This window comes from Shewanella sp. 1180_01 (assembly GCF_052850535.1).
Genome location: NZ_VXCT01000001.1, coordinates 115,344 through 171,729, shown reverse-complemented (window position 1 = coordinate 171,729; position 56,386 = coordinate 115,344). Strand labels below are relative to the sequence as shown.

The following is a 56,386-nucleotide window of genomic DNA, read 5'->3' as shown; positions in this document are numbered from 1 at the left end:
GAGGAGTTCATGGAATAACGGTGCGGTTTCAACGAGTTCAAACTTAATAGGCATAATAGTTTTGATATCCATTTGGCGTCCCTTCTCTCATGGTTGAAATTTCAAGCGATTTAGACGGCAGTCTATAGAGATGATAAAGCCAGCATTTGGCATTTTGATGACAAGCACCTCACCAAACAAGACCACTTTCGACTGAGAAGCCGATTCTTTACACTGATTTGCTAATAACATTTAGCAATATAAAATTAACATTTATACCGATAGAGAAATAAAAAACCAGAACTCACATCCTGTGCATAGCCATCGATTACAATAAATAAGCCTGCAAGTCGGAACAAAATACATTAAACCATTTAAAAACAATAAGATAAAAAATCACATTAATACATCGCTCCTCACCTGTTGCTCGTCAAATTAACGGCGCATGACCAGATGCTGACAGAAAAAGATGTGCGACAATTTAATCAAAAACCGTCAAAAATCAGCCAATTGACCGAGGTTAACATAAGGTTTACATTCGATTTCGAGCACAAATGCGGTGTGGCTCCAAACTCATCAACTCGCTGCCCAAGGGTCATCAAAAGAATTAAGGAATGCGTCATGATAGTGTTAATCGGCGGAGAAAAAGGCGGCAGCGGTAAAAGTTGCTTAGCCCAAAACATAGCAGTTTTTCTAACCACAGAATGCAATGCCTCGGTCATCATGGTGGACTGCGATCCCCAGCGCACCACATCAGATTGGATCCAGGCGAGAAACAACAATCCCAAACTGGCCAGCATTAATTGTGTGCAGCTTTACGGCAAGATCCGTAATGACTTGCTCAGTCTTGAACAACATTATGATGTGGTCATAGTCGACTGTGGTGGTCAAGACAACCTAGCGCTGCGAGCAACCATGTCAGTCGCCGCTTACATTTTAATGCCCTTAAGACCTAAGCGCCGCGATTTGAAAACCGTTTGCCACATGGATGATATCGTCGCGACCTGTAAGATGATAAACCCTAAGTTACGGGCTTCATTTGTGATCACCCAATGCCCAAATTTACCTAATCAAGCTAACCGAATTTTAGAAGCCAAAGAAGTCTGTAAAACCTATGATATCAATGTCCTTGATGCAATAACCTACTGCAGGAATGTGTATGATGACAGCGAAGAGTCAGGGCTGTCAGTGATTGAAATCGACCCTAACGGAAAGGCCGCCGACGAAATCCGCACCATCGCCTGTGAACTGTTCCAAGTCGATTGCGCCGCCAATTTAGAAGTTCGCCTACATCCTACACTGCTCGCTCAGAGTGCTGGTAAGGGTCAGATGCACAATGGTTTGACAAATAATGGTTTGATCAATAATGGTTTGCTCCATCAAACTCAACCCACTCACCTTACCACTCAACAAAGGGGGCAAAATGGGACTCAGCGACCTCAAGAAAAACGTTATGCCATCTAGCAGCATACAACCGTCGCTTTCGTTAGATGAATTTATTGAGGCCGCAAACTTATATGCCATGGGACAAAGCCTAAATAAGACAAAAAGCAGTCATTTCGCTTTTGAAGCGAATGCAACAAACGCTAACACCGCTGACTCGAAGGTCGCTAACATAACGACCGACATAGGGCTAAGTCATTCCAATGTGCTGCTCTTGCACAAGCAGAGCTTAGGGACTGAAGTCTTATCGCCAGCAAAAGTAGAGGCCACAACTCACTATCGCAAGGCAACCTTTTCACTCAGCGAAGCGGCTATTAGCCAGCTCGCCACCTTGTCGGAAGAAAGCACGCTCTCCAAATCGAAACTGCTCCGATTCTTGATTGAACAACATTACGAACTGCCCATTGCCCTGAGGCAATTACGAGAACAACAGCTCCAAAACCGTTAACGCTTCGCAATACTCCCACCCTTTTCCGGTAACTCAGCTAAGCTCGGGTTATCGGCTTTTTTACTCAAGAACAAGCACCAAGATAAAAACCACAATAAAATCGCGGCATAAGTTCTGATCCCACCTATCCTTAAATGTACAGAATGCTGAATAAATGATATTTATTCAGGGTCAATATGCAACATTAAGGTATATTTTTTGTTAAAGCCGATCCGACTTATTTGCCTTTGTTTATGCGCCGTGTTTCTGATGCCCTGCTACGCAGAGTTTTCATTGGCACAAATCCCGCCGCTCACGAACAAAACGCCCATCAGCTTAGTCGCAGAAAAGGGGTTTTGGACCGACTATTTAACTCAAGAAATGTTGCCTAAATTTACCGAAAAAACCGGCGTCAAGGTGCAAGTGATCAGCACTGAGCTAGACACTATGTTTAACTTACAGACCCAAGATTTACTCCAAGGTTCGGGCAAATACGACTTGCTAACGATGGAAGCTGGCTGGGCAAAAGAATGGGCCGCCAATGGCTACACTGTGCCCTTAGTCGAACTCGCGAAACTGTACGATCCCGATGGTGAAAAGGCCATGGAGAAATACCTAGAACCCTATTATCCATCGCTACTTAATATTTTGTCCTACCATGGTGAAATCCATGCGATTCCCTACAACAACTATGTGATGGGCAATCATTACCGAGCGGATCTCTTCGATAATAAAACCGAAAAAACACACTTTCAGAGCCAGTTCGGCTACCCGCTCGCACCAGCAAAAACCTTAACCGAGTTACGGGATCAAGCCCAGTTCTTCACCCGTAAAGCGGGCGCTATGTTGGCGGATAAAATGTTAACCCACGACTTTTATGGCCTAGCGCTAATGTCGGGCGATAAGCCGCATATTAACGATGAATTTTCCAGCATGATCTGGAGCTTAGGCGGCGCTTGGATGCAGCCAATTTATAACAACCAAAAACAGAACAGTCATTTTGAAGTGCCGACCATCAACCATGAAGCCATTGAAACCGCCAAGCTTTATCGCGAATTAATGCCCTATGCCGTACCTGCTAACGAGCAATTTGCCTTCAATGAGGCCGCCAATGCAATCGCCACGGGCCAAGCGGCAATGTGGCCTTTTGCCTACAATAATTTGTGGCACAAATCTTTTAAAGTTGAACAAAATATTCCCGGCGCACGCCTTGCGGTGAGTCAAGTGCCCGGCGGTTATCCCTATAACGGCGCCTATGCCTTTGCCGTGAGCTACGACAGTAAAAATCCCCAAGCGGCCTATTGGCTCATCAAGTACATGGGCACCTATGAGGCGCAACACGCTTATGCTCTCGGCGGCGGTAATCCCTGTCGTATGGATGTCGTGACCGCCCCCGAATTTAAAAGTGAATCGTTAAGGACCATAGCGGGCGCATTCGAGGCAAGCCATATCGCTAATTTGTTTTGGTCAACTAAAGTGCTAGAACTTGGGCATTTTACCAGTACCGCCATGGGACAGATTTACCCTGAACTCAGCCATGCTTGCTATCGCGCTAGCCGCAGGCCCGCTGACAGCGAGGATATTTTCATTAAATTAAGTGCAGAGATAAAACACCTCCAAAATACCTATGGAGAGGTACCTGCGATTGACAAGAAAACCAATGACAAGCACTAAACCGCTGAAAAGCCTAAAACAAAAAATAACCTTAGCCTTCTATATCATAGTGGGCATGGCGCTATTTAATGGTGTCGTCGCCATACTGCTGTCACAGCAACTGAAATCAGAAATTGAGCATTTAGTGGGAGTGGATGTTGTTAAAGTCACCACTGCACTGCAACTGGCAAAAAACAGTGAAAAACTGCAAATCATCACAGCACGTTTAAATCATTATGATAATGAACAGCAAAGACTTCGCCTATTGAGTGAGCTCTCGGCGCAGTGGGAACTATTAATTAATGACTCCCGATTACTGGCCTTGATTGAAACCTCTAGTGTCAGTAAGCAAGAATTGAATCACGCGTTAGATATCCAACTTTACTATTTACAACAGCTGCCATTACTTGCCGAGTTAACCGATTCCGCCCTACAAGCCAATTTACAAGCAACAAATATTCAGGCCAATTTAACCTCAATGGCATCGGGATTTACCGATGGAATGCAGACCCAATTTCACAGCATCAATGCCGATTCAGAGCATCAGCTTAAGCTGAAAAATTTTGACAAGATTGCGATGAATATCAATACCAACCAGCAATTGTCTCAATTTAGTCATTTGGGAGAACACTTATTTACCCGCCTATCTCAGGTAAAAATTATCGACAATCTGGTTGAGCTTAACCGCACCCAAAGAGAAGCGATGCGGCTGCTGTTAAATATGGAGGCGATTCTCGGGGGCGTTAGCGGGGATACCAGTTTATATTTCAATTTGTTATCGCAAATAAAACAGACCATGGTCGGTGAAGATAACCTGTTTGAACTGTCCCGCAAGGCCATTAAAAGCACGCATATCGCCAATGCGCATTTAGAGTACCAAGCCGATGCCGCGCAAATTGTCGCGACTTATACTCAAAATCTGGTCAACCAAGTCGAGAATGAAATCCAACAAACGGGCGGCGAACTTAAAAGCGACAGTACCGCATTTATCATATTGATTTTTTGCAGTGGTATTCTGTATTGCTTCTTCATCTGGCTCACCAGCTGGCACTTTATCACTAAGGGGATTATCAAGCCTGTGATGGCGACACGAGATGCTATGAACGCTATCGCCAACGAAAAGCTCGACACCCACATGCCAGTCACTGACAACCTAGAACTGCAGCAAATGGTGAACTCTTTAGAAACACTAAAAAGCTATGCGGCCCAGGTTAAAGGAATGGCCGAAACCGACGGACTAACGGGCTGCTACAACCGCCGTTATTTAGACATACAACTCCAAAAAGAACTCGAGTATGCAAGGGATCACAATATGCCCCTAGGCATCATTCTGTTTGATATTGATAACTTTAAACAATTTAACGACAGATATGGCCATGTCGCCGGCGATCAATGCCTGAAAAACATTGTTAACGCCGCTAAATCCATCTTAAAACGCCCAACTGACATGCTTGCTCGCTATGGCGGTGAGGAATTTATGATAGTGCTGCCATCGAGTCATCTCGAGGAGGTCTATCAATTTGCCGAACGATTGCGGGAGAAAATCATCAGCCTAGAAATTCCCCATGAAGACTCCCCCCATGCGGGCATACTTACCATCAGCGCCGGGATTACTTGCTGGCAACTACCGCAACAGCTGGATGCCAATAGTTTAATTAATCGCGCCGATGAAGCCCTCTATCATGCCAAACTGACGGGGCGTAACCGCACCGAAGCCCTCCTCGGCCAACCCATTCGCTATTCCTAAGGCGCCAATCGCGACGGCAGAAACGTTTCTTTTTTCAGCAAAGGATTGAGTTAAGTCCTCTTCACCCCCATTAGCTAATACTAAGTTAATCAGGATCAGGTTAGGGAAAGTATGCTCGCTATTGTTATCACGCTTATCCTCGGAGTCGGGGCAATTGCTTGGCTACTTTCAAGTCGTTGGCGCAAAACCTTGCACCGCCGCCGAGTCACGGCCAAACCCTTTCCTAAAGAATGGCGCAGCATTCTCAAAAAAAGACTGCCTTACTTCCATGCGTTACCGACAGATTTACAGCTACAGCTCAAACGGCTTATCCAAATCTTCATCGATGAAAAGGAGTTTGTTGGCTGCGATGATTTCGAGATCACCGATGAAGTGAGAGTCACTATTGCAGCACAGGCTTGCCTCCTGCTCCTCAATCGAAAAACAGACTTTTACCCCAAACTGAAACAAATTTTGGTCTATCCCGATGCCTTTATCGTTAATAATCAACATAGAGACACGAGCGGTATCGTGTGGGAACAGCGTAATGTGCTGGCGGGCGAATCTTGGGAATACGGCAAAGTGGTGCTCTCGTGGAAAAATACCTTAGACGGCGCCGCCGATCCCCACGATGGCAATAATGTCGTGATCCACGAGTTTGCCCATCAGCTCGATCAAGAAGACGGCCAAGCCAATGGCGCGCCGATACTGCAGCATTTTGCCGATTACAGCACTTGGTCAGAAGTACTAAGCAAGGCTTTCACCCAATTACAGCACAGCGCAAACTTTGGCATACCCTCAATATTTAATTACTATGGTGCGACGAATCCCGCTGAATTTTTTGCCGTTATTACTGAAGTCTTTTTTGAAAAGCCAGAGGATTTCTACCAACAACACCCAGACTTGTATCGGGAACTGAGCCGCTTTTATCAACTCGATCCGATAAACTGGCATTAACCACTCAAACTAGAGACACGCAAAATGCTCAAGGACACTCATGCATTCGCAGTTAAAGGCACCACTGTTAATCGCGCCGCTAATATGAGTCGCGCGACTAATGCCAGTCGTGCCACTAATATTATTCGCATTAGCTTGGGGTTACTGCTCAGTGCGTTAATGCTCGGCGGCCTTAATGTAAGCGCACAGGCACAGGACTCGCCAACACAAAGCGCTCAAACACAAGACACTCAAGTCCGAGGCGCTGCAACGACTTCGAATCCTGATCAACAAGCTGCGGCTCAGGTGTTGGATTTACTCAACCAATATTCAAGCGATGCCGATTGGGATAAGTATTTTGCCCTGTACCGAAAAGACGGCATTTTTATTGGCACGGATGCGAGTGAGCGTTGGGGAATGGCGGAGTTTGAAAATTACTCCCGCCCTACAAAAGGTTGGCGCTATGATTTAACGGAGCGGCATTTAATCCAACATGGCGACGTCATATTGTTCGACGAGTTATTAAATAGCCCCGCCTATGGTGTCAGTCGAGGAACCGGTACTTTGATCAAAACCGATGGTAACTGGAAAATTGCGCAATACCACTTGAGTTTTCCAATCCCCAATGAGATAGCGAAACAGATCACCGCCGAGATCAAAGCCGCAAATAAACAATAATGCCGCACTCCGCCGAATAGGGTTTCGAAAGCGTACAATTTATAAAAGTGCGATTTCGATAGCATCGCTGTTTCAAATTGTACTGTTTCAAAGAGTACGGTTTCAAATTGTACGGTTTCAAAAAAAGCAGCGTTAAGATAAAACAGTTAACAGCGAACGCTATCTCAAGGACACGGTAAAACACACATTCGCCAATTGGGAGAAGTGAATAAAACTTTGAAAATCCACTTCTTCAAATGCCCTTTCCGAAGGGCCCCTATCAGCATAATAAAACCCGATCACTTTGCTATCAACCAACAAAGGCGCCAGTAAAAAGCCCTGCCGTGACACGTGCCGCGCTTGCAACTCCTTGCACTGCTCCTGCCATTTTTTAGAACAGGGATCGTCCACCCAAAGTGGCGCCTTATGCTCCATCGCTTGATGAAATAGCCCACGTTTGTCACTCAAATCGATAATAAACTCTTGTTTTATCGCATCGGCATCACGGCCCAATATCACCCTAGGTTGGAGCTGTTTACGGCTGGGCGATAACAATAATACGCCGCAGCGGTCAACCCCTACGCCCTCAAGAATACCTTCAAGAACCGTCTGCATTATCTGATTGAAATCTGCTTTATTAATGGCAAAACCTGTCAATTCACGCAACTTAGCTAACTGAATATTCAAGTTAACTTGATAGACTGGCATATCTAACGGAATGGGAGGTAGATCGGGTTCAGCGGCGACAATACGTTTAGGATCGGGTAGATAATCGAGTAACACTTTAGCACCGTACACTTCTGCCAACTTATGGGTCGCATTCGCGCAGCGTTGCATTCGCACCAAAAACTCTTTCTCTTCTAGCCCAGTAAAACTCGCAGCTTGAGTCATACGTTTCGCTAACTCTAGCTTATCGAGAACAGGTTGCGATAAAATGTCGCAGAGCTTATCGGCAAGAAAAATAGCCCGAATATCTGGCCGCTGATCCTCTGGATAATTCAACGCTTGGATCAGCAACTCACCCAATCCCCAATTGCGGGCAATACTCTGGGTGAGCTGCAAAAAAGAAGCACCAAGGGCTTCGCGGGTAGCACTTCTCTCTTCGGCGGGCGTTTCACATTGGCAGAGCGTTAAATCTAATTCTTCGGTAAATTCGCCCCCAATACTCCAAAAAGCGCTCTCGCCGATGTGATACAACAAAGAGGCAATAAAGGCTTCCTCCTGCATCTCCTCGTCATGATGACTCAACATCATCCGCGCAATCATGGCCGCTTGAAATGCTTTGGCCATCAACTTAATTAACCTTTGATAGACATTGGGCGCGAGATTTTTACTCTCCAACAAGCTTGAGAGTAACTTAGCTGTAATACAGATATTTCGCACCGCATCGAAACCAAGCACTATGGCGGCGCGGCTAACGGTGGAGATTTGGCTACTCCCCTTATGATAAATAGCACTATTGGCGACTCGAAGAATACGAGAGGTTAAGGCGTTATCGTGCATCACGCTACGCCCAAGTAATGCGAGAGAGGAAACGTCATCCTTGGCGAGCTTTTCTAGCGATTTAACAGTCGAACACAGTGCGGGCATTTCTAATTCACTGATCCGATTTGTCCAATAATCGACCCCTTTATTAGTATTGTTATTAGGCTTCAACCCAAATTTACCTTAGCAATAAAACTTTATTGTTTTGAGTATAGATAAGCACAAATATTTCGCCCGTGGTCTAAGGCTTGTTTTCACCAACCAACAGTTAATTGCTCAATAATTCAACATCAAGTTATACCCGCAAATAAAAATGCCCGAGGCAAAGCTCGGGCATTTAGAGGTTTTAAAACAAGCTGCGTTTAGGCAGTGAAGTACTGCTTAACAACACGCAACACTTTATCTATGTCCTGACGGCTCACATCTTTGTGAGTCACAAGCCGAATCGTGCGCCCAGGGCTTATTAGAATGCCTTCTGCTCGACAGTATTTTGCCAATAAATCCGCATCAACTTTAGGCGCTAATTTGGCAAATAACATATTGGTTTGTACTGCGGCTAAATCGACGTCGAACTCGCTCAACTCGGCCAACTGACGAGCCAAATACGCCGCGTTGTCATGATCTTCACTCAGTCGTTGCACTTGCTCAGTTAAGGCGAGCTTACCTGCCGCAGCAAGTATCCCAGCTTGACGCATGCCGCCACCGAGCATTTTACGCCAGCGTATCGCCTTCTTAATCAAACGCTCGTCACCTAAGAGTAATGAGCCAACTGGCGCGCATAACCCTTTGGACAGACAAATCGACACAGAATCAAAATGCGCCGTAATCTTACTTATCGCGATATTCTGCGCCACAGCCGCATTAGCAACTCGCGCGCCGTCGAGATGGATTTTTAATCCGCGATGAAAGGCCAATGCCTGCGCGTCCGCTAAATAGCTTTGCGGAATCACTTTACCGCCAATTGTATTCTCTAAACTGAGCAAACGCGTGCGGGCAAAGTGGATATCGTCAGGCTTAATGGCGGCTTCAATATCGGCCAAGGCAATGGTGCCATCGACTTGATTCAACAAAGGTTGAGGTTGAATGCTACCTAAGACAGCGGCACCGCCACCCTCAAATTTATAATTGTGGGCCTGCTGGCCGCACAGGTACTCATCACCACGCTCACAGTGGGCCATCAAAGCCAATAAATTCGCCTGCGTACCCGAACAGGTAAATAATGCGCTTTCAAAGCCAAACATCTCTGCGGCCATATCCTGCAGACTATTTACCGTGGGATCATCACCGTAAACATCGTCACCTACTTCGGCTCTGGACATGGCTAATCGCATCGCTGCTGTTGGCTGGGTAACAGTATCACTGCGTAAATCTATCATCTCGTCCTCAACTTAAGGTTTGGTTGGCGCTTAATGGGCTCAAGACTCTAGCGCCAAAGGCTTATTTTGTATAGTTTATCATCATGCTTATTCATCATGTTACTGACTCCAAACGTGAATACATGGGCGGAGTGATGATCTGAATATTGGCTTCAACTAATAAAAACATAAATATACTCAAGATATTGCCGATATATGCCTGTCGATGAGTTGACGCGTGAACGCGTTTCACTTGGCGAAATGCGCCTAAGTCGATAGAATGCCGCACTAAGATGGTCATGCTACAACCATGCGATCACTTTAGTAATTTTGACTAGTACTTATCGTTCAATAGGTGATTTGTAGTGAAAAACTCCCAATCTCGATGGATTCAGCTGGTACTTTTACTATTAAGTTTAAGTCTGACATCGCAGGTATTCGCTTGGTCTGATACTGACCAAGATGGCGTGCCTGACATCAAAGATGCCTGCCCTAACACAGCGCCAGACACGCCAGTAATGGCCAATGGCTGTGTTGAAGAGGTCGAGGTGGAAGCGACTGCATCAGCAGATTGTAGCACGAGTAATCCCAATGCTGAGTTCAGCGCAGATTGTCATAATATTTCTACCGCTGTGGTGTATTTTGAATTTGCCATTGCCGAAGTTGACTTTTCGCAATGGAAAACTTTAGCCTTAGTGAAAGCATATTTAGCAGCGAATGATGTCGCATTAACCTTAGTGGGCCACACTGATATCGTTGGCACGCCTGAGTTTAATTATCAGCTGTCACTTCAGCGCGCTCAAAATGTGAAACGTATTTTGGTTGAAGATTATGGCTTTAATCCAAATCGCTTTACCGTAATGGGTAAAGGTATATCTGAACCTGTAGCGGACAACCGTTCTAGCGAAGGGCGCAGTTTAAATCGACGAGTACAATTTATCGTCAATAATAAATAGTTTTAGTTAGCGTATATTTAGGGAGTTATTCAATGGAAAACCTTGAAGGTTTATTAAAGCAAGCACCGGATCTGATTGTGACTTATGGCTTAAAAGTTTTATTTGCCATTATCATTTTCTTTGTTGGTAAATACTTTGCCGGCGTAGCGCAAAAGCTGGTTCGTAAATTACTTAACAGCCGTAAAGTTGATCCGACAGTTGTTTCATTTGTCGCAAACCTCGCTTGGGCAATTGTGTTTGTTTTCGCAGTGATTGCCACCTTAGGCCAAATTGGCGTACAAACCGCATCATTGGTCGCCGTTATCGGTGCCGCTGGTTTAGCGGTGGGTTTAGCGCTACAAGGTTCTCTGTCTAACTTCGCATCGGGCGTGTTAATGGTGTTATTCCGCCCTTGCCGCGTTGGTGACTATATTGAAGCCGCTGGCATTGCCGGTACTGTTGATGAAATTACTATATTTTCAACCAAACTTCGCACACCAGACAACAAGGTTATTGTGGCGCCAAATTCATCCATCATGAATGGCACTATCACTAACTATTCGGCAATGGATACTCGCCGTATCGATTTAGTGATTGGCGTATCTTATTCTGCCGATATCGCACTCACGAAGAAAATCTTAACTGAGATTTTAGACAACAACCAATATGTGTTAAAAGATCCATCATATACAGTTGGACTGGCTGAATTAGCGAACTCTTCAATTAATTTCGTGGTTCGCCCTTGGGTAAAAACGGCTGATTATTGGACGGCTCGTTTCCAACTGCTTGAGCAAATCAAAAATGCATTAGATGCAGCAGATATCGGTATTCCATTCCCACAAATGGATATTCATGTCAAAGAATTGCCACTCAGCAAATAACCCTAAATGAATAACAAAGGTCGGCAATTGCCGGCCTTTTTTTATGGTTCTGCATCGCATTTTAGCGTACCTTAAAGGACAGATATTAGCGAAGGCACAGATATTCATGTGCGAGGAAATCCAATGCAAAAATACGTATCATTTTTAGCCGCCAGCTGCATTTATGGCTTAGTGCTGATAAGCCCCAATGTGCTTGCCAGTGAGAAAACTCAGGTTCTTATGGGTGAAAAAACCGTCACCTTGGAAGGCAAGTTACCTAAGCTGTCGCAAATGGCGCCAGGATTCAAAGTGGTTGATGATCATTTTGCGCCAGTTATGCTAAGCGACTTTAAGGGTAAAACCGTGCTGATAAGTGCCGTACCAAGCTTAGATACGGGCGTGTGTGCACTACAAACTAAACGTTTCAACAGCGAAGTGGGCCATTTTTCCGATGACGTGGTCATGCTAACCATCAGTGCCGATTTACCCTTTGCACAGAAACGTTTCTGCAAAGTAGAAAACGTAGATAAAATCAAAGTACTATCCGATTCTGTCTGGCGTGATTTTGGTGAAAAATATGGCTTGTTGATTCAAGATTACGGCTTGCTGGCGAGGGCTATTTTCATCATAGATGCCGAAGGTAAACTCCAATACCAAGAGTTAGTTCCGAATATCACCGAGCATCCTAACTATGATGCCGCACTTGAAGCGCTGAAAACCATTCAAGCCCAGCAGTAATTTACCGCTAAAAAACAGGGCAGCCTTAGCTGCCCTTTTGTTTTACGATTGTATATCTACGATTTGGTTTTACGATCTAATGTGTGTGCTGATCGCCATTGGCCTGATAATCAAAGGTCGGCATAGACCAATGATAGCGCAGCGCCAACATCCGCAGGCTAAAACCAACACTCAGACAAATAACCAGATTAATCCACTCGGTTAATTGATAGGCTTTTAAGACGATATACAAGCCTGCCGTCAGTAGTGAAATCACCGCGTAGAGTTCTTTCTTAAAAATCAAAGGCACTTGATTACACAGGATATCGCGGATAACGCCACCAAAGACGCCCGTCACCAATCCCATCACCACAGCAATCGTTGGGCTAAATCCCAGCATTAAGGTCTTCTGCGCGCCCACGATAGAGAACACAGCTAAGCCTAAGGCATCGATAGCCAAAAATAACTTAGACAGATAACGCATCACAGGGGCGATAGCAACAGTGAGCAAAGAAGCGAATGCAATCGCAATAAGGTAATTCACGTGCTCAACCCAAATTAAAGGATAATTGCCGAGCATCATGTCCCTTAGTGTGCCGCCACCAATCGCCGTTGCGCAGCCAATGATCACTACACCAAACAAATCCATCTGCTTGCGACCCGCCGCCAGAGCGCCCGTCATAGCCTCGGCAATAATACCAATCAGCCAAAGTAATCCAATAATCTGCGTCTCATGCATCTTTGCTACTACCAACAAGGTAAAGAAACAGATTCTGCCTGAGAAACTCTCAGTTCTATAATGATTTTATTTTGAATTCATCATTAGAAAAATTAATTCATCATTTCATCAATAATGAATTGCCAATACCTACAACCACAAAAGAGCACTGTATAAATTGCAAATAAAATAGCCAGTTATGCGTAAAACTACTTCTCACGTCTATTTAGATAACTAAAATTTTTAATAAGTATTAATAACGTAAATTCAATCAGATGATAAATAACTGCAGATCATTTAATAGAATGGGCAAAACGCATAAAAATCAGCCACAAAAAAGCGGCCAACAGGCCGCTTAATTTTCATTCAAACTGAGTCAGAACTACTTAGTGTCAGGCTTAGGGGGATAATTTGCCATCACACTACCCACAGCTTGATTGATGATCTGTACTCTTTCTTCTGGGGTATTTTTGTCGCGAATGGTATCGGCAACAGAACCACGCCAGATAAGCTTAGTAGTTTTATTATCAACTAAATCAATAATCAGAGTACCAACTTCATATTCTCTCACTGTAGTTTGGGTCTGCATATTGCCGCCCCAACCCCATCCTGGACCATAGTATGGGTTGTAGCCAAAATTACTATTGAAGGTATCAACATTGATTTTCTTATCGACTTTGGTCAGGTAGTTCACCAATACATCAGCGTCTTTCGCATCGACTAATGTCATGCCTTTACTCGCTAACTGGCTATTAACCGCTTCTCTTACTCTTTGGTCCATCAAGCCATCAAGATGATATCCGGCAGAATCGGCTTTCTGAGCAACCCAAGCATAGGTTTTATATTGGGTAAAATTGGCGCTAGGATCATAGTCCCAACCAGACTTCATCGAGCTACAGGCACTTAATGCCAACACAGCTAAAGCTACAAAAATATTTTTCATCTTAATTTCCTCAGATGTTCGAACCGAACAAAGACAAGTATCAGAGATATGAATTTAGCTTACAGAGCAATCATCTGATCTACAACTCAATTGATTAAAAAGCAGCATCTCATTCAGCTTGACTTCAGCAAAATCAAAGATGATAATGATTATCAATTAAGGTTAAGGGGGGTAATGAAATGTACTGGTTTATTAGCGCGTTTTTGGTTGCATCAGCCATTTTCTTCCTTGCGCCAGAAAAAATCTCACTCGAGGCCAATAACGCTAAGATAAAGCGCCATTTGCCTGTCAGCTTACTGATTTTACCTCTTATTGTACTTGGCTGGTTGGTCATAGATACCGTCGCGAATGGCACTAATTATGCGACAGTCGCCGCATTCGGCTTTGTGACTACCGCCTGCTTAATTGCGTTACCTAAGCTGCATAAATTTATTATGCCCAGCGCCTTACTGACAGCAGTAGCGCTGATCATCATGGTCTTTATGCGCATGAATTAAAACGGCTGAAAACGCTCCCTTTTTCAAAAATATGCTTACTTCCCTGCAAAGAGTTAGCATTTTGTTCAGACCACTTAAGGATAATCCTCAAGTGGTCTTTTTTTACCTCCCAGAACCCCTGCAAATTTGATAAACTCAACGGGTATAAGTCATCTTTTAACACCAATGAATGAAATCTATGAAAGCAGATCCTAATGTATCCTTAGTGTACAGCACCGACAAAGGCCGTATTAATGCAGAGCCCGTCACTAAAGTGATTCCTGAATCCGACGGTATAGTCAGGATCCATAGAGACAGTAAGGGCCGCAAAGGCAAAGGCGTTTCGATTATCTCAGGCCTAGGTCTCGATGAAACCGCGTTAAAAGCAATGGCTCAGACCCTTAAAAAACAATGTGGTTGTGGTGGCACGGTTAAAGATTTCACTATTGAGGTCCAAACAGATAACCGCGAGCAATTAAAGCTATTGCTTGAGAAGCAGAACTACAAAGTTAAATTAGCTGGCGGTTAATCTCGCCCGACTTAGCAATATAGCAGCATGCTAGATCAACTTAGCCACATCGAACGGAGTAGTTAAATGGAGAGTTTGCAGAACCATTTCTTAATTGCCATGCCTTCACTGCACGATACGTTTTTTGAACGCTCAGTCATCTATATCTGTGAACATGATGCCAAAGGCGCCATGGGACTGGTGATCAATAAACCGCTCGGTATCGAAGTTAATTCGCTATTAGAACAAATGGATTTGCCAGCTGAGCAAGTCTCCACCGATTTAGCGTTCAATGCCAATGTCATGATGGGCGGACCCGTTTCCCAAGATCGTGGCTTTGTACTGCATACCTCTCAGCCCTATTGGGCCAACAGCACAGATCTGGGTTGTGGTTTAATGCTAACTACCTCACGCGATGTGTTAACCGCGATAGGAAGCAACAGATCGCCAGAGAAATTCCTCGTCGCATTAGGATATGCTGGATGGAGCAAAGATCAGCTCGAACAAGAGCTTGCCGATAATTCTTGGCTAACGATTCCAGCAACCAATGCACTCTTGTTTGACATTAAACACAAAGACCGTTGGCCACAGGCCAGCCGAGCTCTTGGATTTGATGCTTGGCAGGTTTCAGCTCAAGCGGGTCACGCTTAAGCCTATTTCTTAATATAAGTCAGCACACTATGAATTCGAAAACCGTATTAGGCTTTGATTTTGGCACTAAAAGTATTGGTGTGGCTATAGGCCAAGAAATCACCGCTAGCGCCACGCCATTATTGTCAATTAAAGCCGTCGATGGGATACCCAACTGGGATCAAATAGGCGATTTAATCAAAGAGTGGCAACCCGACCTAGTGGTTGTTGGTCTACCCTTAAACATGGATGGCACTGAGCAAGATATGACCCACAGGGCGCGTAAATTTGCGAACCGTATCAATGCTAAGTTCAAAGTCAAAATAGCCACTCAAGATGAGCGATTAACCACTACCGATGCTAAGGCAAGATTATTCGAGTTAGGCGGATTCAAGGCGCTCACCAAAGGCCAAGTCGATGCAGTGTCTGCCGTACTAATTATCGAAAGCTACTTTGAAAATAACTTCAGCAAGTAATGCCACAATAAAAAACCATATAAAAAGAAAAGGATAAGTTGCCTTATCCTTTTCAGTTTGATGTTTAACCCGATAAATTACCGGATCAAAAATGTGGCTTCACTAAGTTGGCCATCATAGTAATGTGCGCATCATCATCGTTTAGTGCAGCAATGTAACGGAACTTCTCACCACCCGCCTCGGCAAAGAGATGACCATTCTCACCAACAATTTCTTCCAGCGTTTCTAAACAATCGGCGCTAAAAGCGGGGCAAACGATAGCGATATCACGCACGCCTTGTTGCGGCAACGCTTTCAAAGTCGCATCGGTATAAGGTTGTAGCCATTTGGCTTTACCAAAACGCGATTGGAATGTCATCACAAACTCATCTTTACCTAACCCAAGCTTTTCAGTAACCAGTCGAGTCGTTTTCATGCAGAAGCAATAATACGGATCGCCTAAATGCAAATTACGCTCAGGCATACCATGGTAAGACAACACCAATTTTTGCGGTTTACCATTTGCTTCAAAATCAGCCGTGATCGAATTGGCTAAAGCATTAATGAAATCAGCATTATCATGATAAGTATTAATAAAATGTAACGATGGAATATAGCGCCACTTGGACAACTCAGCCGCAATCGCATCAAAAGCAGAACCCGTAGTGGGCGCCGCATATTGGGGATACAGGGGTAACACCACGATTTTATCAATGCCATTTTGATGCATAGTTTGCAAGGTACTGGCAACCGATGGACTGCCATAACGCATTGCTAAATGGACAGAAACATCATGGTTATCGGCGTTAAGTTTATCCGCTAACTTCGCCGTTTGACGCAAACTAATGTCCATTAACGGTGAGCCGGCCGCTGTCCATACCTTCTGGTATAACGCCGCCGATTTTGCTGGGCGTACCCGCAAAATGATCCCGTGTAAAATCATCATCCATACTAATTTAGGAATTTCGACTACCCGGGGATCTGCTAAGAACTCAGCTAGATAACGCCTAACAGCCGATGCTGTGGGTGCATCTGGCGTACCTAAATTTAATAACAGCACGCCCACTTTGCCGCGCTGTCCGTGTCCAACTTCTTTGGATAAGCCTGAAAATTTAGCCAAAACAGCCTCTTAATTAATAAATACTTATAAGATTAAAGTACAGATTCTATTGCTTGCTTAAGCTCTTCGCTATCTGGCTTCACTTTAGAATTGAACTGTTGCACAATCGCGCCATCGCCGCTAACGACATACTTATAAAAATTCCACTTAGGCGCACCAGTTTTTTCGGCTAAGTATTTAAACACGCTATTGACGTCACTGCCACGCACAGCTGAAGTCGACAGCATAGTGAAAGTGACACCGTAATTGATGTAACACACCTTAGCCGTGTCTTTCTCATCATTTTCTTCTTGGAAAAAATCATCCGATGGGAAACCAATAACCACTAAGCCTTTGTCTTTATAGTTTTCATGCAATGCTTCGAGCGCTTTAAACTGCGGGGTATAACCACAGTTACTCGCAGTGTTAACAATCAACACGGGTTTCCCCTGAGTCAATTCACACAGATTAACTGTCTCTTCAGAATGTAATTTTCGTACTTCAAGGTTCAAATACTCGGGACAAGTGGCCGCCATAGCGCCAACACTCATCAGGCTCGCTGTCATAGCGAATATCATAGGTAATTTTTTCATTGCTTTCTCCTTTACCCGGTAAATACGTAAACGTACTAGGTAAAGATCATATTGAATTAAAAAATAAAAGCTATGGTTAACGACAGCATAGCGATGAAGTAAAACCGATTGAGCTGAACGAAAATCTAACGACACCAACAAAAAGCAGCCCATAAAGAGCTGCTTAACCTAGAACCTGGCTCTCGCGTTAGTCCATGTCTAAGGTGACACCTTCCATAAAGCCTGAGCCCGTGGATTCTTTATTCTGTAATTTAATAATCAAACGTAAATCGTTCGGTGAATCAGCATGGTGCAGCGCATCAGCGTAACTAATCTCGCCATCGACATAAAGTTTCAGCAAGGCTTGATCGAACGTCTGCATGCCCTGCTCATTCGATTTGGCCATGGTTTCTTTGAGTAAATGCAGCTCGTTCTTCGCAATTAAACTCGCCACCCTTGGGGTGTTAATCAATACTTCAATCGCGGCGCGGCGCCCAGTGCCATCGACTTTTGGGATCAATTGCTGCGCCACAATACCGCGCAAATTCAATGACAAATCGAACAATAACTGCTGATGTTTACTCTCAGGCACAAGGTGCATAATGCGGTCTAATGCTTGGTTGGCGTTGTTGGCATGCAAGGTTGCCATACAGAGGTGGCCCGTTTCTGCAAACGACAGGGCGAACTCCATCGTCTCTTGGGTACGAATTTCACCAATCAAGATCACATCGGGTGCTTGGCGAAGGGAGCTTTTTAGCGCCGCATCGAAAGATTCAGTATCTATGCCCACTTCACGCTGGGTGATAATGCTTTTTCTGTGGTCGTGAACGAATTCGACTGGGTCTTCGATAGTCAAAATATGACCACGAGCATGACCATTACGATATCCCACCAAGGCCGCCAGAGATGTTGACTTACCCGTACCCGTTCCGCCCACCATAATAATGAGACCACGTTTGCTCATCACCAGATCTTTCAGAATGGGTGGCAGTTTTAAATCATCGACGTCAGGGATTTTAGTTTCGATACGGCGCATCACGCAGCCTGGCGATTCGCGCTGCCAAAAGGCGCTCACCCGAAAACGACCTAAATCCTTTGCCGCAAAAGCAAAGTTACACTCACGAGTCGAATGAAACTCTTGTTTCTGCGCTTCGGTCATTAAGGATTCAACAAAATCCAGTGATTGTGCCGGAGTAAAGGCACTTTCGGCCAAGGGACGCAATTCACCGTCAATCTTAGCACTTGGCGGAAAGCCTGCTGTGATGAACAAGTCGGAGGCTTTGCGCTCAACGATCACTTTTAAAAACGGAAGAACATCCATCATAAATCCTTAAAATGTCGCTTGTTTATTCGAACTCTTCGCCATTGCATCTTCACGGGTGATAAGACCGCGATTGACTAAGTTCTGTAAACATTGCTCTAAGGTCTGCATTCCGTGGGCCATACCGGTTTGAATCGCCGAATACATCTGCGCCACTTTGTCTTCACGAATAAGGTTACGAATAGCGGAAGTGCCCATCATGATTTCATGGGCGGCGACACGGCCTCCGCCGACTTTTTTAATCAGGGTTTGTGAAATAACCGCTTGCAGCGATTCCGACAACATAGTGCGCACCATGTCTTTTTCACCAGCGGGGAACACGTCGACCACACGGTCAATGGTTTTCGCGGCTGAGGTGGTATGCAAGGTACCAAACACTAAGTGGCCTGTTTCAGCGGCAGTCATAGCCAAACGAATAGTTTCAAGGTCACGCATCTCACCGACTAAAATCACATCCGGATCTTCACGTAGTGCACTTCTAAGCGCCGCATTAAAGCTGTGGGTATGGCGGTGAACTTCACGCTGGTTAATCAAACATTGCTTATTTTGGTGTACGAATTCGATAGGATCTTCAATGGTTAAGATGTGATCGTGTCGATTTTCGTTAACGTAATCCACCATAGCGGCAAGTGTGGTACTCTTACCCGAACCCGTTGGCCCAGTCACTAGCACTAATCCCCGAGGGAAACTGGCGATTTTTTTAAAAATCTCCGGTGCACCTAATTGCTCAAGTGACAAGATGTCGCTAGGAATGGTACGAAATACGGCCGCAGCACCACGGGATTGATTGAATGCGTTAACACGAAAGCGTGCAAGATTAGGGACTTCGAACGAGAAATCGATTTCTAAATGTTCTTCGTAGTCCTTGCGCTGCTTATCATTCATTATGTCGTACACTAGGCTGTGTACGCCTTGGTGATCGAGCGCGGGCAGGTTAATTTTTCTCACTTCACCGTCGACACGGATCATGGGAGATATCCCTGCAGAAAGGTGTAGATCCGAGGCTTTGTGTTTTACACTAAATGCCAATAACTCAGTGATTTCCATCGTTTGGGATATCCTTGCAACTAGATAATTACATCATGACAACAATAGCAGACAGACTCGCAATCGCCCAGCGCAGGATCGCACAAGCGGCGCAAAAATGTGCACGCCAACCTAGCAATATTCGCTTACTTGCCGTCAGCAAGACCAAACCTATTGAAGACATTATAGCAGCCTATCAAGCGGGTCAGCATTGCTTTGGCGAAAACTATGTCCAAGAAGGCGCAGAGAAAATTACCGCGCTCAAGGGGGATTTTCCGGACATTGAATGGCACTTTATCGGGCCACTTCAATCCAACAAAACCAGCATAGTCGCCCAGCATTTCGATTGGATGCACACTGTCTCGCGCGACAAAATTGCCCAACGTCTCAATGACCAACGTCCAGCTGAATTAGCACCATTGAACGTCTGCATTCAAATTAATATCAGTGCTGAAGACACAAAATCTGGCATAGATGCGGCGCAAATGCTGCCACTGGCCGAACTTATCACTCAGCTGCCTAATCTTGCACTGAGAGGCCTAATGGCAATCCCAACGGCTACTGCAGATACTGAGTTACAGCTTAAAGAGTTTTCTATGTTAAACAATCTATTTCAAGAACTTAAATCACATTACCCCAATATAGACACGCTTTCCATGGGGATGAGTAATGACCTAGATGCAGCGATTAGCTGCGGTTCAACTATGGTGCGCATTGGCAGTGCCATTTTTGGTGAGCGAAATTACGCTGCGTAAACTCACTCGAGGCATGAAGTTCGAGGTCAGTGTGTGGGCTTGACCTTGTTTTTAGCGCTTTATGCCCAAATACTGTATTAAAGTTCACGACATTTAAGATCAATTAGCGAGAGTCGACTAATCCGGCTCTGACATTCAAATGACTAACCGTTTTATCATCTTGATTTAAGGTGAGTCTGTTACAAATTAACGGTTAACACACTGAAGAGAATCAAATGGATCAACAGAAAATCTGCTTTATCGGTGCCGGCAACATGACGCGCAGCATCATCAGTGGCCTAGTTCATAGCGGCTATCCTGCTCAACTCATCCAAGCGACCAATCCTAGCCAAGGTAAACTCGACGCACTAAAAGCCGATTTAGGGATTTTGGTTTCTCAAGATAATTTAGCCGCAGCGCAAGCTGCCGATGTCATAGTGCTGTCGGTAAAACCGCAATTGATGCAGCAAGTGTGTGAAGCATTACAAACGGTCGATATGTCGCAAAAGTTAGTCATCACTATTGCTGCAGGCATTAAAGCAAAGCGTTATACCGATTATCTGGCGCAGGATATTAAACTTATTCGCGCTATGCCCAATACACCGATGCAGATTAGTGTGGGGATGACAGGCCTCTATGCGCCTCAGGCTATTTCTACCGAGCAAAAAGCCATTTGCGATCGTTTGATGTCAAGCGGCGGCGAAATTGTGTGGGTTAATGAAGAGTCAGAATTAGATCAAGTGATTGCACTATCGGGCAGTTCACCGGCTTATTTCTTTTTGCTGATGGAGTCTATGATAGATGCTGGCAAAGAAATGGGAATGGATGAAGACAAAGCCAGAACTTTAGTGCAGCAAGCCGCGCTCGGCGCTGCTATGATGGCAAAGCAAAATCCACAACTGACCTTAGGTAACCTAAGGGAGAATGTCACCTCAAAGGGCGGTACCACCGCACAGGCGCTGGCGACATTTGAAGCTGCGGATATGCGTGGTTTAGTAAAAAAAGCCATGGAAAACTGTATTAAACGTGCAGAAGAAATGGCTAAGACATTTTAATTTTCACTAACGCGTTTTTATATCGGACTTTAATAGGTAGAAATCTCGATGAATGCATTTACCTTTTTAATCACCACACTATTCGATTTATATTTGATGGTGGTGATTTTGCGTATTTGGCTGCAACTGGCAAGGGCGGATTTTTACAATCCTTTTAGCCAATTTATTGTCAAAGCGACTCACCCGCTCATCGCGCCAATGCGCCGTATTCTGCCTTCCTTAGGACGGTTTGATACCGCATCATTCGTCCTCGCGTTGCTGGTCGTGATGGTCAAAGTACTGCTGATCAGCCTTATCGCGGGCGGTGGCATAGACATACTGCTGTTTTTGATGTTTGCCGTCGTATCTGTGATCAAAAAAGCAGGGGTATTGCTGTTTTGGATGCTGTTGATACGCGCAATATTGAGCTGGTTTAACCAAGGCTATAACCCAATAGTGATGGTCATGGGCCAGTTAACTGAACCCGTATTAGCGCCAATCCGCCGTATCATACCGCCAATTGGTGGCTTAGATTTATCGGTGATGTTGGTGATTATTGGTATGAATTTCCTCAATATGTTACTTGCCCAATATATCCCTTATTGGGCTGTGATCTAATGAGTGCAGTGACTTTGCAGCAAGGTGACTTGCTGCTTAATCTCTACATTCAGCCTAAGGCCAGCCGAGATCAAATAGTAGGGATTGCACGGTGATGAGCTAAAAGTAGCCATCACTGCGCCGCCTATTGATGGCAAGGCCAATGCCCATTTAAGTAAGTACTTAGCAAAAACCTTTAAAGTCCCCAAGAGCGACATTCATATAATGAAAGGTGAACTTGGTCGGCATAAGCAAATCCGCGTGATTGACCCAAAGATCATCCCAAGCGTCATTACTGAGCTGATGGGACAAACTAGCTGAGCTAATGCTGTTGAAAGGCTGAAAACCAACAAATTTCTTTGAATGCGGTTAATTTATCGATAAACAGATAAACATAAACAATAGTCACAGCGACCTATACTCAAACATTCCCTAATATGAGGTATCCCATCATGTTCCGTAATATTCTGGCTGTATTAGCCCTCACCGCTAGCCTTTGTGGTGTTGCAAACGCAGAGCAAAAAGAAACTGTCGGCAATTTTGACATTCATTACATGGCACTTGGCAGTACATTTTTAACGCCTAGCATAGCCAAATCCTATGGCATTCAACGCAGTAGCTATACAGGCATTATCAACATTGCGGTGTTAGATATCAGCGAAGCGAATAAACCCGCAGTACCCGTTGAAATTACTGGTGTCGCCAATAACTTATTAGATGCTCGAATCAACTTAACCTTCAAAGAGATCCGCGAAGGTGATGCGATTTATTATATTGCCGAAGTCCCTTACCGCGATGATCAGGAGATCAACTTCAATATCGCGATCAAGCATGGTAATCAATTAAATACCAACTTGCAGTTCAAGCAAAAATTCTACGTCGAATAAGCCAAGCTGAGATTACCGCAATACATAAGTAACTTTGGGACGATACAAGTCTGTACCGTCCCGCCCTTTTCCTGTCCTTTAGCCCTCAGCTTGGGTATCATTGCCGCAGTATAAGTCGCCCCAATGATATAGGTGTTCCATGCAACAAATCGTCCTCGCCAGTGGCAACAAAGGCAAACTCGCCGAATTCGATCAAATGCTCGCCAGCTACGGTGTCACTGTACTGCCGCAGAGCCAATTTAATGTCAGCGAAGTGGCCGAAACGGGCACCACTTTTGTCGAAAATGCTATTATCAAAGCCAGACATGCAGCCGAAATCACCGGACTTGCCGCCATTGCCGATGATTCAGGTTTAGAAGTGGATTTACTCCAAGGCGCTCCCGGCATTTATTCAGCGCGTTACGCGGGCGAAAATGCCAAAGATCAAGACAACGTATTGAAACTACTTGAGACAATAAAAGACCAGCCAGCACCTCGCAGTGCGAGATTCCAATGCGTACTGGTGTATATGCGCCACGCCAAAGATCCAACCCCAATTATTTGCCAAGCTGCATGGGAAGGCCAAATCGACTTTAACCAACGTGGCGACAATGGCCATGGTTACGATCCGATTTTTATCCCTGAAAATTATCAATGTAGCGCGGCGGAGCTCAGCAGCAACGAGAAAAATGCCTTAAGCCATCGTGGTAAAGCCCTAGTGCAACTCATCGCCGCCATGCAAGCCCAAGGCGTGTTAACTGGCGGGAATGCACAATAATGTCGTCAACTGCCGTGACTACTGCGATGAAGCTCGAACTGCCGCCACTCAGTCTGTATATCCATATTCCTTGGTGCGTACAAAAGTGTCCTTATTGTGACTTTAACTCCCATGGTCAAAATGGTGAGCTGCCACAGGAAGCCTATGTTGATGCGCTATTAGAAGACTTACGCCAAGACTTACATCTCGTCCAAGGGCGGCAAATTCATACCATCTTTATCGGTGGCGGCACACCATCCTTATTCGATGCTTTGCAAATCAAACGCATACTCGATGGTGCCAATGCGCTAATCCCCTTTAGTGACAATATCGAAATCACCATGGAAGCCAACCCTGGCACCTTAGAACACGATGATTTTAGTGCCTATCGCGCAGCCGGTGTCACTCGTTTATCTATCGGTGTGCAGAGTTTTTCTAAGGATAAGCTCAACTTACTTGGACGTATTCACGATCAAAACGAGGCACAAGTCGCTGCTCAAAAAGCCAGTCAAGCGGGATACTTGAGTTTTAACCTCGATTTAATGCATGGATTACCCAACCAAAGTTTTGCTGAAGCCATGGCTGATATCGACACGGCAGCGGCGCTCAATCCGCCCCACCTGTCTTGGTATCAGTTAACAATTGAGCCCAACACCCTATTCCACTCAAAACCGCCGCAGTTGCCCGATGACGAAGCGCTCTGGCATATCTATGAGCAAGGTCAACAAAAGCTGGCCGCATTAGGGTATGAGCAATACGAAATATCCGCTTATGCGAAACCCGGTTACCAATGTAAGCACAATCTCAACTACTGGCAGTTTGGTGATTATCTAGGCATAGGCTGTGGCGCCCACGGTAAAGTGACGCTGCCAGAAGAAAACCGCATTATACGCACGGTAAAAATTAAACATCCCAAGGGATATCTGAGTGCCAGCAACTACACCTTCGAATCGATTGATGTGGCAGAGGAAGATCGCGCGCTTGAATATTTAATGAATCGCCTGCGCCTGATGACAGCTATCCCTAAGCAAGAATTTGAACTGCGTACCGGACAGCACAGAGACACATTGACCGAAGGAATGGAAAAGGCCAAACAACGTGGTTTACTCACAGAATCCGCTGAACATTGGCAATTAACCAGCAAAGGTCACATGTTTGTTAATGATTTACTGACACAATTCTGCTAAGCCTGCCGTTAAAATAGCTATATAAATAATGTGTTAGTGGTCATTAGTGCAGTTTAATACAATTACTGCTAACACATTTTCTAACATTAATATCCATACATTCTTGTCCAGCTTCTTTAGAATTGATGCAACTCAATCCAGGAAGCCTGATCATGCCAATAAAAACTAAAATCAGCTTAGTCGCACTGACCCTTTCAGCTCTACTGACCATTCCCGCGTATGCAGCATCAACTTCGCCTGCCTTACACAGTGCGAGCGAACCTGTGAATGCAGTGGTGCAAACCGAGTCAGACAAAGCCAATGCGTTGTTCGAAACCATCTTCATGGAAAACATCATGGCGAGCCCCATTTCGCAAACCTATATGGGGATCAAGCAAGACTATGATAAATGGGATGAACTGGGTGATGCCGCCGATGATAAAGCCCTAGCACGCACGAAAAAACAACTGGCGCAGGTCAATCTGATTGATGCGGCCAAGCTCGATCCACAAACAAACCTCAGCCTCACCTTACTCAAACAAAATCTGCAAAATGACATCGAAGATGACCAATGGCGCTACCATAATTACCCTGTGAATCAGATGTATGGCGGCCACTCTATGATCGCCTCCTTCTTAATTAACCAACATCAAATCACAGATGTCAGCGATGCCAAGGCCTATATCAGCCGCTTAAATGGCGTGCCCAAACGTTTAAGTCAATTACAGACAGTGTTAGAAGTTCGCGCTGACAAAGGCATTATCGCGCCTAAGTTTGTATTCGCTTATGTGATTTCAGACAGCCAAAACATCATCAAAGGTGCGCCTTTTGATAGAGGCGACGACAGCGCGCTACTCGCAGATTTTCGCCGTAAAGTGAACGCATTAGCGATTCAAGAAACGGAAAAGCAAGCACTGATTCAACAGGCTGAGCATGCACTAGTAACTCAAGTCGAGCCCGCCTATAACAAGCTCATCAGTTACATCAAAACCTTAGCAACCAGAGCTGACGGCCGCGATGGTGCGTGGAAACTCCCTAATGGCGCGGCCTTTTACAATAATGCTTTGGCCCGCACTACCACCACAAATATGACCGCCGATCAAATCCATGACTTAGGCCTTTCTGAGGTGGAACGTATTCATAATGAAATGCGCGCCATTATGAAGAAGGTCAATTTTAAAGGCGATTTACAGCAATTCTTTAGCTTCATGCGTGACGATCCCCAGTTCTACTACCCCAATACCGCCGAAGGCAAAGCCGACTATTTAGCTGAGGCGACTAAGCTCATCGACAATATGAAATCGCGCTTAGATGAAGTGTTCAAAGTAAAACCTAAGGCTGCCATGATAGTGAAACAGGTTGAAGCCTTTAGAGAAAAATCTGCGGGTAAAGCCTTCTATGAGCAACCAGCCCCCGATGGTTCGCGTCCCGGTAGCTACTATGCCAACCTATATGACATGAAAGCCATGCCTAAATACCAAATGGAGGCACTGGCCTACCACGAAGGTATTCCGGGTCATCATATGCAGATAGCCATTTCCCAAGAGCTGCAAAATATTCCTAAGTTCCGCAAGTTTGGTGGCTATACCGCGTATATCGAGGGTTGGGGTTTATATAGCGAATCTTTCCCGAAAGAAATGGGACTCTACGCCGATCCCTATTCTGACTTTGGTCGTCTAGCAATGGAGCTATGGCGTGCATGTCGCTTAGTCGTTGATACAGGTATCCACGCTAAAAAGTGGACCCGCGAGCAAGTCATTGCCTATTACGTGGATAATACGCCCAATGCTAAATCAGATGCGGTGAAAATGGTTGAACGCCATATCGTTATGCCATCGCAAGCGACAGCCTATAAAGTGGGCATGATTAAGCTGCTGGAACTCAGACATAAAGCAGAGCAACAGCTTGGCAGTCAATTTGATATCCGCGACTTCCATACGCTAGTACTTGCTAACGGCGCATTGCCACTGGATGTGTTAGAACAACAAGTCGATCTCTGGATAGCCAGTAAGAAGAAGGCCTAATACCCTGATGTTTTAATGCCTTAATGCCTAGCCGTGAAGCATTGTTAACCTGCTTCACGACTAAAGCGACATCGATGAAAGTCTTAAGCTACGCCCAATAAAAAAGCCACTCGAAAGTGGCTTTTTTATTGGTACCATTATCCCGTTAGATAACAGAACCCTTCTCACTGTGGGTCACTATATTTGTTGTATTAATTTATGCTTTAGCACTCGCCTTCACATCACTTAACACACAGTTGCGACTTTAGGGTACAGGGAGACAAAACGCTTGCCTAAGGCTGCACAAACCATCAATAAAAAATTACCTCAGCGATAAGGCTGAGGTAAACCAAAAACTAGGATGATGGTTTAAAGAGCCAACATTGTTTTAGTTCTCAAACTTCTGTTGGCTGTGATCCAAAACTGCATTAATGCCGACCTGTACACAAAAATTGAAAGGGGTCATTTCCAATAAACGTATAGGACTCAGGTCATTCCGAATCAACTGTTACCATTGTATTCAATTAAGAACAGAGTTCAAGGATGTTATAAAAAAGTGCTTTAGAACACCCTAAAAAATCATCAGCAAATGTACTCATCAACTCAATCTAAAGTATTGATTTTAAATAGCCATAAAAGTACTTGGTTAATTTGAAATCACATAAAACTGGTTTTGAGAACAATGTTTCCTATTTTACTGACGTTTACTGAATAATTCGACATAGGGCGCATCCCAATACGGCGGCGTTCCTATGTGATCTTTGATGAACTCGATAAAAGAACTGACCTTAGGTGCTAAGTGCTTACGACGGGGATAAACCGCCTGCAATGGCAGATGGTGGGTCAATTGCCAATCCTTCAGTAAAGGCACTAATGTCCCTTTGGCAATTTCATCTTCCATCAGATAACTTGCAAGATACACAACCCCAAGACCACTGATTGCGGCGGATTTTAATGCTGGGGCGTTATCCACCCTGAAATTGCCCGATACGCCAATTTCACAGTAATCATCGCCCTTCTTAAATTGCCACATGCTGTGCTCATGCCACTCGCCTTGATAGACCAAACAATTGTGGTCAACTAACTGCTCAGGTCGAGTTGGTTCGCCATGTTGAGCAATGTAGCCTGGAGAAGCAACTAACAGGAATTGGCACTTCATCAGAGGTCTAGCAACCATGCCAAGCGGTAATTGCTCCGACATAGTTAACAATAAATCTAAGCCTTCACTCACTACATCTACTTTATGGTCCAGTAAGCTCACTTGTAGCTCAAGCTCAGGATGTTTTGCCATAAAGGATGGCAGCGCAGGAATGATATGCATCACCCCAAAGGATTGGGAAATCCCCACCTTGAGCACACCGCGGGTCGCATCATTTAAGTTATGCACGCTGGCTATCGCTTGTTCAGCGTCACGCAGCAGTTCTTCACCTTGCAGATACAGCAAATGCCCTGCTTCAGTCAGGCTTAAGCTACGGGTGGTACGTTGGATTAATTGAACACCAAGTCTATGTTCAAGATCGGCGACTTGTGTACTGACCTTAGACTTAGAGATCCCAAGCCTTCTTGCGGCGGCACTAAAACTACCAGCTCTGGCCACATGAGTAAAAATCGCAATAGGTTCTAACAGTTCTAACATGGAAGTCGCCTTAAGCTGTTTACGACAATGATATTAACTTTCGGTGAGTAGCAGTGGTTAGCGTAATCATCGCTTAAAAATAACCATAGCATTGATATCTCGCATTTAAGTGACATAACGCAGAGATTTAGACCGAAAAAGTCCACTAAAGTAGGGTGTTATATCTGACTGATATGCCAGCTTTTAATTATATTTTAAGAGTATACCAAATATTCGTCTCTAGACTGTAACATTCCGAACTAAATCGCTGCAAGCCAAGCCTACAAGCCACATCGACTTTATCCTCATAGCTTTCGCCACTAAGAATTAGCCAATAAAAAAGCCCCTAGGCGATAAATTGACTAGGGGCGTAGCATTCAAATTTGACTCATGCACAAGGAGATAGAAGTTATTGCAGTTAAAACTCAGGGCTATTCACAAAAACTATTAGTAAGGACGATTTACAAGAACTATTCACGCAGCTCCTTGGTTGAGTTTTGTGTCAACGCATAAGGCGCGAGTTCTGGTACCTCTTGGCGTAATTGATTTTCAAGCACTAACAGATTTTCAAATCGGTCGCACAAACGGTCAGCTTTAGCTTCCAGTCCCTTAGATTGACTCTCAATTTGTTGCTCAATATCTTGTCCTAAGTTGTCCATTTTTTTGGAAAAGGCATCCATCTTGGCTTCAAAACTATCACCGTCACCCGACATGATTTGGCCACCTATGGTCATCATAATGGTGCCCACTGAGTTCTGAACAATTTGCTCCATTTCCTGCTCGAATTCGTCGTTAAAGGTGTTCTGAATCGAGTCTTCCGTCGCGCCTAGATAGAAGCTATCGCCATGTCTGTAGGCAACTGAATCAACACGCTTTTGGACACCTGCCATCATTTCATCGATTAGCACCGGCCGCATCGCCCATTAAAGGGGTTAACGCCATGCTTACCGCTTGGGACGCTAATGCGACGGCCTCGTTCACGACTTCAATCACTTCAGGCACTTGCGTCGACACTTCATCGGCGTATTGAGTCACTAACTTTCTTTGTTTATCGGTTAAGTTTACTTGTTTGCCCTCAACAAATAACTTATCGACTTCGATGCGATACTTTTCTGTGCCCTTCTCGCTCATGACTAATTTTTTAGGCTCAACCATAACGTCATAATTTAAAGAGACCTCACAGCGGTCATCGACTTTAGGTTCAGTTTGCGCTTGCGCCAACTGTAGGCCAGATGTCCCTAGAATCACGCCGGATAAAGCAAATCCAGTTAATAGCTTATTTAATTTCATGTTGTTCGTCCTTTAATCTGAATAATTCGATAAACCTAAACTACTGAATAGCTTATAGCAGGAGACGTGCCAACTTTATAACAATATGATTATGTTGGATTTAGGAAAGTTAGCACTAAAAGGTCATTAGCGAAATTCGCTAACTTTTAGTCTGATAGTGCTAATAAAAACGAGAGGTAAAGCTAGAAAATAGATCGGCCAAGACGCTGACTTAAGTGCTCAAGCATGGCAGTGCCAGCAAGCGAATTACCATTGCCATCGAGTTCTGGCGACCAAACACAAATCGACAGTTCCCCAGGAATAACGGCAATGATGCCACCACCGACGCCACTTTTACCTGGCATACCAACACGATAGGCAAACTCACCCGCACCATCGTATAGGCCCGAGGTCGCCAACAGGGCATTAAGCTGCCGAGTTTGCACCTGAGAGATAAGCTCAGTCCCCGTTATGCTTTTGCCGCGATTAGCCAAGTACAACATGGCCTTAGACAAGTCAGCACAATTCATCTTTAAGGCGCAGTAATGAAAATACGTGCGCAGCACAGTATCGACATCGCCTTGAAAATTACCAAAGGACTTCATCAAATAAGCAATCGCCGCATTGCGCGCACTGTGCTGATATTCTGAGTCGGCCACTTGTTTGTCGAAACTAACCTTATCGTTTTGGCTTAGTTGCCTAACTAACTCGAGCATTCTGTGTTTAGGCGCACCTAAGCGACTCTGCAATAAGTCAGCAATCACTAACGCACCAGCATTGATAAATGGGTTGCGCGGCTTGCCACGTTCTAACTCGACTTGTACTAAAGAGTTGAATGAATGGCCCGAAGGTTCTTTGCCAACTCGGCTCCAAATTTCGGCTTCTTCATATAAAGTTAACGCTAAGGTTAAGCTGAAAACTTTGGAGATACTTTGAATCGAAAACGGCTCAAGGTAATCGCCCGCACCTAAGGTTTCACCATCAACGGTTGTGACGGCAATGCCTAATTTGCCAGCATCAACGCTGGCCAGTGCGGGGATGTAATCTGCAACCTTTCCTTGGCCGAGCAAGGGTCGAACTTTCTCGACCACTTCCTCAAGTAATGCCAACTCGGGCATTAACCCCACCAAATGTCGTACAGTTCGCTAACTTCAACCTGAGAAACTTTTTGGTTCGCCCAGAATGCCTTAACTGCAGCAATATCTTCTTCGGTACATTTGCCGATCGTTTGGGTTGCGATAATGCCTTCCCATTCGATGTGACCGCCGCCATGGAAACCTAACTTACGGGTTTCGATCACTTCATCGATGAATTTATCCACTGTTGCATCGATATCGGCTTCTGATACTGATGCATCAAAAGTCCAAGCCATATCAAAACCTAACTCTTGGAATTCATCAACGCGCATTTTCTTACGTAAACGACGGCTACGATTAGTTGCCATAGTGACTTTCCCCGTTGTGTTAAAAAACTAATTAATTGAAATATCTAGATTAAGCGATACGCTCAAACATCAGATCCCATACACCGTGACCCAATCTATGGCCGCGGGCTTCAAACTTTGTCAGTGGGCGATGATCAGGACGTGGTACCACAGTGCCATCACTCGACTGGTTTTGATAACCAGGAGCCGCTTGCATCACTTCCAACATGTGCTCGCTGTATTCTTCCCAATCGGTTGCCATATGGAACACGCCGCCAATTTTTAGCTTGCGGCGGATCAGTTCAGCAAATTCAGCTTGTACGATACGACGCTTATGATGACGTTTCTTATGCCAAGGATCGGGGAAAAACAATTGCACTCGGGCCAATGAACCGTCGGCAATCGCATGTTCTAATACTTCCATGGCATCATGATGATACACACGTAAATTAGTCACACCCGCGATGGCGGCATCGCTTAAGCAAGAACCGACACCCGGTTTATGCACTTCAATACCAATAAAATTTTGCGCTGGTGCGTCTTTAGCCATTTGCACTAAAGAGGCGCCCATGCCAAAGCCAATTTCCAGCACAGTATCGGCTTCACGGCCAAAAACGTCGCTCAGTACCAATGGCGTTGGGCTGTAATCTAAGCCCATTGTTGGCCACTGGCTTTCAATAGCTTGTGCTTGGCCTTTAGTTAAGCGACCTTCTCTTAGGACAAAGCTTCTGATCTTACGCAGATACTTGCCTTCTTCATTAAATTCAGCGGTAGTGACTTCGCTCATTTTTGCCTCGTCTAGTGGACAGCACCATCATAAAAGAAGGGCATTATCCAAAGTTCAACATACAGTGCAAGCACTAATGGGGCGAAAGTATACCAAGATTATTTGAGAGTGCGAATTTAGCAGTGATTTTCGGCTTTTTAGCCCTTATCCACTTGTCTTTGAGCTTGTCTAAGAAGATAACTGCCGCTACACTGCGCCGATGAAATCTACAGCCTCCTTCGCTACACGTATCGTCTCTTGGTACGACAATCACGGTCGTAAAACCCTCCCTTGGCAGCAAGATAAAACCCCATATAGCGTATGGGTTTCTGAAATCATGCTACAACAAACTCAGGTTGCGACTGTAATTCCCTATTACCTTAAATTTATGGCGCGTTTCCCCGATGTGTTAGCACTTGCTAACGCGCCAGATGATGAGGTGTTGCATCATTGGACTGGCCTTGGGTATTACGCTAGGGCGCGTAATCTGCATAAAGCAGCCAAGATGATCCGCGACGATTATCAGGGATTATTTCCAACGGATTTTGAGCAAGTACTTGCGCTGCCTGGCATTGGTCGCTCGACAGCAGGCGCGGTATTGTCACTGTCACTTGGGCAGCATCACCCGATCCTCGACGGTAACGTCAAACGCGTGTTAGCAAGACACGGCGCTATAGCTGGTTGGCCGGGGCAAAAAACGGTCGAAGCGCAGCTTTGGCAGCTAACTGACACGTATACGCCGCAGCAAGATATTCAGAAATATAATCAAGCCATGATGGATATCGGCGCCAGTATTTGTACTCGTAGCAAACCTAACTGCGCCGCTTGCCCTGTGGCGATTGATTGCAAAGCTCAGCTGATTGGCAGACAAACCGATTTCCCCGGCAAGAAGCCTAAAAAAACCATACCGACCAAAGCGGCGTGGATGTTAGTGCTAATGCAAGACAACCAAGTGTTTTTAGCTAAACGTCCGCCAGCGGGAATTTGGGGCGGACTTTGGTGTTTCCCTGAGTTTGCCACCCAAGCCGCACTTGAAACCCACCTCGAAGAGCAAGGGTTTGCTGCGCAGCCACTCGAATGGCTAACTGGCTTTAGGCACACGTTTAGCCACTTCCATTTAGATATTCAGCCCATGATGCTTAATTTAGATAACACCCACGGCAATAAAGAGAGCGTGGGCGCTGTCATGGAACAAAACCAGTCTCTCTGGTATAACATAAGTCATCCTTCCAAAGTGGGACTCGCCGCCGCCACCGAGCGCGTGCTAGCCAATTTGGGATCACTCGTTCAATCCGCAGTCAGTAAGGAATAATCATGGCGCGTACAGTCAATTGCGTATATTTAAATAAAGAAGCCGACGGCCTAGACTTTCAACTGTATCCAGGTGATTTAGGTAAGCGCATTTTTGATAACATCAGCAAAGAAGCTTGGGGCCTATGGCAAAAAAAGCAAACCATGCTGATTAACGAAAAGAAACTCAACATGATGAATGTTGATGATCGTAAGTTTCTTGAAGAACAAATGACCTCTTTCCTCTTTGAAGGTAAAGAAGTAGAAATTGAAGGTTTTGTGCCTGAAAAAGACCAAGATTAATTTTTGTCGTTCACTTAACGATAAAGCTTACAAAAAAGCGCCTTTCGGCGCTTTTTTGTTTATTCATCTCGTGAAGAATAACTGAGCGTTACTTACGCACGCCTTCAACCACAAGATCTAACTCAACATGGCTTGATGCTGGGCCTAAATCCATTTTGATACCGAAATCTTTCATCGCAAACGTGGTTGTGCCCGTAAAACCTGCACGGTAGCCACCCCAAGGATCTTGACCTTCGCCCACTGCATGGGCATTGATCGCTAATGGCTTAGTGACACCATTTAAGGTTAAGTTGCCGTTAATCACTAAGTCGCCATTACCTTTATCTTCAACTGTGGTTGAGGTAAACGTCGCTTGCGCAAACTTACTCGTGTTAAGGAAATCGGCGCTACGAATATGCTTATCACGCTCGGCGTGGTTTGAATCTACACTGAGCGTATTTACAGTCACATTCACTTTAGCCGCAGTGGGTTTAGCCGCGTCATAGCTAAAGTCGCCGCTAAAATCATTAAAGCGACCAACGACATAGCTATAACCTAAGTGACTCACTTTGAAAGTAATAGAGGCATGTGCTCCTTCACGGTCAATGACATAGTCCGCCGCTGAAGCCGCCATCGGAGCCAATAGAGATGCACCAATCAGTGCGCTTAACAGTTGCTTTTTCATTGTATTATCCTCGATTAAATTTAATCATTTTGAGTAAAGTTGCGTCTTTATCGATAAAGTGATGCTTTAACGCACCTGCAGCGTGGATTACCACTAGTGCGATTAAGCTATAAGCTGCGTATTGGTGGATATCGCCTGCTATATCAGCTTGGTTTTCAAAAAAAGGTCCAAATCCTGGTAGTTCAAACCAGTCAAACACCATAATTCCACGGCCTTCTGCCGTTGAAATAAGAATGCCGGCACACATGATCACCAGCAGCAATACATAAATAGCTAAATGCGCAATATGAGCAGCCAGCCTCTCCCAAGGCTTATGATTCGCCTCTGGTACGGGCTTAGGATTCACTAAGCGCCACAACAGGCGGAATAACGTCACTGCCAAGAGTAAAATCCCGACGCTCTTATGTAGATGTGGCGCTGTCTTGTACCACGCGCTGTAGTAGGTTAACTCCACCATCCACACACCTACCGCAAACAACCCAATGACGACGATCGCACTCAGCCAATGAGTCACAATTGCGGTTATCCCATAAGCCAACTTACTATTTCGAAACATACTGCGACTCCGTATTCGCGTTTTCTTCATGCCATCCATGAAATAATATTCATTATCATAAGTCTAATTTTAAAAACTAAAATCAGTAAAAATCGCTCATATCTTTCTAAATTTTAGAAAGTAAGCCGAAAATTAGGATTTATGAGCACAAATCTATAGTAAACATCAGCATCCCCCTGACTTGAAAAATACAGTCAACGAATGAAATTGACCTGAATTCACAGAATAAGAGATAAAAAACAGCCAAGATGCACATTAAACCGCCGAACGAGTTGTTAATTAGGAAAAAGCACTTGCAGAGGTGAAACTCACTAGCTACTATAGCCGCACTTCGAACGAGACGGCTAAGCCAGCAAGTTCAAAGTAGTAAACTAACGCTTAGTTTAGTTGCCCGAATAGCTCAGTCGGTAGAGCAGAGGATTGAAAATCCTCGTGTCCCTGGTTCGATTCCGGGTTCGGGCACCATTATTTTGCAGTAAAAGTTTAGCCGGCATAGCTCAGTTGGTAGAGCAACTGACTTGTAATCAGTAGGTCCCGAGTTCGACTCTTGGTGCCGGCACCATATAAACAACGAAGCCACTCAATGAGTGGCTTTTTTGTATTTGAAATTTAAATAATTTGAGCAACAGCAAAGCCTTTGGTCACCGCAACTGACTTACTCTCGATAATACCGGTAGGTTTTGAGATAGACTTTTGGTCGTTCAATTCATGCCAGTTCAAAATCATAGTTACAGACAAACATAGCTACCAAAATCCGCTGTCGATAAAAGTACCTTAACACTCACTAAACTTCGCCATCAGACGATATTCCCCTCCCCTTCGCATACATTGAATGCCTTAAGTGTTAATTTTCTTTCTTAAAACACAGATTAAACGAGCACTGAAGTTACCTTATCAGTCTAAAGGCAAGGCTATCGTCACTAAAATGCTGAAACTTTCAGCGACTCAATATGAGTAAAGTGGAAGAATCAAATAAATGTTCGATTTTTGTTTAATAGTTAATCAGTCATTTAAAAAGGGCTTGCACAGCCAAAGCGAGCACTATATTATACGCGCACTTCGAACAAACAAGGTCTTTACGACTTAGTTTGAAGTAGTTAACTAACGCTCAGTTAGTTGCCCGAATAGCTCAGTCGGTAGAGCAGAGGATTGAAAATCCTCGTGTCCCTGGTTCGATTCCGGGTTCGGGCACCACAATTTAGCCGGTATAGCTCAGTTGGTAGAGCAACTGACTTGTAATCAGTAGGTCCCGAGTTCGACTCTTGGTGCCGGCACCATACAAACAACGAAGCCACTCAATGAGTGGTTTTTTTGTATCTGAAATTTGAGTTAGTTTAAAGCAAAGTGCAACTGACTCACATCAACACCAGCAGTTTATGTGTTGCTTATCCTGAAAAGAACTTACTAGCGAACCCCACCCTACCCAAATACTCGATAAATTGCATAAACAGCGCATCAATACTCACATCATAAAAAAGCCACTCATTGAGTGACTTTGGGCTCTTATACAAACTATCAGATCAAGCAGCTCGCGCTTATTTGATTAGCTCGAGTGGCATAGGCCTATCACCGGCTTGAACTTGATGTTGAACATGGCGCCACCCTTGAGTGAGCTCACTAAGATGTGCTTTTCTCTCGGGGAATTGCGCAGAAAGTTTTTCGATAACATCGATTTGCTTCTTACACAATAATGACCAACGATCTGCATTTGATAAGTACATGGCGTTTTCCTTAACTGAGGGGTTACTTTTCCTTAGCCAGTTAAGTCTAGGCGGGAATGATTTTATTGCCAATTCAAAATTGCGTGTTAGCGCACTGTTAAAACAAGTCACTCAGGAGTATCTTTGACCTATAAACATAAGATAGGAGGCGTTATGACAGCCGATATTTTCAAACTCATTTTTGTCGCTATTGGTATATTTCTCGTTTACAAACTGATATTTGGTGGCAAGAAAGGTCTGACTATTTTTGAAATGCATTTTAAAGATGGTCGCATGACTCAGCATAAGGGCAAGATCCCCGAACGATTCGAGCGGGAATGCCGCCACATTGCTAAAGCTGAAAAACTGACGTGTACTGTTAGGGCTGAAAAATCTGGAGATGTACGCTTACATATTTCTGCCAACGTGAGTGACAATGTGAAGCAAAGGATCCGTAATCTGTTTCCGTTTGAATATTATGACAAAAAATCGATAGATAACAGTCGTCAAGCAGGCTAGTTCTTCGCCTTTCCCCTAGCAACCTCAATACTTAAACCTCAATGCTTGTTGAAGGTTAAGTATTGAGGTTGCAGCGAGTCCCTAACTCACTTTGCTTATTTAAACTTAACCGGATACCTAGGTTTTAAAAAATCGGATTCTAAACGACCATCTTCCCTCGCATCTCGAATACGACGTTCATTATCTTGCACCATAGGATCGCTGACAGGTTGATGAGCATCGGCTTTAGTCTCAGCTTGTTCCTCAAACATAACATCAAAGGATGAACAAGCAGTTAACGATAAACTCAACAAGGCACCCCATAGAACTAAGTGTTTTTTAATCATTTATCTATACCAACTTAAACTCGGAATAATTAAAATAATAAACAATGAGTTACACCAACATGACTCTTGTATTTATCACTTTATGCCGCTAGCAAAAAATGCCTAGCTGCCACTTTGGTTTGAGCTGAATACTTTAGTGCAGACAAAAGGTAATTATTAGCCAAGCTATACTGTTTAACTCAAGTTAAGTCTCAATCAAAATTTAGGCCTTAATGAACATGTAAGCCTTAATGAACATGTAAGCCTTAATAGACCTAGTGAATCCAAGACAAGCTGAGATAAATGTAATTAAGCTTAGCTAAGCAAAAATTGGCTCATGTTATTTTTGGATCACTAAAGTCACCTGAGCGACTGTGATGCCAAACTTAATAATATCGCTCTGATTTATAATGGTATTGTCATTCACTAAGAACATCCAATCGTCGAAATGAACTTGGTATTCATCGCCATCCACGGGTAATAACATATCGTATTTCCAACGTAGCGCACTACCGCTGGATTGACCATCGGCGGTGCCGATAATGTCACCTGCAGTTCCCGAGTATCGCCCTTCCCCTAGCGCTTTAATGCGCCACACACGAGTTTGAGTTTCGCCATCATCATAAACAAACCATTCATTAATGACGCCCTCGTTTCCCTGCCAACTGGCTTCCATAGTGACATTGAATTTACGGATCACTTTGCCACTAAAATCATGCACTATTCCAGACGCTTTTAATGGCCCATTAAAGAATGATTCCAACACCAGTGTAGGATGAGTATTTTTATAATCCGTCACTTCCACCGATGAGCAACTCGATAGCAGCCCTATCATTATTAGGCCTAACAATAATTTTTGACCGATAAGTCGTGTTAACAATCGCATGGTTTTTCTCCGAGTAATTGCGTCCGCAAACTCGGACGGCTAGTGTCTTTCGATAACCAAATCGCTAAAAATGCCTCAGCAAAATTAGCATCTTGGATAATATCGAGTGGTTGATGATTAAAGAAAAACAGGCTCGTTTGCCCATCCATAACCTTAAAACTTAAATGGTCGCCCTGCTTCACATCGGGCCAAGTGGCGGTTAATAAACTCAACCAACGCTGGATATCATTTTCGGCAAACGCTAGATGCTGCCATTGATCCTTGGTCGCTTCTAACAGATCTTCAGACTCTATATCTCGATAATATTCAATATCTAGTAGTAGAGGATATTGCCCCTGTTGATAACGGCCATTTACCGTCATCAGTCTCGCCTTATACAAACTAAACCACAGCCAATCCATTTCTCCGCGCCCTACTTCCTGAAAAGTCTGCGTCACATCGGCGGCATCATTCAGCTCGATAGTAATGTTTTCAAAATCTGGCGTTTTCGCCTCTAATGCTTTTAGAGGTGCGGTCAATAAACTGAGCGCCAATAAACTTAAGCAGCTTGAATTCAAAAATGAAAAACCAAGATTTGAGCTGCGATTACGAACTGACGACATAGGATCCCCTTTGACTGCATGATGTCTTACAACACCTATTGACTAAAAAATGACTTAACCGGACTCAATTCCTAGATTTCAATAATTAACGTCCAAACACAGTAAAAGAGCGAGCCTTAGTGCTTCGATTAAATCCATAGGGATTAGCAAGTTGGATTAAAAATGGCAGCAAGACTAGCCAAACAAAAAATAACACCACAGCAGAAATGACATTGCCGTAGGGCAAAGTCACCGCATTAAACTGCGCGCCCGCGACATAGCTTAACGTGCCAAATATTCCTCCGAGTAACGCCTGAAATATCAGCGGTAAGGGTCGCATAAACGCTAAGCTATGATTCAAACTCAAGCCAAAGTGCAGCCATAAACAGCCAAGCCACCAAGGGAAGACAGCAAACTCGAACAGGCCTAAAACCGACAGCACAGCGTCAATGCCAATCCCTAGGGCGGCAACCTTGAGCATTAATCGTAAATCCACTTGACGATACTGGCCCTTACCCGACGAGGACAACAGGATAAAGTGAAGCAATAATAAAGGTATAGTTAGCAGCAGTGACAAGTTAAGCCAAAGCACACTCGACCACCACACAGCCTGAAAACTCAGGGCGTTATAGAGTATAAAACCCTGATGTTTAGGCAGATGCCGAGAGTTAGCTAACATTAACTTCATCTTTGCCTCACTTTTATCTTGCTACAACTACAGCGACAATTTCATTTAAACGGATGCACCTAAACGAACTACTCTCAACGGCTAATCTAACCGGATTGCCGCAGGAACAGCCTGGCTAGGCTGACTATTGCCTAGAACGCGATAGTCCGGACGTACGGCAACTAAATGCACTGTGCTTGTGGTGCGTTCTAAAAATCCACCTTCGCAATAACTTAGGTAAAATTTCCACATGCGGATAAAGTCTTCGCCATAACCTAAGGTTTGGATTTCACCCACAGCATGATCGAAATTCTCATGCCAATGCCTCAGCGTTTTAGCGTAATCGAGCCCCATATCATTGAGCGACCAGACCACCATATCCGTTTGTTTGGCAATGTGACCGACCATTTGACTGACAGAAGGTAAACAGCCACCGGGGAAAATATAGCGCTGAATAAAATCCACACTTTTGCGATAACTGTCGTAACGTTGATCGGCAATCGTTATCGCCTGAAGCAGCATACGCCCATGGGGCTTTAATAGTGATTCCAGCTTTTTAAAGAAACCCGGTAAATATTCATGCCCTACCGCTTCAATCATTTCAATAGAAACAACCCTGTCATATTCCCCCGCCAGATTGCGATAATCCTCGGTCAGCAGAGTCACTTTATCGCTCAGGCCTTCGCTTTCAACGCGCGCTTTGGCATAGGCGTATTGCGCATCTGAAATCGTCGTCGTTGTTACGTGCACGCCATAGTGCTTGGCCGCATAAATAGCCAGTGCGCCCCAGCCAGTACCAATCTCAAGCAAGGTTTGACCTGGCTGTAAATCGAGGCGCTCGCAGATAGTCATCAGCTTAAACAGCTGGGCTTCCTGCAAACTGGCTTCCTCATGGGGATAAAGCGCACTCGAGTACAACATTTCACGGTCGAGGAACTGCTCGTACATGAAATTACCCAAATCGTAATGGGCCAGAATATTACGCTTCGAGCCCTCCTGCGAGTTACGATTCAGCACATGTTTCACACGGTTTATCGTGCTGGTTAACCAAGAAAATTTGGCTTCAATCCTATCGAGCAAGGCTAAATTGCGGGCAAACAGTTGCACGACTTTGGTGAGATCTGGGCTTGTCCAATGGCCTTGAATATAACCTTCTCCCGCACCAATGGAGCCTGAAAGCATTATTTGACGATAAAAACTGGGGTGTTTAACCACAAGCGTGGCATGTAAATCGGTATGACTCTCACCAAAACGATAGCTCTTGTCACCTTCAACTAAGGTCAAGCAACCGTGGGGCAGACTTTCCAGCGCCTTGAGCAAGACTTTACGCGCAATACTGTCGGGCAGTTTCCCTGTGGCGACTGAGGTTTGCGAAGCAGTATTTTCCATGTTATTTCTCCATCTGAGCTGGATGCGGCACAAAGGGCACACGTTTGAAAAAGAGTTTCAGCGCTTGCCAATAAATCCCGAAGAAGATCTTGAGAGTCATAAAAGGAAAGCGAAATAAAAGCGTACGTAAATTGGCCGCCGTGATAGGTTGGCGTTTCATCATTAGATTGGCATTAAACAGTTTTTTACCATTCTCTTGCATCGACTTGTTTTCAATACCAATATTTAAGTCTTCACTCGGCGCAGCCACATGCCAGAGATAACGCATATCGAGGGTCATAAAGGGTGAAACGTGAAACACTTTGTCAGAAGGTTTGGGCGCGGCTACATCCACTAAATAGCAATGGCGTTGATCCCAAGGCGTGTTACTCACCTCGGCCAACATGTATAAAGGCGTTTGATCTTGATAACAAAAGTAGAAATTTACTGGACTGAAATACACGCCAAAATGACGGATCTGCCCCACAAACAAAACTCGGTCGCACAGCTTATCTGCACCTAACTCAGCCACTTGCGCTAACACTCGACTCTTAAGCGCCGCGGCGCTCGGATCGGCAACTGCCACTTCACCACTGTTATTGGATTTAGTCGTAAAAGAAGTTAAATAGTCTTTCGGATTAAATCTCAGTAAAGCGCGGCGCTGACTGGCAAAAACTCGCCCCATGGCACTGATCTTATCGACTTCATCTAAGTCAATCGCCAGCAGCGCCATTGCATAACTAAAGCTATGTTTAATCGGCGTAAAACGGCTGTGGGATACAGTGCCGTAATAAATGCCGCTATTGAGCTCTGTCATATTTAAGCTTGTCACATTTAGATCGGTCATAGGCTGACACCAAAATGGGCGCACACATCCAGTGCACTGCGAACGCCATCTTCATGGAAACCATTGTGCCAATAGGCTCCAGCAAAATGGGTATGATTTTGGCCGGATATTTCCTCACGGCGGCCCTGCGCCTTAAGGCTGGCTTCGTTAAACACTGGGTGGGCATAATTGAAGCGGCGTATCACTTTCGCCTCATCAATCAACTCTGACTGATTCAAAGTGACACAAAACGTCGGCGCATTGGCTGGTAACTGTTGCAGTATGTTCATGTTGTAAGTTACTGACGCTGGGCGTTTTAGATTGCCATCTAACCTATAGTTCCAACTCGCCCAGGCCGCTTTTCGCTTAGGCAGGATACGCATATCCATGTGCAGCACCACATCGTTATTCTGGTAGCTGAGATCGCCTAAAATGGCGCGTTCTGTTGGCGTGGGATCGTTTAACATCCGCAGTGCTTGGTCGCTATGACAGGCTAAAATCACCTCATCGAATTCCAACCATTCACCGTTAACCTCTAGCTTCACCCCATTGCCATGACGTTCAATACCTGTCACGGGGGAGTTAAGGCGAATATTGTCTTTAAAGGGCGCAATAAGATCAGGAATATAGCTCCGCGAGCCGCCCTTTAGCACATACCACTGGGGCCTATCACTGACATTTAATAAACCGTGGTGCTGGAAGAAACGAATAAAAAACTTCAACGAAAACGCACGCATATCTTCTATGCTCGAAGACCAAATTGCCGCGCCCATGGGCAAAATATAGTGCTCGGCAAAAAAGCGCGAAAAGTTTTCACTGTCTAAATAATCACCTAAGTTGCCTTCAGGGTAAATATCCTGTTGATAGAGTGCCTTACAGCCTTTATTGAAGCGTAGAATTTCTTTTAAAAAGGCCCAAAAGCGCGGATTCAGCAGGTTACGCTTTTGGGCAAACAAACTCCCTAAATTGTGGCCGTTATATTCAAGCCCTGTCAGCGCATTATGGACGCTGAAACTCATCTCAGTCGGTAATATGGTCACGTTAAGGCGAGCCAATAAACGCTCAAATCGTGGATAGGTTCTGTCATTAAACACGATAAAACCTGTGTCTATAGCGTAGGTTTGGCCTTGGTGCTCCACATCGACTGTCGCCGTGTGGCCGCCGATATAGTCATTGGCCTCAAACACTGTGACCTTGTGCGACTCGCTTAATAGATGGCCGCAGGTTAATCCAGAAATGCCGGTGCCGACGATGGCGATATTTTTCATAAACTCTTGTCCTTAAGCGGCTTGGCTTGAGTATCGTTTGCAATCATTTTTTGCCACACAAAGGCAGGTAAAAACGACATCAATTTCAATAGATAAGTAAAGCGTCGCGGAAAATGGATCTCGCGCTTGCCACCTTTAAGCCCATTGCGGATTGCCTTAGAAGCGGTTTGCACACTCACTTGCATTGGCATGGAAAAATCATTTTTTGCGGTCAGGGGCGTCGCCACAAAACCAGGGCAAATCAAGCTCACACCTATGTCATTCTTAGCAAGATCAAGCGAGAGACTCGAGGCGAGATACTGCACGCCAGCTTTAGAGGCACCGTAGGCTTCAGCGCGAGGGAAAGGTAAATAAATAGCGCTGGAACTCATTAAGCCAATACGCGACCCCCTTGGCATTAAAGGTAAAAATGCGCTGAGACAATATCCCATCGCAATTAAATTGGTATGGACGACGCGCTCGAATAACACATCATCGAAGGCCTTAGCATCGTCTATATACTCACAACTGCCCGCGTTCAAAACCACCAAATCGAGCTGACAATCGGCTTTCGCCAACAGCTTGGCTAAATCTTGGCCAGCTTGTTGAACTTGGTTTCGCTGGGATATATCAAAAATTAACAACGTGGCACCGACGAGTTCATTCAAGGCTAACGCATCTAATCTTTCTTGGGAGCGGCCACAGGCAATGACGTGCCAACCTAAGGCTAAATAATCCTGCGCCAGTTGTAGCCCAATTCCTGAGCTTGCACCTGTAATAAGCACGGTATTAATTTTCAATGGCTTAACAACGTCCATTACTTAGCCGCCCTGTCTTTAAGCAAGCGGATAAGCCCGCCCATGCAAGGTAAATGCTCATACAACATTTGCCCTAAGTCGAAGTAATCCCTGTGAAAATAAATCTTGTCGTTGAATTTAAGTTGGCTCATGCCATCAACACGGATAAGTTCGCCTTTATTCAACTTAGGATGGCTATATTCCATCTGCCAAAACAGCGCGGCTTGATTCGCATCCTGCTGTACTTCTTTGATCTCAAACTGAATATGCTTAACATTCTGATATAACTTCGCGAAGTACTGAGTTAACGACTCTAGCCCTGTGATTTGATGCATAGGATCGGTAAAGCTAATACTGTCGTCGTAAACTTGGCCCAACAGGTGCAAGTTATCTTTATTCAAGGCTTGATAAAGCTGAATAAAATCATCAACAAGGGTATTAGTCTCAGTCGTCGCTTGGTTTGTCATCTGGTTATTGCTCCTGATCCTATTTATTGGGCCGCGGCCTTTTTCAATACGCCTAGTACGGTTAACGCCCTTGCTCTTGCTGCACTGTGCTCGACAATCGCACTCGGATAAGCCGTTTTAGTGTTAAATAACGGCTGTTCAAACAAGGACGGTGTCTGCGCTGTACTGGGTTGATGTAATTGCTTAATTCCCCAAGATGCGAGCTCTGGTAAGTACTTACGGATAAAGCTGCCATCTGGATCAAACTTTTCACTCTGGCTCATAGGATTAAAAATGCGGAAATAAGGCTGGGCATCGCAGCCACATCCTGCGGACCACTGCCATCCGCCATTATTTGCAGCCAAGTCACCATCGATGAGCTTTTGACGGAAATAACGCTCGCCCCAACGCCAATCAATCAGTAGATGTTTCGTCAGGAAACTCGCGACCACCATACGCAGACGGTTGTGCATCCAACCCGTTTGATTGAGCTGACGCATTGCCGCATCGACAATCGGATAGCCAGTACGACCTTCACACCAAGCGGCAAACTCCTGCTGATTGTTTCGCCACTGCACATGGTCGGCTTGTCGATTGAAATTATGATTCTTAGATAAATCAGGAAATGCCACCAGCAAATGACGATAAAACTCACGCCAGATCAACTCATTTAACCAAGTGCGAGCAGGACTAGTATCGTCGACAATCACCTCGGGGAAGTCATGCAGCAACGCAGCAACGCATTGTCTTGGGCTAATGACGCCAATGGCCAGATAAGGTGAAATTGAACTGGTGCCATCGATAGCGGGGAAATCCCTATCTTGCTTATAATCTTGCACTTTCTGCTGAATAAATGCTGAAAGTATACGCTTTGCCTGCCCTTCTCCCGCCGCCCAAAGTTCACTCGATACTTTAGTGACATTGTTAAACAAATGCGGCTTTGGCTCGGTCAACACAGGTCCAAGCGGCGCCGGAACTGGAAGCGGCAAAATGGCATGACGGGCGGCAATTTCTCGCCACTTACGGCTAAAAGGGGTGAACACCTTATACATGTCGCCGGACAAGTTCAGCACTGTGCCCGGCTTAAGCAAACAATGCTCTTCGGTTAGCACCAGAGGAATACCCGCCTGAATACAGGCTTGGTCACGCTGTTGCTCGTTAATCTCAGGCTCACTGCCGGCAAAAACGCGGCTAATACCTTGCTGCTGGCAGTAATCACGGATAAACGCTGGCACATCGGCAAAGGTATCTAACTGAATTAATTCGAATGTAATCCCCAAACTCGCCAGCCCTTGGGCAAGCAGATTGATGTGACGTTCAATAAAATCTAACTGAATGGGCGCCACATCATGACGTTGCCACTGAGTTGGCGTAGCGATATAAATGGCCTTAAGTGCCACGCCATTCTCCCGCGCCCAATCACAGGCTGCACTTAGCGCCTGATTATCGGCAAGCCGTAAATCTTGGCGAAACCACATGAGTGCATTATTACCCTGCACTTCTATTCGCATTGAATCTATTGGCGTTGAATCGTTAACTGATGTCATTGTTTTCTCCACTATTGCCCTGCTCGCTTTGACTCACGCCAATACTTTTCCCTTTGCCTTTGTGACCTCTGTTGACCTTCCCCACAGAGCGAGACGGCATTTGTCCAATCAAGCCAGTCATCGAAGGCGCCCAGAAAGCCGATAAGCAAGTCAACGTCGGTACAAAGGGGCCAACAAATCGGCATGGGAAACTCATTTGTGCCAATACAGTGAGCATTTCTGTCTGCTCAGACCCCGAATGATTTGGATCAGGGATCAGCAAAAGTGCATCGACGTTAAGTCTGCCCTGCAGCAGCGGTAAACTACCTATGGCCTGCTCGCCAAGGTCGATAACCGATACTCGAAGCGACGCTAACTCGAGCGATAGGAGCAAAGAAAACAGGCTTTTAGTTCGGGTAGAGTTAGGCTGCGTGGCCGCGCCGCGGGATAACTGCACCACAGCCATTCGCGCCGCAATGGCCTGTCCGGTAAAGGCATAACGCCCACCAACTCGGCTGAGTAATTCACTTTTTAACCAAGCGAGAATTAACTCGGCATCGAGCCGCTCATCCACTAAGTCTTCGAGTTGATTAAGCCAAGGTTGCAGTAACTTTTCTTTCACTAATTGAAACGGATATAAGCCAAATGCATCGTCTAATATCTGCTGCAATTTATGCTGATTGAAGTCGAACAATGCTGCATTCAGCGCAGTAATTTGCTCGCCCCACAGATCGACAACTTGGGATTCAATCATTTCACTTGATAATTTGGCGGCACTCATCAGCAAAGGTTTAACCTTACTGATCGCAACACCTTTAGCTAACCATGCATTAATCTCATGAATTTCTTTGATATTTTCACTCGTATATAATCTGTGTCCCTTGGGCGTGCGCGCAGGGATCACTAAACCAAAACGGCGCTGCCATGCCCTTAAGGTCACGGCATTCACGCCCGTTAAGGCCGACACTTCACCAATGGGGAGTAATACTCCATCATTGGGCTCATCGTTAGTCATGGACTGGGTATCTTGTTTCATATATCAGTAATAACTCACTACATTCAAAGCTAAAAACTACTCAGTACAACAAAGCCAATGCTAGTAGGCATAGCGCAGCTTCAACGCCTCTGGATGGGGATTCAAATATACTTGCTCTTCAATGTAAGGCGTTGGGAATTCCCGCAGATAATGATTTATGAGCGTGATAGGCACTAACAGAGGCAATAAACCTTCGCGATATTTCATAATCGCTTCAGACAGTTCTGTCTTTTGCTCTTTGCTCAAATGCTTTTTAAAGTAGCCCTGAATATGCTGCAGCGTACTGGTATGATTTTTACGGGTCGCATTGATTTTCAGCGCCGTCATAAAGCCTTCAAAGTAGCGGGTTGCGCTTTGTTCAAGATCCTCAATATTGGCCACTATCGGCCCAAGCTCGCGATACCATGTAGGACTGTGCGCCATTAATAAATATTTATAGCGGGAATGAAACTTCACTAACTTATGCTTAGTCAGCCCTTCATGCTTCATCAGGTGCCAATCATGATAGGCATAAACGCGGGTGAAAAAGTTCTCCCGCAGCACCATGTCATGCAAGCGGCCTTCTTCTTCCACGGGCAATAGTGGATATCGTTCCATCAACTTACGGGCGAATACACCAATCCCCGACTTAGAGCCATTGTTAGTGCCAATTTTATACTCTGTCACCCGCTCCATGCCGCAGGTTGGCGACTTAGCGCAAAGTAAGTATCCACCGAGGAAATCAAGCTCTTCAACCTTGTTTTCGCTGTATTCATTAAGCTTATCGGTCACATCTAAGCTACCGTCACCGCTCTGCACTAAGATGGTTTCACCATCACGGACTAAACGGATACTTTTACGGGGTGCACCTAGGCCAATCGCCATTTCTGGACAGATAGGCACATAATCGAAAAATTGCTTAATCTCTTGATTACAATAGGTAGAATTTTTATGTCCGCCATCAAAACGAACCTTCTCCCCTAATAAGCAAGCACTGATCCCAATCTGAATTCGCTGCGGGTTAAACTTGTACATAAGTCGACTCCTTGTATCACTATGTCTTTAATTACGGACCATAGTTGTACAAGGATCAAGTTTTTGTATAAATATTTTTTAAAAGTTTCGTTCAAGCGTGACTTCTGATAAATCAATCACGAATGAACCATACATAAACCCCACATAAGCCTGAGTTGGCCTCTAACTTGCTTAATAAAATACCGAGCATCATTAGATTGAGTTGAACGCCCAGTAGCACCATTTAACCGCACAGCATTAAAGCCAAAGGTGACTAAGGGACTCAATCGCAACCACTGGGCCATACCAAAAGGAATCGGACATGAGCACAATCAATCCCAACAGCTATACCAATCCCTATGCAAATTTAGCACTCACGCAACTCAAATCGAACCAGAGTAACCAAGCCAATGCTCCCACTTCGATGGCGGCATCGGGTCCCGCAGCAAGCCTAGATACTGTAACCCTCTCCTCATCTGCACCTGTAGCGACAGCCGATACCTATAGCCATCTCGCACCTAACGCCAAACAAGGCTATACAGGGAATGTGCAAGCCATTGCTGGCACCCCTGAGTCAGATAAAAGCACCGACAAATTGGCTGAAGCCATGCAGACGATCCTCGATAAGCGTACAGGTATCGATAGGGAAAAACTGAAGCAGCTAGAGGCTGAAATGGAAAAAATTGCCAACGATGAAAGCCTGTCTAATGAAGAAAAAGCCAAGCAGCTAGAATTACTGCAAGCGCAAAAAATGGATCTGATAAAGGAGTCTTCAGAGAAAAATGAACAGAGGCAGCGCAGAGTCGATCCCGAGGTGTATTACAGCTAACCAAGCAATGGTATGCCAAGATGTTAAGCGGATTGGGTGTATTGAGTATTGAATGAGTTGTGGGTGAGAGTGTAAGCGGGTGTGGAAGATAGACTGATGACGTGAAGATTGGCTTATTCGTTAAAATCAGCCTAAGCATTTGAACTTAGGCTGATCTTTAATATTTTTTGGCTAACTCTTTTGCTAAAAGCTGGCTAAGAGAAAGTGGCTAAAAACGAGCAGCTAAAACGCGGTACCAACAACTGTTCTAAGACGCTTAAGCTTGTTTCTCTATCTTGTTAATACTGCCCTTATAACCCGTTTCATCAACGGCCCTGAGCAAATTATCGAGATTAAAATCCTCTGGCACAGTCACTATTGCTTGCTCAGTTTTCAATGAAGCCTTGGCCTTAATCACCCCATCGGTTTTACGCAGGGCTTTATTCACGACAGTGACACACAGCGGACAAGTCATGCCCTTAACATCCAAGGTAACCAGCACGTTTGCCGCCCAGCTCGACGCTGAACACAAGCTCAAGGCGAGAAATAACACTAACTTCATTCGAACACCTCTAATAACCAAGGTAATACAAAAGGATATAACTGAAATGCCAGCACGACAGGCACAGTTAGCCAGTACAGCCACACCATCTGAGTACGACTCAACGTCGCAGTACACAGTGGCTTTTTTGCAAAATAGAGCCGCCAAAATCCCATCAGGATAAGCCCAGTCGACAGTATCAACATCGGCACTTGCAGCCAGCTCAGCTGCTCAATCCCCGACAGGCTCGCGGCCGACACCCCGAACACCAAATAAATAAGCGGTGCAATACAGCATAGGCTTGAAGCAACCGCAGCAATCACTGCGGCGGCCATCGTCGCTAAAAGTCCCTTAGCGTTGTTCGGTTGACTGGTAGTCATAGGCAAACACTTTTGGTTCATAATAATTCACAGGATCGCCATCGACTTCCGCATAGGGATAACCAAAGTTATTCAGTGGTGTCTGCTCGGCTTCAGGAAATAAATCAAAGTCGCGACCATAGTTAAAGCCAACCCAGTTCATTTCCCAGTTACCAAAGAGATAATCATTCACTGCCTGAACCGCAGGATCGCTGTGCTCTTTTTTCTCTGTTAAGCGCATTTTAGTCACATCGGCAGGATCGGCGGGCAACCAACCATAACCCGCTAAATAGAACATAGCGCGACAATGTTGACCGCCACTAACATCGGCAGCCCCTTTGTCATCGGCGCTCCCAAAGGCCTTTTTAGAGTAATGACCCATCTTGATCGCCTGACCTAAGCGAATACCAAACATTTCACGGGCAGGGATTCCCACGGCACGCATTAGCGCCACAAATACCGAGTTAATGTCGGTACACTTACCGCCTAACTTACCACTTTCTAAAATGCTGGCCACATCACCCGTGCCACAACCAATCACACTATTGTCGCGGAACATATTGGCGCTAACCCAAAGGTAAATCAGTCGCGCTTGTTTCAGTGGTTCAGTTTCGCTACCGACGATTTTATCCGCCGTTTGCTTCACAATACCGTTAATCGGCATATGTTTAGTCGGCAGTAAATAACGTTCTACCTCTGCAGGATAGTGGATCTGTGTTGGTGTGCGATAGTGAGTCAAAGCGCCGCTTTTAAGCGGTTCCCAATCTAAGGTTTCAATGTTTAACTCAACGGTCATTGTCATGCTGTCTTTGGCATCTGGCCAAGTCGCAAAGAGCGTTTTGGCGCCATAACTGTTGTTTGAGCTGATATAGGCATCTTTAAAACTGCCGGTGAAATCAAGCTTACTGACCCATTGGAATTGCGTGTCTTCAGGCAAAGGGATCCACAACTTAACCACGCCATCAGAGCCTTCAGGAGCAACAAGATGGTAAGTGTTTGTTAAGATAAAATGGCGACGTCCATCGCTTGCGCTAGGTTCAACGACACTCGATTTAGAGGAAGATGCCAGTACCGGCGTGATAAAACCCGCAGTCGACAAAATAGCCGCACTTTTTAAAAAATTGCGTCTTTGCATTATGACATTCCTTTTATTGGATCATGTTAGAAAGAAGAGAACTCAACATCACAGAGCAAGATTATAGGTTCTATGGCCCTATGCAGCAATCAAACCCAATTGAGGCTGCTCACCATACAGTACAAAGACCGTAAATCGGAGAAAAAGACGCAGTAAAATATGCCGCAGCGCTACATACTCGTGAAAATGGGATAAATGTCGACTTTTCTTAGAAGAGCAATTTTAGAAGACTAAGACGATGAAAAATTAAGAGGATTATATAAACTGAACAAATTTAAGCCGACTAAAACAAGTATCACTCGTATTTCATTTATAATCACACCGCAAAAATATCAACATTAGTCGAAGTTAATATTTATGAGGGAGATAATTCCTAGTTATTTATAGTGCAAACGTGCAGAGTTCTCATTTAATAAAATGAGTTATTCTCTTGGCCGAACTATTATTTACAAAAAATGAAACTGAATTCGAATTTTCTAGCTAAAATTCGAATTTAATAGCTAAAAATTATACGCTTAAATCTGCAATTTAAGTGTGTACTAAAATTGCGACCTCTAAACTTGTTGCCTCTAGAATGGGCACATCTAGCGCTTTCAACTCCATAATCACAACATAAATTTCAAGCCCATCGTCCGAAATGGGACTTAGACCACCGTGTTGCAGAAATGTTCCGCAAAAGTTTGCGTATGTTCACACCTGTTCTAGGCTTAAAAACGAATATACCTCACTTTAAAGGGCTTTTTTATGAAACATAAGTTTTCATTAGGTCTTTGCTCACTCTTGCTCAGCTCCACCGCTTATGCAGAAGTGAACATTTCAGGTTTTGCCTCAGTTGTCGCTGGCCAAGTTCTCGAAGGTTCTGGCGTTGCTGAGTTTGATTTAGGTCCCACCTTTCTCGCCGACTATCCACTCGTTGGTGCCTACGATGAAGATATTAGTTTTAAACCAGATACCTTATTTGGTATCCAATTTTCTGCGGATTTACTCGAAGGTTTGTCAGCCACTGCACAGGTCGTTTCACGCGGAGCCGATGATTTTTCAGCAAGTTTTGAATGGGCTTATTTATCCTACGAGCTCAATGATCATTGGACAGTACAAGGCGGTAAAAAACGCCTACCTCTCTACTATTACAGTGATTTCTTTGATGTTGGATATGCCTATCCTTGGATACGTCCACCCGCAGATAACTACACATGGCAAATATTTAACTACACAGGTGTCAGCGCGCTATATAACTATTTAATTGGCGACTGGACCATGTCAGGGCAAGTCTATTACGGTAGCGAAGATAGTGAACCCAATAAACTGTTATCTGACTTTTTCTTCCTCGAAAATACCCGAGAAGTATGGAAGGACATAGGCGGTATTGTTGTCCAATTCAATAAAGATTGGTTAGATATTCGCCTTACACATATGCAATACACGAATGAACGTTATATTGGTGGAATTCAGCAGGAATGGAATGGCAGCACCCAACGTTCAGGCAAGTTTTATGGACTGTCAGTTAACGTAGATTATGAGAACTTCCTCTTTCTATCAGAGCTTAACCGCTTAGATCTCGATGGTAGTAATCTAGATACTTACTTGCTCACTTTCGGTTATCGTATCGACTCAGTGATACCATACATTTCCTATTCGGACTTCAATGATGGTGAAGGCGGCGAAGTGCACCATACAAGCTCGGCAGGAATACGTTGGGATTTCCATCCTTCGGCAGCCTTTAAAATTCAATATGATGACGTTAAAGATGATGGCGGCCCAGGCATGAAAGTCGCAGGGGATTCGAAATCCATCAGTCTTGGTATTGATTTAGTATTTTAGGAGAGAGATATAAAAAAATTACTTTGCTCAATCCTACTCAGTTTACTCTCAATGCCATTATTTGCTGGCGTAGTTGTCATAGTGAATCCCAGTAATGCGGATGCAATAGATCAAAAATCAATCGAGAATATTTTTTTAGGAAAAACAAAGACCTTCCCCGGAGGAGCCCAAGCAGTACCGGTCAATCTTGACAGCGCTATGCCCTTAAGGGAGACATTTGACACTAAAGTATTGGGCAAGTCATCCAGCCAACTGAAGTCATATTGGTCACAGAAAGTGTTTACGGGCAAAGGAACGCCACCCAAGGAGGTCAGTAGTGGGGCGGAGATGATAAAATTAGTTGCATCTAACCCTAATATTATTGGCTATATTGATAGTAGTGAGGTCAATGATTCGGTAAAAGTTATTGCCGAGTTTTAGATTGGAGTGCCGGGCTTTAGCTCGGCACAACTTGGGGGCAAGGGATGAATTTCTTTAATAACATTTCTATTTTTAAAAAAGTTATCGCGATATTTATTTTAGCAGTCATCATTTTCGCTTTAAACTTAAGCATTAGTGTTATCTCCATAAATAAAAATCGCACCACTCTTAACTATATGGAGCAGCAAGTTTACCAAAGGGTTGAACTCGCCAATCAAAACGTGTTTTTTATCCAACGACTCGATGAGCTTTATACTCAATCCGTTTCTTTTGCCGACGAAGACCTGTTAACCAATGCAGGTACTATGTACGAATCTTTACGCAAAAACCTCCAACAGTTAGACAAGGTCGATCCCTCACAAGCCAATCAACTCAACAATCTATCGGCTAAATTAACCCGTTATAACGACATGACAATTAAGCTGGCTAAAGGCATGCTGGCAGGTACGATTGATATGGCAAATATTGGCCAAATCAGCCAAGAAAAATCCCAAGCCTATGAAGCAGTGCTCAATGAAATACAAAACTACAAACAAGAAAAAGTACTCGAATTTAAACAATCAATAAAAGAAGCGGGCGACAGATCGGAGCAAAGTTTATGGCTCACCCTCTCCATCGGTATCGCTTTGCTGATCGTGATGTTTATTGTCACTATCGCCATTGCACGCGCCATTAGCTCTTCTGCCCGTAATGTTGCCCAGTCATTGAGTGAGCTCGCCGATGGTAAGGGTGATCTTAGCCATAAACTTAACGTGTCTGGTAGTGATGAACTCGGCCAAGTATCGAGTAACTTCAATCGATTCCTTGGGTTACTCGGTGATTCGATTCGCAGGGTGGTGAATGTTACCGATCCCTTGCTTGCAAGCTCGCACTCACTCAAACAGCGAATGGAAGATGCGACGCATGCAACTCAGAGACAAAGCCATGATGCCAGTGCTGTGCAAGTTTCAATGGAAGACATGCGCCACTCCGTCATTGAAATTTCGCAAAATGCGCGCCAAGCCGCCAGTGCCGCCCAGATTGCCGAAAAAGAAGCCATGCAAGGTATGACAGTCGTCCAACGTACTATCGATATTTCACAGGAATTAAATACAGGGATTCAGGCTGCTTCTAACTCGATTAATGAACTTGCCAGAGACACTGAAAATGTCACCTCTATCTTAAATGTGATTACCTCGATTGCTGAGCAAACTAACCTGTTGGCACTGAACGCCGCCATCGAAGCTGCCCGCGCGGGTGAGCAAGGACGGGGCTTTGCCGTGGTAGCGGATGAAGTCCGTGCCCTCGCCTCTAAAACCGCAGATGCAACCACAGAAATTCGTCATGTACTGCAAAACCTTAAAACGGCGGCCATTTCTTCGGTCAATACCATGAATGTGGCCATGTCGAAATCTTCAGAAAATGAAACCAATGCCCAAAACACAGGCAGTGCATTAAAATCGATTCAGCAGCAGATTGTCAGTATCAATAGCATGAACACCCATATCGCCTCGGCAACGGAAGAGCAAGCCTCAGTCGCTTCCCAAGTGGTCGATAATGTCGTCAATATGAACGCTTCATTCGAACAGACATTGCAAATTCTGTCGCAGGTTCGCAATGTCTCCGAAGGGCTAGTTGATTTTGCCGATGAACTGAAAAACGCCACCTCACAATTCAAACTTTGACCATTGTTTGAGATGATGGCATGTGATGATTGCATGAGATCATCGCTTGAGCTGATTGTGTGAGATAGTTTTCCTACAAAAAATCGGTATTGAGTAACTCAATACCGATTTTTTTATGCATCAAGGCTTAACTTCCCTCATTTTAAACCTGCTAACTAAACGCCAAGAAAGGTGATACACACAGCAATAAACCTGTGATGATAATGATGTACAGCGACGCGCCTTTGTACTTATGCAGTGCAGGCACTTGATATACTAAATAAGCAGGGATCAAACACCCGACCAAACCAAAGATTGGACTGCAAATCGACGTAAAGCTCAGCACTGGCGCATTCAATACAATCGCGCCCCACGACAGTAGAATCGTGAAAGTCATGATGCCATAACCGACAAGCTTTTTATTGATGCGATCTTCAGGCATATATCGACGCAGCATATTCATGGTTAGCCCTTGGCAAGCTTCCCTGAAACCAAGATACACCCCAAAGTAAGCCGTCATTACCGCAAAAATATTCAGCGTCAGACTCAGTAATTTCAGGGTTTGTCCCTGCATGCCCTGGGCGACCATGGCTAAGGCTGAGATATTTTCTTCCGATGCCCGCACCGCTTGTTCATGACCCATAGCGAGCGTGAATGACACAGCATAAAAGAACACCACGACAAACAAGACACCAAAGGCAATATTCATGGCGCGCATCGCTTTGAAACGCGCTACAGCTAAGGATTTTTCCCGCGAACGGTATGAAATCACCATAGGGCTTAAGCTTTGAATAAACAGAATAGATGTCAGCGTAAAGGGCAGCATAACGACCGCATCTTTTAACCAATCTCCCGTTGCTGGGATAGCGCCAATATTATTGATATCCCACTTGTCCACCATCAATAGCCCTAACACAGCCACAACGCCCAGCTTAGTCAGCACCATAAAAGTGGAGATCTTAAACAGTAGATTTTCGCCGCGGGATGCTAAAGCAACTAAGCCGCAGATCAGCGCTAACCCGTAGAAGGGATTATGTGACAACAACTCTTTCGTCACCCCAAAGCTCTGTAAAAAAGAAGCACTGTCGTTAGTAATGGCCGTTGAATACACAAACACCCAAATAACCAGCATGATGAAGTACAAACCGCCCAACAACATGCCCCAGTTTTTACCTAAGTAACCCGAAATCACACTCGGGTAATCCTTACACTCAGGCGATTCGGCTAAGGTATTGATGAATAACCGCTGAAACATATACATGGCCGGATAGCCAATAATGCCAGACAGTAAGAACACCCATAGACCCATTAAACCGACCTGTACAGGCAAGAACACGATCCCCGCGCCAATTGCCATACCGATACTCATGATTATCCAGCCCCAATCTGTACTATCGAAGCGGGTATCTGCTTTCCACTGTGCAGCAGTAATTGTTGCATCCATTATTTCACCTTTACCTTGTTGCTATTATTTTGTGCAAATATATTTGAACAAAACAAACTCAGCAACCATTATACTCAACTTTTGTTGAACAAAGAGTTAACGCTCACAACTTAGCTAAAAACGGGATAAATAGCGCACAAATCACACTGGCAAGTGGAATTTATTAAAAAATAATTGCAATAAATGCAAAAAATACAAATAATGTTGCACATCAGCCGACCGCGGCATTCAATTTTATTTGCACGTTGGAGAGACAATGAAAACCATTATTCACGCAGAAAGCGCTCCCGCAGCCATTGGCCCATATTCACACGGTACGAGCTATGGCAATCTCATCTTTACCTCTGGCCAACT

The 56,386-nt window shown here is 44.7% G+C and carries 61 protein-coding genes, 4 tRNA genes and 2 pseudogenes (2 of these 67 only partly in view); 33 read left to right on the top strand and 34 right to left on the bottom strand.

All coding sequences use genetic code 11. From position 1 onward, the window contains the following. Window positions 1-72, bottom strand: partial view of a GNAT family N-acetyltransferase gene (locus FW758_RS00830; protein WP_006082495.1) — the 5' portion only. The gene continues 399 nt to the left of window position 1, outside the view; the window shows 72 of its 471 coding nt (coding positions 1-72); it begins with the start codon at window positions 70-72; its stop codon lies off the left edge, out of view. A 528-nt stretch (window positions 73-600) separates the two neighbouring features. Between FW758_RS00830 and FW758_RS00825 the strand changes: the two genes are divergently transcribed. The 6 genes from FW758_RS00825 to FW758_RS00800 all read left to right on the top strand — a co-directional run bounded on the left by FW758_RS00825 (window position 601) and on the right by FW758_RS00800 (window position 6,842). Next, on the top strand, window positions 601-1,443 hold the full coding sequence (locus FW758_RS00825) for an AAA family ATPase (protein ID WP_446444376.1): 843 nt from the start codon (window positions 601-603) through the stop codon (window positions 1,441-1,443). Beyond that, window positions 1,403-1,870: a CopG family transcriptional regulator gene (locus FW758_RS00820; protein ID WP_446444375.1), complete on the top strand. Its 468-nt coding sequence runs from the start codon at window positions 1,403-1,405 to the stop codon at window positions 1,868-1,870. The genes FW758_RS00825 and FW758_RS00820 overlap by 41 nt, the downstream gene beginning before the upstream one ends. A 249-nt stretch (window positions 1,871-2,119) precedes the next feature. Beyond that, entirely contained in the window at window positions 2,120-3,523 is a 1,404-nt protein-coding gene (locus FW758_RS00815; protein ID WP_446444374.1) for an extracellular solute-binding protein, read from the top strand. After that, the gene (locus tag FW758_RS00810; protein ID WP_446444373.1) at window positions 3,510-5,249 is read left to right on the top strand and encodes a diguanylate cyclase domain-containing protein; all 1,740 of its coding nucleotides are present in this window, start codon (window positions 3,510-3,512) and stop codon (window positions 5,247-5,249) included. Before FW758_RS00815 ends, FW758_RS00810 begins: the two co-directional genes overlap by 14 nt. A 111-nt stretch (window positions 5,250-5,360) precedes the next feature. Next, window positions 5,361-6,185, top strand: coding sequence for a M90 family metallopeptidase (locus tag FW758_RS00805; protein ID WP_006085694.1), 825 nt, complete (start codon window positions 5,361-5,363; stop codon window positions 6,183-6,185). A 24-nt stretch (window positions 6,186-6,209) separates the two neighbouring features. After that, on the top strand, window positions 6,210-6,842 hold the full coding sequence (locus FW758_RS00800; RefSeq protein ID WP_446444372.1) for a nuclear transport factor 2 family protein: 633 nt from the start codon (window positions 6,210-6,212) through the stop codon (window positions 6,840-6,842). Window positions 6,843-7,001: 159 nt separating this feature from the next. Here FW758_RS00800 and FW758_RS00795 read toward each other — a convergent pair whose 3' ends face one another. The 3 genes from FW758_RS00795 to FW758_RS00785 form a co-directional block, all read right to left on the bottom strand. Next, window positions 7,002-8,477: an HDOD domain-containing protein gene (locus tag FW758_RS00795; RefSeq protein WP_006085696.1), complete on the bottom strand. Its 1,476-nt coding sequence runs from the start codon at window positions 8,475-8,477 to the stop codon at window positions 7,002-7,004. Between the two features lie 191 nt (window positions 8,478-8,668). Next, window positions 8,669-9,682: a low-specificity L-threonine aldolase gene (ltaE, locus tag FW758_RS00790; RefSeq protein ID WP_446444371.1), complete on the bottom strand. Its 1,014-nt coding sequence runs from the start codon at window positions 9,680-9,682 to the stop codon at window positions 8,669-8,671. A 94-nt stretch (window positions 9,683-9,776) separates the two neighbouring features. Beyond that, window positions 9,777-9,962 carry a hypothetical protein gene (locus FW758_RS00785; RefSeq protein ID WP_041408419.1) on the bottom strand — a complete coding sequence of 62 codons (186 nt, stop codon included), beginning with the start codon at window positions 9,960-9,962 and terminating at the stop codon, window positions 9,777-9,779. 64 nt (window positions 9,963-10,026) lie between these two features. On the opposite strand from FW758_RS00785, the gene FW758_RS00780 reads away from it, so the two are divergent. The 3 genes from FW758_RS00780 to tpx all read left to right on the top strand — a co-directional run bounded on the left by FW758_RS00780 (window position 10,027) and on the right by tpx (window position 12,194). After that, on the top strand, window positions 10,027-10,617 hold the full coding sequence (locus tag FW758_RS00780; protein ID WP_259585091.1) for an OmpA family protein: 591 nt from the start codon (window positions 10,027-10,029) through the stop codon (window positions 10,615-10,617). A gap of 32 nt (window positions 10,618-10,649) precedes the next feature. Beyond that, on the top strand, window positions 10,650-11,477 hold the full coding sequence (locus FW758_RS00775) for a mechanosensitive ion channel family protein (protein WP_006082505.1): 828 nt from the start codon (window positions 10,650-10,652) through the stop codon (window positions 11,475-11,477). A 123-nt stretch (window positions 11,478-11,600) separates the two neighbouring features. Further along, a complete protein-coding gene (gene tpx / locus FW758_RS00770; protein ID WP_063883290.1) occupies window positions 11,601-12,194 on the top strand; it encodes a thiol peroxidase in 594 nt (197 codons plus the stop codon). A gap of 76 nt (window positions 12,195-12,270) precedes the next feature. On the opposite strand, the gene FW758_RS00765 is transcribed toward tpx, so the two are convergent. Next, window positions 12,271-12,912, bottom strand: coding sequence for a trimeric intracellular cation channel family protein (locus tag FW758_RS00765; protein ID WP_006082508.1), 642 nt, complete (start codon window positions 12,910-12,912; stop codon window positions 12,271-12,273). Window positions 12,913-13,273: 361 nt separating this feature from the next. Continuing rightward, window positions 13,274-13,834: a DUF4136 domain-containing protein gene (locus tag FW758_RS00760; RefSeq protein WP_006082509.1), complete on the bottom strand. Its 561-nt coding sequence runs from the start codon at window positions 13,832-13,834 to the stop codon at window positions 13,274-13,276. 179 nt (window positions 13,835-14,013) lie between these two features. Between FW758_RS00760 and FW758_RS00755 the strand changes: the two genes are divergently transcribed. The 4 genes from FW758_RS00755 (at window position 14,014) to ruvX (ending at window position 15,924) form a co-directional block, all read left to right on the top strand. Continuing rightward, entirely contained in the window at window positions 14,014-14,331 is a 318-nt protein-coding gene (locus tag FW758_RS00755) for a hypothetical protein (protein WP_006085701.1), read from the top strand. A 178-nt stretch (window positions 14,332-14,509) separates the two neighbouring features. Then, complete coding sequence (gene yciH, locus FW758_RS00750) at window positions 14,510-14,839, top strand: stress response translation initiation inhibitor YciH (protein ID WP_219253466.1); 330 nt, start codon at window positions 14,510-14,512, stop codon at window positions 14,837-14,839. A 66-nt stretch (window positions 14,840-14,905) separates the two neighbouring features. Further along, a complete protein-coding gene (locus FW758_RS00745; RefSeq protein ID WP_446444370.1) occupies window positions 14,906-15,469 on the top strand; it encodes a YqgE/AlgH family protein in 564 nt (187 codons plus the stop codon). Between the two features lie 29 nt (window positions 15,470-15,498). Next, window positions 15,499-15,924, top strand: coding sequence for a Holliday junction resolvase RuvX (gene ruvX, locus FW758_RS00740; protein WP_006082513.1), 426 nt, complete (start codon window positions 15,499-15,501; stop codon window positions 15,922-15,924). Window positions 15,925-16,009: 85 nt separating this feature from the next. Here ruvX and hemH read toward each other — a convergent pair whose 3' ends face one another. From hemH to FW758_RS00720, 4 genes are all read right to left on the bottom strand, one after another. Then, complete coding sequence (gene hemH / locus FW758_RS00735) at window positions 16,010-17,023, bottom strand: ferrochelatase (RefSeq protein ID WP_012587170.1); 1,014 nt, start codon at window positions 17,021-17,023, stop codon at window positions 16,010-16,012. Between the two features lie 32 nt (window positions 17,024-17,055). Beyond that, window positions 17,056-17,595, bottom strand: a complete 540-nt coding sequence (locus tag FW758_RS00730; RefSeq protein ID WP_259540869.1) for a glutathione peroxidase — start codon at window positions 17,593-17,595, stop codon at window positions 17,056-17,058. Window positions 17,596-17,782: 187 nt separating this feature from the next. Continuing rightward, on the bottom strand, window positions 17,783-18,895 hold the full coding sequence (locus tag FW758_RS00725; RefSeq protein WP_446444537.1) for a PilT/PilU family type 4a pilus ATPase: 1,113 nt from the start codon (window positions 18,893-18,895) through the stop codon (window positions 17,783-17,785). 9 nt (window positions 18,896-18,904) lie between these two features. Beyond that, entirely contained in the window at window positions 18,905-19,942 is a 1,038-nt protein-coding gene (locus tag FW758_RS00720) for a type IV pilus twitching motility protein PilT (protein WP_446444369.1), read from the bottom strand. A gap of 35 nt (window positions 19,943-19,977) precedes the next feature. Here FW758_RS00720 and FW758_RS00715 point away from each other — a divergent pair, with 35 nt between their 5' ends. The 8 genes and pseudogenes from FW758_RS00715 to FW758_RS00680 all read left to right on the top strand — a co-directional run bounded on the left by FW758_RS00715 (window position 19,978) and on the right by FW758_RS00680 (window position 27,099). Next, window positions 19,978-20,676: a YggS family pyridoxal phosphate-dependent enzyme gene (locus tag FW758_RS00715; protein WP_446444368.1), complete on the top strand. Its 699-nt coding sequence runs from the start codon at window positions 19,978-19,980 to the stop codon at window positions 20,674-20,676. A 215-nt stretch (window positions 20,677-20,891) separates the two neighbouring features. Next, window positions 20,892-21,710, top strand: a complete 819-nt coding sequence (proC, locus tag FW758_RS00710; RefSeq protein ID WP_006082519.1) for a pyrroline-5-carboxylate reductase — start codon at window positions 20,892-20,894, stop codon at window positions 21,708-21,710. A gap of 48 nt (window positions 21,711-21,758) precedes the next feature. Next, the gene (locus FW758_RS00705) at window positions 21,759-22,307 is read left to right on the top strand and encodes a YggT family protein (protein WP_006082520.1); all 549 of its coding nucleotides are present in this window, start codon (window positions 21,759-21,761) and stop codon (window positions 22,305-22,307) included. Further along, window positions 22,307-22,607, top strand: a pseudogene (gene yggU / locus FW758_RS00700) (DUF167 family protein YggU). The gene FW758_RS00705 and the pseudogene yggU overlap by 1 nt, the downstream one beginning before the upstream one ends. A 131-nt stretch (window positions 22,608-22,738) precedes the next feature. Next, window positions 22,739-23,173: a DUF4426 domain-containing protein gene (locus FW758_RS00695; protein WP_006082522.1), complete on the top strand. Its 435-nt coding sequence runs from the start codon at window positions 22,739-22,741 to the stop codon at window positions 23,171-23,173. Window positions 23,174-23,312: 139 nt separating this feature from the next. Then, window positions 23,313-23,930 carry an RdgB/HAM1 family non-canonical purine NTP pyrophosphatase gene (rdgB, locus tag FW758_RS00690; protein WP_012089754.1) on the top strand — a complete coding sequence of 206 codons (618 nt, stop codon included), beginning with the start codon at window positions 23,313-23,315 and terminating at the stop codon, window positions 23,928-23,930. Continuing rightward, a complete protein-coding gene (gene hemW / locus FW758_RS00685) occupies window positions 23,930-25,096 on the top strand; it encodes a radical SAM family heme chaperone HemW (RefSeq protein ID WP_446444367.1) in 1,167 nt (388 codons plus the stop codon). Before rdgB ends, hemW begins: the two co-directional genes overlap by 1 nt. Window positions 25,097-25,248: 152 nt before the next feature. After that, the gene (locus FW758_RS00680; protein ID WP_446444366.1) at window positions 25,249-27,099 is read left to right on the top strand and encodes a DUF885 domain-containing protein; all 1,851 of its coding nucleotides are present in this window, start codon (window positions 25,249-25,251) and stop codon (window positions 27,097-27,099) included. 673 nt (window positions 27,100-27,772) lie between these two features. Here the strand turns inward: FW758_RS00680 and FW758_RS00675 are convergent. The 5 genes and pseudogenes from FW758_RS00675 to trmB all read right to left on the bottom strand — a co-directional run bounded on the left by FW758_RS00675 (window position 27,773) and on the right by trmB (window position 32,172). Beyond that, window positions 27,773-28,714: a LysR family transcriptional regulator gene (locus tag FW758_RS00675; protein ID WP_006082526.1), complete on the bottom strand. Its 942-nt coding sequence runs from the start codon at window positions 28,712-28,714 to the stop codon at window positions 27,773-27,775. A 449-nt stretch (window positions 28,715-29,163) separates the two neighbouring features. After that, window positions 29,164-29,983 (bottom strand): annotated as a pseudogene (locus FW758_RS00670) (YggN family protein). Between the two features lie 182 nt (window positions 29,984-30,165). Then, window positions 30,166-31,080 (bottom strand): glutaminase B, encoded by a 915-nt coding sequence (glsB, locus tag FW758_RS00665; protein ID WP_006085711.1) that lies wholly within the window; start codon window positions 31,078-31,080, stop codon window positions 30,166-30,168. Continuing rightward, window positions 31,080-31,406: a YggL family protein gene (locus FW758_RS00660; protein ID WP_006082529.1), complete on the bottom strand. Its 327-nt coding sequence runs from the start codon at window positions 31,404-31,406 to the stop codon at window positions 31,080-31,082. Before FW758_RS00660 ends, glsB begins: the two co-directional genes overlap by 1 nt. 49 nt (window positions 31,407-31,455) lie before the next feature. Continuing rightward, entirely contained in the window at window positions 31,456-32,172 is a 717-nt protein-coding gene (gene trmB, locus FW758_RS00655; protein WP_063884587.1) for a tRNA (guanosine(46)-N7)-methyltransferase TrmB, read from the bottom strand. A 199-nt stretch (window positions 32,173-32,371) separates the two neighbouring features. Here trmB and mutY point away from each other — a divergent pair, with 199 nt between their 5' ends. Next, complete coding sequence (mutY, locus tag FW758_RS00650; RefSeq protein ID WP_006085713.1) at window positions 32,372-33,463, top strand: A/G-specific adenine glycosylase; 1,092 nt, start codon at window positions 32,372-32,374, stop codon at window positions 33,461-33,463. A gap of 2 nt (window positions 33,464-33,465) precedes the next feature. Beyond that, the gene (locus tag FW758_RS00645) at window positions 33,466-33,744 is read left to right on the top strand and encodes an oxidative damage protection protein (RefSeq protein WP_006082532.1); all 279 of its coding nucleotides are present in this window, start codon (window positions 33,466-33,468) and stop codon (window positions 33,742-33,744) included. 88 nt (window positions 33,745-33,832) lie between these two features. On the opposite strand, the gene FW758_RS00640 is transcribed toward FW758_RS00645, so the two are convergent. Together FW758_RS00640 and FW758_RS00635 are read right to left on the bottom strand one after the other, a co-directional pair. After that, on the bottom strand, window positions 33,833-34,408 hold the full coding sequence (locus FW758_RS00640) for a YceI family protein (protein WP_006082533.1): 576 nt from the start codon (window positions 34,406-34,408) through the stop codon (window positions 33,833-33,835). Window positions 34,409-34,412: 4 nt separating this feature from the next. Beyond that, window positions 34,413-34,964: a cytochrome b gene (locus FW758_RS00635; RefSeq protein ID WP_006082534.1), complete on the bottom strand. Its 552-nt coding sequence runs from the start codon at window positions 34,962-34,964 to the stop codon at window positions 34,413-34,415. Between the two features lie 389 nt (window positions 34,965-35,353). Between FW758_RS00635 and FW758_RS00630 the strand changes: the two genes are divergently transcribed. The 4 genes from FW758_RS00630 (at window position 35,354) to FW758_RS00615 (ending at window position 36,241) form a co-directional block, all read left to right on the top strand. Further along, window positions 35,354-35,429, top strand: a tRNA-Phe gene (locus FW758_RS00630). A gap of 21 nt (window positions 35,430-35,450) precedes the next feature. Continuing rightward, window positions 35,451-35,526: transfer RNA gene (locus FW758_RS00625), tRNA-Thr, on the top strand. A 556-nt stretch (window positions 35,527-36,082) separates the two neighbouring features. Then, window positions 36,083-36,158 (top strand) — tRNA-Phe (locus FW758_RS00620). Between the two features lie 7 nt (window positions 36,159-36,165). Continuing rightward, window positions 36,166-36,241 (top strand) — tRNA-Thr (locus tag FW758_RS00615). A gap of 258 nt (window positions 36,242-36,499) precedes the next feature. Here the strand turns inward: FW758_RS00615 and FW758_RS00610 are convergent. Continuing rightward, complete coding sequence (locus FW758_RS00610; protein ID WP_006082535.1) at window positions 36,500-36,685, bottom strand: hypothetical protein; 186 nt, start codon at window positions 36,683-36,685, stop codon at window positions 36,500-36,502. Window positions 36,686-36,838: 153 nt separating this feature from the next. Here FW758_RS00610 and FW758_RS00605 point away from each other — a divergent pair, with 153 nt between their 5' ends. Then, window positions 36,839-37,183, top strand: a complete 345-nt coding sequence (locus tag FW758_RS00605; protein ID WP_006082536.1) for a DUF3634 family protein — start codon at window positions 36,839-36,841, stop codon at window positions 37,181-37,183. A gap of 95 nt (window positions 37,184-37,278) precedes the next feature. Here FW758_RS00605 and FW758_RS00600 read toward each other — a convergent pair whose 3' ends face one another. The 12 genes from FW758_RS00600 to FW758_RS00545 all read right to left on the bottom strand — a co-directional run bounded on the left by FW758_RS00600 (window position 37,279) and on the right by FW758_RS00545 (window position 47,882). Then, window positions 37,279-37,509, bottom strand: a complete 231-nt coding sequence (locus FW758_RS00600) for a hypothetical protein (RefSeq protein ID WP_446444365.1) — start codon at window positions 37,507-37,509, stop codon at window positions 37,279-37,281. 319 nt (window positions 37,510-37,828) lie between these two features. Beyond that, window positions 37,829-38,374: a DUF3833 domain-containing protein gene (locus FW758_RS00595; protein ID WP_446444364.1), complete on the bottom strand. Its 546-nt coding sequence runs from the start codon at window positions 38,372-38,374 to the stop codon at window positions 37,829-37,831. After that, window positions 38,362-38,976 carry a chalcone isomerase family protein gene (locus FW758_RS00590; protein ID WP_446444363.1) on the bottom strand — a complete coding sequence of 205 codons (615 nt, stop codon included), beginning with the start codon at window positions 38,974-38,976 and terminating at the stop codon, window positions 38,362-38,364. Before FW758_RS00590 ends, FW758_RS00595 begins: the two co-directional genes overlap by 13 nt. Window positions 38,977-39,061: 85 nt before the next feature. Continuing rightward, window positions 39,062-39,643, bottom strand: coding sequence for a DUF2878 domain-containing protein (locus FW758_RS00585; protein WP_446444362.1), 582 nt, complete (start codon window positions 39,641-39,643; stop codon window positions 39,062-39,064). Window positions 39,644-39,724: 81 nt separating this feature from the next. After that, a complete protein-coding gene (locus FW758_RS00580; RefSeq protein ID WP_446444361.1) occupies window positions 39,725-41,011 on the bottom strand; it encodes a class I SAM-dependent methyltransferase in 1,287 nt (428 codons plus the stop codon). Window position 41,012: 1 nt separating this feature from the next. Next, window positions 41,013-41,837 (bottom strand): DUF1365 domain-containing protein, encoded by an 825-nt coding sequence (locus FW758_RS00575; protein ID WP_259562192.1) that lies wholly within the window; start codon window positions 41,835-41,837, stop codon window positions 41,013-41,015. Beyond that, a complete protein-coding gene (locus FW758_RS00570; RefSeq protein WP_432320234.1) occupies window positions 41,834-43,084 on the bottom strand; it encodes an NAD(P)/FAD-dependent oxidoreductase in 1,251 nt (416 codons plus the stop codon). Before FW758_RS00570 ends, FW758_RS00575 begins: the two co-directional genes overlap by 4 nt. Beyond that, complete coding sequence (locus tag FW758_RS00565; RefSeq protein ID WP_446444360.1) at window positions 43,081-43,881, bottom strand: SDR family NAD(P)-dependent oxidoreductase; 801 nt, start codon at window positions 43,879-43,881, stop codon at window positions 43,081-43,083. The genes FW758_RS00570 and FW758_RS00565 overlap by 4 nt, the downstream gene beginning before the upstream one ends. Further along, the gene (locus tag FW758_RS00560) at window positions 43,881-44,327 is read right to left on the bottom strand and encodes a nuclear transport factor 2 family protein (protein WP_446444359.1); all 447 of its coding nucleotides are present in this window, start codon (window positions 44,325-44,327) and stop codon (window positions 43,881-43,883) included. The genes FW758_RS00565 and FW758_RS00560 overlap by 1 nt, the downstream gene beginning before the upstream one ends. Window positions 44,328-44,350: 23 nt before the next feature. Next, entirely contained in the window at window positions 44,351-45,853 is a 1,503-nt protein-coding gene (phrB, locus tag FW758_RS00555; protein ID WP_446444358.1) for a deoxyribodipyrimidine photo-lyase, read from the bottom strand. Then, entirely contained in the window at window positions 45,840-46,868 is a 1,029-nt protein-coding gene (locus tag FW758_RS00550; RefSeq protein WP_446444357.1) for a MerR family transcriptional regulator, read from the bottom strand. The genes phrB and FW758_RS00550 overlap by 14 nt, the downstream gene beginning before the upstream one ends. 60 nt (window positions 46,869-46,928) lie before the next feature. Then, window positions 46,929-47,882, bottom strand: coding sequence for a YbgA family protein (locus FW758_RS00545; RefSeq protein ID WP_006082548.1), 954 nt, complete (start codon window positions 47,880-47,882; stop codon window positions 46,929-46,931). Window positions 47,883-48,183: 301 nt separating this feature from the next. Between FW758_RS00545 and FW758_RS00540 the strand changes: the two genes are divergently transcribed. Beyond that, window positions 48,184-48,690, top strand: a complete 507-nt coding sequence (locus tag FW758_RS00540) for a hypothetical protein (protein ID WP_446444356.1) — start codon at window positions 48,184-48,186, stop codon at window positions 48,688-48,690. Between the two features lie 256 nt (window positions 48,691-48,946). On the opposite strand, the gene FW758_RS00535 is transcribed toward FW758_RS00540, so the two are convergent. The 3 genes from FW758_RS00535 to FW758_RS00525 are packed head-to-tail and all read right to left on the bottom strand — an operon-like array spanning window position 48,947 to window position 50,704. Beyond that, entirely contained in the window at window positions 48,947-49,231 is a 285-nt protein-coding gene (locus FW758_RS00535; RefSeq protein ID WP_259527805.1) for a heavy-metal-associated domain-containing protein, read from the bottom strand. Then, window positions 49,228-49,545, bottom strand: a complete 318-nt coding sequence (locus FW758_RS00530) for a membrane protein (RefSeq protein ID WP_006085730.1) — start codon at window positions 49,543-49,545, stop codon at window positions 49,228-49,230. The genes FW758_RS00535 and FW758_RS00530 overlap by 4 nt, the downstream gene beginning before the upstream one ends. 16 nt (window positions 49,546-49,561) lie before the next feature. Continuing rightward, entirely contained in the window at window positions 49,562-50,704 is a 1,143-nt protein-coding gene (locus FW758_RS00525) for a transglutaminase-like domain-containing protein (protein WP_446444355.1), read from the bottom strand. A gap of 744 nt (window positions 50,705-51,448) precedes the next feature. Between FW758_RS00525 and FW758_RS00520 the strand changes: the two genes are divergently transcribed. Genes FW758_RS00520 through FW758_RS00510 form a run of 3 tightly spaced genes read left to right on the top strand, consistent with a single transcriptional unit; the run spans window position 51,449 to window position 54,609 of the window. Beyond that, on the top strand, window positions 51,449-52,525 hold the full coding sequence (locus tag FW758_RS00520; RefSeq protein ID WP_446444354.1) for a porin: 1,077 nt from the start codon (window positions 51,449-51,451) through the stop codon (window positions 52,523-52,525). Between the two features lie 9 nt (window positions 52,526-52,534). Continuing rightward, the gene (locus FW758_RS00515) at window positions 52,535-52,945 is read left to right on the top strand and encodes a phosphate ABC transporter substrate-binding protein (RefSeq protein WP_446444536.1); all 411 of its coding nucleotides are present in this window, start codon (window positions 52,535-52,537) and stop codon (window positions 52,943-52,945) included. A gap of 44 nt (window positions 52,946-52,989) precedes the next feature. Beyond that, window positions 52,990-54,609, top strand: a complete 1,620-nt coding sequence (locus FW758_RS00510; RefSeq protein WP_427721147.1) for a methyl-accepting chemotaxis protein — start codon at window positions 52,990-52,992, stop codon at window positions 54,607-54,609. A gap of 151 nt (window positions 54,610-54,760) precedes the next feature. Here FW758_RS00510 and FW758_RS00505 read toward each other — a convergent pair whose 3' ends face one another. After that, on the bottom strand, window positions 54,761-56,032 hold the full coding sequence (locus FW758_RS00505) for a hypothetical protein (RefSeq protein WP_446444353.1): 1,272 nt from the start codon (window positions 56,030-56,032) through the stop codon (window positions 54,761-54,763). A gap of 256 nt (window positions 56,033-56,288) precedes the next feature. Between FW758_RS00505 and FW758_RS00500 the strand changes: the two genes are divergently transcribed. Further along, on the top strand, window positions 56,289-56,386 hold the beginning of the coding sequence (locus FW758_RS00500; protein ID WP_446444352.1) for a RidA family protein. The gene runs 286 nt beyond the window's last position; only the first 98 of its 384 coding nucleotides appear in the window; the start codon lies at window positions 56,289-56,291; its stop codon lies off the right edge, out of view.

Bases quoted from the DNA above. Each gene is read 5' to 3' on its own strand.
- yciH (WP_219253466.1), top strand. From the start codon at position 14,510: ATGAAAGCAGATCCTAATGTATCCTTAGTGTACAGCACCGACAAAGGC.
- FW758_RS00575 (WP_259562192.1), bottom strand. From the start codon at position 41,837: ATGACCGATCTAAATGTGACAAGCTTAAATATGACAGAGCTCAATAGC.
- FW758_RS00805 (WP_006085694.1), top strand. From the start codon at position 5,361: ATGCTCGCTATTGTTATCACGCTTATCCTCGGAGTCGGGGCAATTGCT.
- FW758_RS00635 (WP_006082534.1), bottom strand. From the start codon at position 34,964: ATGTTTCGAAATAGTAAGTTGGCTTATGGGATAACCGCAATTGTGACT.
- FW758_RS00815 (WP_446444374.1), top strand. From the start codon at position 2,120: ATGCCCTGCTACGCAGAGTTTTCATTGGCACAAATCCCGCCGCTCACG.
- FW758_RS00720 (WP_446444369.1), bottom strand. From the start codon at position 19,942: ATGGAAATCACTGAGTTATTGGCATTTAGTGTAAAACACAAAGCCTCG.
- FW758_RS00545 (WP_006082548.1), bottom strand. From the start codon at position 47,882: ATGTACAAGTTTAACCCGCAGCGAATTCAGATTGGGATCAGTGCTTGC.
- FW758_RS00715 (WP_446444368.1), top strand. From the start codon at position 19,978: ATGACAACAATAGCAGACAGACTCGCAATCGCCCAGCGCAGGATCGCA.
- ltaE (WP_446444371.1), bottom strand. From the start codon at position 9,682: ATGATAGATTTACGCAGTGATACTGTTACCCAGCCAACAGCAGCGATG.
- FW758_RS00525 (WP_446444355.1), bottom strand. From the start codon at position 50,704: ATGCAAAGACGCAATTTTTTAAAAAGTGCGGCTATTTTGTCGACTGCG.
- tpx (WP_063883290.1), top strand. From the start codon at position 11,601: ATGCAAAAATACGTATCATTTTTAGCCGCCAGCTGCATTTATGGCTTA.
- FW758_RS00510 (WP_427721147.1), top strand. From the start codon at position 52,990: ATGAATTTCTTTAATAACATTTCTATTTTTAAAAAAGTTATCGCGATA.
- FW758_RS00775 (WP_006082505.1), top strand. From the start codon at position 10,650: ATGGAAAACCTTGAAGGTTTATTAAAGCAAGCACCGGATCTGATTGTG.
- proC (WP_006082519.1), top strand. From the start codon at position 20,892: ATGGATCAACAGAAAATCTGCTTTATCGGTGCCGGCAACATGACGCGC.
- FW758_RS00570 (WP_432320234.1), bottom strand. From the start codon at position 43,084: ATGAAAAATATCGCCATCGTCGGCACCGGCATTTCTGGATTAACCTGC.
- FW758_RS00820 (WP_446444375.1), top strand. From the start codon at position 1,403: ATGGGACTCAGCGACCTCAAGAAAAACGTTATGCCATCTAGCAGCATA.
- FW758_RS00800 (WP_446444372.1), top strand. From the start codon at position 6,210: ATGCTCAAGGACACTCATGCATTCGCAGTTAAAGGCACCACTGTTAAT.
- phrB (WP_446444358.1), bottom strand. From the start codon at position 45,853: ATGACATCAGTTAACGATTCAACGCCAATAGATTCAATGCGAATAGAA.
- FW758_RS00565 (WP_446444360.1), bottom strand. From the start codon at position 43,881: ATGGACGTTGTTAAGCCATTGAAAATTAATACCGTGCTTATTACAGGT.
- FW758_RS00760 (WP_006082509.1), bottom strand. From the start codon at position 13,834: ATGAAAAATATTTTTGTAGCTTTAGCTGTGTTGGCATTAAGTGCCTGT.
- FW758_RS00550 (WP_446444357.1), bottom strand. From the start codon at position 46,868: ATGAAACAAGATACCCAGTCCATGACTAACGATGAGCCCAATGATGGA.
- FW758_RS00595 (WP_446444364.1), bottom strand. From the start codon at position 38,374: ATGCGATTGTTAACACGACTTATCGGTCAAAAATTATTGTTAGGCCTA.
- FW758_RS00765 (WP_006082508.1), bottom strand. From the start codon at position 12,912: ATGCATGAGACGCAGATTATTGGATTACTTTGGCTGATTGGTATTATT.
- FW758_RS00810 (WP_446444373.1), top strand. From the start codon at position 3,510: ATGACAAGCACTAAACCGCTGAAAAGCCTAAAACAAAAAATAACCTTA.
- FW758_RS00695 (WP_006082522.1), top strand. From the start codon at position 22,739: ATGTTCCGTAATATTCTGGCTGTATTAGCCCTCACCGCTAGCCTTTGT.
- hemW (WP_446444367.1), top strand. From the start codon at position 23,930: ATGTCGTCAACTGCCGTGACTACTGCGATGAAGCTCGAACTGCCGCCA.
- FW758_RS00745 (WP_446444370.1), top strand. From the start codon at position 14,906: ATGGAGAGTTTGCAGAACCATTTCTTAATTGCCATGCCTTCACTGCAC.
- FW758_RS00605 (WP_006082536.1), top strand. From the start codon at position 36,839: ATGACAGCCGATATTTTCAAACTCATTTTTGTCGCTATTGGTATATTT.
- FW758_RS00730 (WP_259540869.1), bottom strand. From the start codon at position 17,595: ATGAAAAAATTACCTATGATATTCGCTATGACAGCGAGCCTGATGAGT.
- FW758_RS00610 (WP_006082535.1), bottom strand. From the start codon at position 36,685: ATGTACTTATCAAATGCAGATCGTTGGTCATTATTGTGTAAGAAGCAA.
- FW758_RS00725 (WP_446444537.1), bottom strand. From the start codon at position 18,895: ATGGATGTTCTTCCGTTTTTAAAAGTGATCGTTGAGCGCAAAGCCTCC.
- FW758_RS00640 (WP_006082533.1), bottom strand. From the start codon at position 34,408: ATGAAAAAGCAACTGTTAAGCGCACTGATTGGTGCATCTCTATTGGCT.
- FW758_RS00585 (WP_446444362.1), bottom strand. From the start codon at position 39,643: ATGAAGTTAATGTTAGCTAACTCTCGGCATCTGCCTAAACATCAGGGT.
- mutY (WP_006085713.1), top strand. From the start codon at position 32,372: ATGAAATCTACAGCCTCCTTCGCTACACGTATCGTCTCTTGGTACGAC.
- FW758_RS00530 (WP_006085730.1), bottom strand. From the start codon at position 49,545: ATGGCCGCCGCAGTGATTGCTGCGGTTGCTTCAAGCCTATGCTGTATT.
- FW758_RS00535 (WP_259527805.1), bottom strand. From the start codon at position 49,231: ATGAAGTTAGTGTTATTTCTCGCCTTGAGCTTGTGTTCAGCGTCGAGC.
- FW758_RS00660 (WP_006082529.1), bottom strand. From the start codon at position 31,406: ATGGCAACTAATCGTAGCCGTCGTTTACGTAAGAAAATGCGCGTTGAT.
- FW758_RS00705 (WP_006082520.1), top strand. From the start codon at position 21,759: ATGAATGCATTTACCTTTTTAATCACCACACTATTCGATTTATATTTG.
- FW758_RS00600 (WP_446444365.1), bottom strand. From the start codon at position 37,509: ATGATTAAAAAACACTTAGTTCTATGGGGTGCCTTGTTGAGTTTATCG.
- FW758_RS00675 (WP_006082526.1), bottom strand. From the start codon at position 28,714: ATGTTAGAACTGTTAGAACCTATTGCGATTTTTACTCATGTGGCCAGA.
- FW758_RS00645 (WP_006082532.1), top strand. From the start codon at position 33,466: ATGGCGCGTACAGTCAATTGCGTATATTTAAATAAAGAAGCCGACGGC.
- ruvX (WP_006082513.1), top strand. From the start codon at position 15,499: ATGAATTCGAAAACCGTATTAGGCTTTGATTTTGGCACTAAAAGTATT.
- FW758_RS00540 (WP_446444356.1), top strand. From the start codon at position 48,184: ATGAGCACAATCAATCCCAACAGCTATACCAATCCCTATGCAAATTTA.
- FW758_RS00825 (WP_446444376.1), top strand. From the start codon at position 601: ATGATAGTGTTAATCGGCGGAGAAAAAGGCGGCAGCGGTAAAAGTTGC.
- FW758_RS00505 (WP_446444353.1), bottom strand. From the start codon at position 56,032: ATGGATGCAACAATTACTGCTGCACAGTGGAAAGCAGATACCCGCTTC.
- glsB (WP_006085711.1), bottom strand. From the start codon at position 31,080: ATGCCCGAGTTGGCATTACTTGAGGAAGTGGTCGAGAAAGTTCGACCC.
- FW758_RS00785 (WP_041408419.1), bottom strand. From the start codon at position 9,962: ATGACCATCTTAGTGCGGCATTCTATCGACTTAGGCGCATTTCGCCAA.
- FW758_RS00680 (WP_446444366.1), top strand. From the start codon at position 25,249: ATGCCAATAAAAACTAAAATCAGCTTAGTCGCACTGACCCTTTCAGCT.
- FW758_RS00580 (WP_446444361.1), bottom strand. From the start codon at position 41,011: ATGGAAAATACTGCTTCGCAAACCTCAGTCGCCACAGGGAAACTGCCC.
- FW758_RS00520 (WP_446444354.1), top strand. From the start codon at position 51,449: ATGAAACATAAGTTTTCATTAGGTCTTTGCTCACTCTTGCTCAGCTCC.
- FW758_RS00590 (WP_446444363.1), bottom strand. From the start codon at position 38,976: ATGTCGTCAGTTCGTAATCGCAGCTCAAATCTTGGTTTTTCATTTTTG.
- rdgB (WP_012089754.1), top strand. From the start codon at position 23,313: ATGCAACAAATCGTCCTCGCCAGTGGCAACAAAGGCAAACTCGCCGAA.
- trmB (WP_063884587.1), bottom strand. From the start codon at position 32,172: ATGAGCGAAGTCACTACCGCTGAATTTAATGAAGAAGGCAAGTATCTG.
- FW758_RS00755 (WP_006085701.1), top strand. From the start codon at position 14,014: ATGTACTGGTTTATTAGCGCGTTTTTGGTTGCATCAGCCATTTTCTTC.
- FW758_RS00560 (WP_446444359.1), bottom strand. From the start codon at position 44,327: ATGACAAACCAAGCGACGACTGAGACTAATACCCTTGTTGATGATTTT.